This window comes from Escherichia sp. MOD1-EC6475 (assembly GCF_003046645.1).
GTDB lineage: Bacteria > Pseudomonadota > Gammaproteobacteria > Enterobacterales > Enterobacteriaceae > Escherichia > Escherichia ruysiae.
This window is the reverse complement of the sequence record NZ_PZKQ01000022.1, coordinates 57,672-115,342: the sequence shown is the minus strand read 5'-3', so window position 1 is coordinate 115,342 and position 57,671 is coordinate 57,672. Positions and strand designations below refer to the sequence as shown.

56 protein-coding genes, 2 tRNA genes, 1 other RNA gene, 1 pseudogene and 1 other annotated feature (2 of these 61 cut by a window edge) are annotated in these 57,671 nt (G+C 49.7%); of the genes and pseudogenes, 25 read left to right on the top strand and 35 right to left on the bottom strand.

Annotated features, from left to right (window positions below; translation table 11 throughout):
- Positions 1-263 carry the beginning of a riboflavin synthase gene (locus A7589_RS07065; RefSeq protein WP_000493960.1) on the bottom strand. The gene continues 364 nt to the left of window position 1, outside the view, so the window shows 263 of its 627 coding nt (coding positions 1-263); its start codon is at positions 261-263; the stop codon falls past the left edge of the window.
- Positions 264-478: 215 nt separating this feature from the next.
- On the opposite strand from A7589_RS07065, the gene mdtK reads away from it, so the two are divergent.
- Positions 479-1,852 carry a multidrug efflux MATE transporter MdtK gene (gene mdtK, locus A7589_RS07060; protein WP_001174971.1) on the top strand — a complete coding sequence of 458 codons (1,374 nt, stop codon included), beginning with the start codon at positions 479-481 and terminating at the stop codon, positions 1,850-1,852.
- Between the two features lie 38 nt (positions 1,853-1,890).
- Here mdtK and A7589_RS07055 read toward each other — a convergent pair whose 3' ends face one another.
- Positions 1,891-3,147 (bottom strand): AIDA repeat-containing protein, encoded by a 1,257-nt coding sequence (locus tag A7589_RS07055; RefSeq protein WP_000534234.1) that lies wholly within the window; start codon positions 3,145-3,147, stop codon positions 1,891-1,893.
- A 307-nt stretch (positions 3,148-3,454) separates the two neighbouring features.
- On the opposite strand from A7589_RS07055, the gene A7589_RS07050 reads away from it, so the two are divergent.
- The 4 genes from A7589_RS07050 (at position 3,455) to A7589_RS07035 (ending at position 5,758) form a co-directional block, all read left to right on the top strand.
- A tRNA-Val gene (locus A7589_RS07050) sits at positions 3,455-3,531 on the top strand.
- Between the two features lie 4 nt (positions 3,532-3,535).
- Positions 3,536-3,612, top strand: a tRNA-Val gene (locus tag A7589_RS07045).
- A gap of 110 nt (positions 3,613-3,722) precedes the next feature.
- On the top strand, positions 3,723-4,028 hold the full coding sequence (locus tag A7589_RS07040) for a monooxygenase (RefSeq protein WP_000212677.1): 306 nt from the start codon (positions 3,723-3,725) through the stop codon (positions 4,026-4,028).
- Between the two features lie 125 nt (positions 4,029-4,153).
- The gene (locus A7589_RS07035; RefSeq protein WP_000716874.1) at positions 4,154-5,758 is read left to right on the top strand and encodes an FAD-NAD(P)-binding protein; all 1,605 of its coding nucleotides are present in this window, start codon (positions 4,154-4,156) and stop codon (positions 5,756-5,758) included.
- Between the two features lie 11 nt (positions 5,759-5,769).
- On the opposite strand, the gene ydhT is transcribed toward A7589_RS07035, so the two are convergent.
- The 7 genes from ydhT to fumD form a co-directional block, all read right to left on the bottom strand.
- Positions 5,770-6,582 carry a protein YdhT gene (gene ydhT, locus A7589_RS07030; RefSeq protein ID WP_024257376.1) on the bottom strand — a complete coding sequence of 271 codons (813 nt, stop codon included), beginning with the start codon at positions 6,580-6,582 and terminating at the stop codon, positions 5,770-5,772.
- Between the two features lie 3 nt (positions 6,583-6,585).
- Entirely contained in the window at positions 6,586-7,371 is a 786-nt protein-coding gene (gene phsC / locus A7589_RS07025; protein WP_001070023.1) for a thiosulfate reductase cytochrome B subunit, read from the bottom strand.
- Entirely contained in the window at positions 7,368-8,036 is a 669-nt protein-coding gene (locus tag A7589_RS07020) for a 4Fe-4S dicluster domain-containing protein (RefSeq protein WP_001602609.1), read from the bottom strand. Before A7589_RS07020 ends, phsC begins: the two co-directional genes overlap by 4 nt.
- A gap of 63 nt (positions 8,037-8,099) precedes the next feature.
- Positions 8,100-8,750 carry a YdhW family putative oxidoreductase system protein gene (locus tag A7589_RS07015; protein WP_010355674.1) on the bottom strand — a complete coding sequence of 217 codons (651 nt, stop codon included), beginning with the start codon at positions 8,748-8,750 and terminating at the stop codon, positions 8,100-8,102.
- Positions 8,751-8,762: 12 nt separating this feature from the next.
- The gene (locus tag A7589_RS07010) at positions 8,763-10,865 is read right to left on the bottom strand and encodes an aldehyde ferredoxin oxidoreductase (RefSeq protein WP_108188784.1); all 2,103 of its coding nucleotides are present in this window, start codon (positions 10,863-10,865) and stop codon (positions 8,763-8,765) included.
- Between the two features lie 20 nt (positions 10,866-10,885).
- Positions 10,886-11,512, bottom strand: a complete 627-nt coding sequence (locus A7589_RS07005; RefSeq protein WP_105282555.1) for a ferredoxin-like protein — start codon at positions 11,510-11,512, stop codon at positions 10,886-10,888.
- A gap of 456 nt (positions 11,513-11,968) precedes the next feature.
- Positions 11,969-12,178: a fumarate hydratase FumD gene (fumD, locus tag A7589_RS07000; protein WP_000528336.1), complete on the bottom strand. Its 210-nt coding sequence runs from the start codon at positions 12,176-12,178 to the stop codon at positions 11,969-11,971.
- A gap of 354 nt (positions 12,179-12,532) precedes the next feature.
- Between fumD and ynhH the strand changes: the two genes are divergently transcribed.
- From ynhH to lpp, 3 genes are all read left to right on the top strand, one after another.
- Positions 12,533-12,727 carry a protein YnhH gene (gene ynhH / locus A7589_RS23485; RefSeq protein WP_242664678.1) on the top strand — a complete coding sequence of 65 codons (195 nt, stop codon included), beginning with the start codon at positions 12,533-12,535 and terminating at the stop codon, positions 12,725-12,727.
- Positions 12,728-12,734: 7 nt separating this feature from the next.
- Positions 12,735-14,147 carry a pyruvate kinase PykF gene (pykF, locus tag A7589_RS06995; RefSeq protein WP_010346010.1) on the top strand — a complete coding sequence of 471 codons (1,413 nt, stop codon included), beginning with the start codon at positions 12,735-12,737 and terminating at the stop codon, positions 14,145-14,147.
- Positions 14,148-14,457: 310 nt separating this feature from the next.
- Complete coding sequence (gene lpp / locus A7589_RS06990) at positions 14,458-14,694, top strand: murein lipoprotein Lpp (RefSeq protein WP_000648420.1); 237 nt, start codon at positions 14,458-14,460, stop codon at positions 14,692-14,694.
- A 63-nt stretch (positions 14,695-14,757) separates the two neighbouring features.
- Here lpp and ldtE read toward each other — a convergent pair whose 3' ends face one another.
- From ldtE to ydiJ, 10 genes are all read right to left on the bottom strand, one after another.
- Positions 14,758-15,759 (bottom strand): L,D-transpeptidase LdtE, encoded by a 1,002-nt coding sequence (gene ldtE / locus A7589_RS06985; protein ID WP_000817074.1) that lies wholly within the window; start codon positions 15,757-15,759, stop codon positions 14,758-14,760.
- Between the two features lie 148 nt (positions 15,760-15,907).
- Positions 15,908-16,324, bottom strand: coding sequence for a cysteine desulfuration protein SufE (gene sufE / locus A7589_RS06980; RefSeq protein ID WP_000279732.1), 417 nt, complete (start codon positions 16,322-16,324; stop codon positions 15,908-15,910).
- A 12-nt stretch (positions 16,325-16,336) separates the two neighbouring features.
- Positions 16,337-17,557 (bottom strand): cysteine desulfurase SufS, encoded by a 1,221-nt coding sequence (gene sufS / locus A7589_RS06975; RefSeq protein ID WP_000144610.1) that lies wholly within the window; start codon positions 17,555-17,557, stop codon positions 16,337-16,339.
- Positions 17,554-18,825 carry a Fe-S cluster assembly protein SufD gene (gene sufD, locus A7589_RS06970; RefSeq protein WP_000908090.1) on the bottom strand — a complete coding sequence of 424 codons (1,272 nt, stop codon included), beginning with the start codon at positions 18,823-18,825 and terminating at the stop codon, positions 17,554-17,556. Before sufD ends, sufS begins: the two co-directional genes overlap by 4 nt.
- Positions 18,800-19,546 carry a Fe-S cluster assembly ATPase SufC gene (sufC, locus tag A7589_RS06965; RefSeq protein WP_000948881.1) on the bottom strand — a complete coding sequence of 249 codons (747 nt, stop codon included), beginning with the start codon at positions 19,544-19,546 and terminating at the stop codon, positions 18,800-18,802. Before sufC ends, sufD begins: the two co-directional genes overlap by 26 nt.
- 9 nt (positions 19,547-19,555) lie before the next feature.
- Positions 19,556-21,043 carry a Fe-S cluster assembly protein SufB gene (sufB, locus tag A7589_RS06960; RefSeq protein WP_010354068.1) on the bottom strand — a complete coding sequence of 496 codons (1,488 nt, stop codon included), beginning with the start codon at positions 21,041-21,043 and terminating at the stop codon, positions 19,556-19,558.
- A gap of 8 nt (positions 21,044-21,051) precedes the next feature.
- Entirely contained in the window at positions 21,052-21,420 is a 369-nt protein-coding gene (sufA, locus tag A7589_RS06955; RefSeq protein ID WP_000367151.1) for a Fe-S cluster assembly scaffold SufA, read from the bottom strand.
- 552 nt (positions 21,421-21,972) lie between these two features.
- Positions 21,973-22,161: a YdiH family protein gene (locus A7589_RS06950; protein WP_016158182.1), complete on the bottom strand. Its 189-nt coding sequence runs from the start codon at positions 22,159-22,161 to the stop codon at positions 21,973-21,975.
- 99 nt (positions 22,162-22,260) lie between these two features.
- Positions 22,261-22,671, bottom strand: a complete 411-nt coding sequence (gene menI / locus A7589_RS06945; RefSeq protein ID WP_000637991.1) for a 1,4-dihydroxy-2-naphthoyl-CoA hydrolase — start codon at positions 22,669-22,671, stop codon at positions 22,261-22,263.
- A complete protein-coding gene (gene ydiJ / locus A7589_RS06940; RefSeq protein WP_000613017.1) occupies positions 22,668-25,724 on the bottom strand; it encodes a D-2-hydroxyglutarate dehydrogenase YdiJ in 3,057 nt (1,018 codons plus the stop codon). Before ydiJ ends, menI begins: the two co-directional genes overlap by 4 nt.
- Positions 25,725-26,112: 388 nt before the next feature.
- On the opposite strand from ydiJ, the gene ydiK reads away from it, so the two are divergent.
- From ydiK to A7589_RS06895, 9 genes and pseudogenes are all read left to right on the top strand, one after another.
- Complete coding sequence (gene ydiK / locus A7589_RS06935) at positions 26,113-27,225, top strand: AI-2E family transporter YdiK (RefSeq protein ID WP_000248654.1); 1,113 nt, start codon at positions 26,113-26,115, stop codon at positions 27,223-27,225.
- Between the two features lie 186 nt (positions 27,226-27,411).
- An RNA gene (rprA, locus tag A7589_RS06930) (antisense sRNA RprA) lies at positions 27,412-27,519 on the top strand.
- Between the two features lie 134 nt (positions 27,520-27,653).
- Complete coding sequence (locus tag A7589_RS06925; protein WP_000995295.1) at positions 27,654-28,010, top strand: YdiL family protein; 357 nt, start codon at positions 27,654-27,656, stop codon at positions 28,008-28,010.
- Between the two features lie 99 nt (positions 28,011-28,109).
- Positions 28,110-29,324, top strand: coding sequence for an MFS transporter (locus tag A7589_RS06920; RefSeq protein ID WP_105282559.1), 1,215 nt, complete (start codon positions 28,110-28,112; stop codon positions 29,322-29,324).
- Positions 29,325-29,550: 226 nt separating this feature from the next.
- Positions 29,551-30,805 (top strand): annotated as a pseudogene (locus A7589_RS06915) (MFS transporter).
- Between the two features lie 11 nt (positions 30,806-30,816).
- A complete protein-coding gene (ydiB, locus tag A7589_RS06910) occupies positions 30,817-31,683 on the top strand; it encodes a quinate/shikimate dehydrogenase (protein WP_000383453.1) in 867 nt (288 codons plus the stop codon).
- A 30-nt stretch (positions 31,684-31,713) separates the two neighbouring features.
- Positions 31,714-32,472, top strand: a complete 759-nt coding sequence (aroD, locus tag A7589_RS06905) for a type I 3-dehydroquinate dehydratase (protein WP_000860205.1) — start codon at positions 31,714-31,716, stop codon at positions 32,470-32,472.
- A gap of 145 nt (positions 32,473-32,617) precedes the next feature.
- The gene (locus A7589_RS06900) at positions 32,618-34,213 is read left to right on the top strand and encodes an acyl CoA:acetate/3-ketoacid CoA transferase (RefSeq protein WP_000805647.1); all 1,596 of its coding nucleotides are present in this window, start codon (positions 32,618-32,620) and stop codon (positions 34,211-34,213) included.
- Between the two features lie 13 nt (positions 34,214-34,226).
- Positions 34,227-35,378, top strand: a complete 1,152-nt coding sequence (locus A7589_RS06895; RefSeq protein ID WP_000347839.1) for an acyl-CoA dehydrogenase — start codon at positions 34,227-34,229, stop codon at positions 35,376-35,378.
- A gap of 42 nt (positions 35,379-35,420) precedes the next feature.
- Here the strand turns inward: A7589_RS06895 and A7589_RS06890 are convergent, their stop codons facing one another.
- Entirely contained in the window at positions 35,421-36,332 is a 912-nt protein-coding gene (locus tag A7589_RS06890) for an AraC family transcriptional regulator (protein WP_000284822.1), read from the bottom strand.
- Between the two features lie 314 nt (positions 36,333-36,646).
- Between A7589_RS06890 and A7589_RS06880 the strand changes: the two genes are divergently transcribed.
- The 5 genes from A7589_RS06880 to fadK are packed head-to-tail and all read left to right on the top strand — an operon-like array spanning position 36,647 to position 41,706.
- Positions 36,647-37,411 (top strand): electron transfer flavoprotein, encoded by a 765-nt coding sequence (locus A7589_RS06880; protein WP_000692166.1) that lies wholly within the window; start codon positions 36,647-36,649, stop codon positions 37,409-37,411.
- Positions 37,412-37,430: 19 nt separating this feature from the next.
- Positions 37,431-38,369 carry an electron transfer flavoprotein subunit alpha gene (locus A7589_RS06875; protein ID WP_000080672.1) on the top strand — a complete coding sequence of 313 codons (939 nt, stop codon included), beginning with the start codon at positions 37,431-37,433 and terminating at the stop codon, positions 38,367-38,369.
- Between the two features lie 54 nt (positions 38,370-38,423).
- Positions 38,424-39,713, top strand: a complete 1,290-nt coding sequence (locus A7589_RS06870) for an FAD-dependent oxidoreductase (RefSeq protein WP_001278487.1) — start codon at positions 38,424-38,426, stop codon at positions 39,711-39,713.
- Positions 39,710-40,003: a ferredoxin family protein gene (locus A7589_RS06865; RefSeq protein ID WP_000081088.1), complete on the top strand. Its 294-nt coding sequence runs from the start codon at positions 39,710-39,712 to the stop codon at positions 40,001-40,003. The genes A7589_RS06870 and A7589_RS06865 overlap by 4 nt, the downstream gene beginning before the upstream one ends.
- Positions 40,004-40,059: 56 nt before the next feature.
- The gene (fadK, locus tag A7589_RS06860) at positions 40,060-41,706 is read left to right on the top strand and encodes a medium-chain fatty-acid--CoA ligase (RefSeq protein ID WP_000869240.1); all 1,647 of its coding nucleotides are present in this window, start codon (positions 40,060-40,062) and stop codon (positions 41,704-41,706) included.
- Between the two features lie 55 nt (positions 41,707-41,761).
- Here the strand turns inward: fadK and ppsA are convergent, their stop codons facing one another.
- Positions 41,762-44,140: a phosphoenolpyruvate synthase gene (ppsA, locus tag A7589_RS06855; RefSeq protein WP_108188783.1), complete on the bottom strand. Its 2,379-nt coding sequence runs from the start codon at positions 44,138-44,140 to the stop codon at positions 41,762-41,764.
- Positions 44,141-44,471: 331 nt separating this feature from the next.
- Here ppsA and ppsR point away from each other — a divergent pair, with 331 nt between their 5' ends.
- From ppsR to hemP, 3 genes are all read left to right on the top strand, one after another.
- Positions 44,472-45,305, top strand: a complete 834-nt coding sequence (gene ppsR / locus A7589_RS06845) for a posphoenolpyruvate synthetase regulatory kinase/phosphorylase PpsR (protein ID WP_000368056.1) — start codon at positions 44,472-44,474, stop codon at positions 45,303-45,305.
- Between the two features lie 156 nt (positions 45,306-45,461).
- Positions 45,462-46,508: a 3-deoxy-7-phosphoheptulonate synthase AroH gene (aroH, locus tag A7589_RS06840; protein WP_001082211.1), complete on the top strand. Its 1,047-nt coding sequence runs from the start codon at positions 45,462-45,464 to the stop codon at positions 46,506-46,508.
- A 131-nt stretch (positions 46,509-46,639) separates the two neighbouring features.
- On the top strand, positions 46,640-46,831 hold the full coding sequence (gene hemP / locus A7589_RS06835; protein ID WP_010349995.1) for a hemin uptake protein HemP: 192 nt from the start codon (positions 46,640-46,642) through the stop codon (positions 46,829-46,831).
- A 3-nt stretch (positions 46,832-46,834) separates the two neighbouring features.
- On the opposite strand, the gene selO is transcribed toward hemP, so the two are convergent.
- The 14 genes from selO to thrS form a co-directional block, all read right to left on the bottom strand.
- Positions 46,835-48,271 (bottom strand): protein adenylyltransferase SelO, encoded by a 1,437-nt coding sequence (gene selO / locus A7589_RS06830; RefSeq protein ID WP_000175583.1) that lies wholly within the window; start codon positions 48,269-48,271, stop codon positions 46,835-46,837.
- Positions 48,272-48,333: 62 nt separating this feature from the next.
- On the bottom strand, positions 48,334-49,047 hold the full coding sequence (locus tag A7589_RS06825; RefSeq protein ID WP_024257322.1) for an EAL domain-containing protein: 714 nt from the start codon (positions 49,045-49,047) through the stop codon (positions 48,334-48,336).
- A 240-nt stretch (positions 49,048-49,287) separates the two neighbouring features.
- Positions 49,288-49,752 (bottom strand): C40 family peptidase, encoded by a 465-nt coding sequence (locus A7589_RS06820; protein ID WP_001209771.1) that lies wholly within the window; start codon positions 49,750-49,752, stop codon positions 49,288-49,290.
- 77 nt (positions 49,753-49,829) lie between these two features.
- Positions 49,830-50,579: a vitamin B12 ABC transporter ATP-binding protein BtuD gene (gene btuD / locus A7589_RS06815; protein ID WP_000029455.1), complete on the bottom strand. Its 750-nt coding sequence runs from the start codon at positions 50,577-50,579 to the stop codon at positions 49,830-49,832.
- The gene (gene btuE, locus A7589_RS06810) at positions 50,579-51,130 is read right to left on the bottom strand and encodes a bifunctional thioredoxin/glutathione peroxidase (RefSeq protein WP_001154179.1); all 552 of its coding nucleotides are present in this window, start codon (positions 51,128-51,130) and stop codon (positions 50,579-50,581) included. Before btuE ends, btuD begins: the two co-directional genes overlap by 1 nt.
- 62 nt (positions 51,131-51,192) lie before the next feature.
- Positions 51,193-52,173, bottom strand: a complete 981-nt coding sequence (gene btuC / locus A7589_RS06805) for a vitamin B12 ABC transporter permease BtuC (protein ID WP_000956542.1) — start codon at positions 52,171-52,173, stop codon at positions 51,193-51,195.
- A 100-nt stretch (positions 52,174-52,273) separates the two neighbouring features.
- Positions 52,274-52,573, bottom strand: coding sequence for an integration host factor subunit alpha (gene ihfA, locus A7589_RS06800; RefSeq protein ID WP_001229265.1), 300 nt, complete (start codon positions 52,571-52,573; stop codon positions 52,274-52,276).
- A 4-nt stretch (positions 52,574-52,577) separates the two neighbouring features.
- Positions 52,578-54,965, bottom strand: a complete 2,388-nt coding sequence (gene pheT / locus A7589_RS06795) for a phenylalanine--tRNA ligase subunit beta (protein WP_105282746.1) — start codon at positions 54,963-54,965, stop codon at positions 52,578-52,580.
- A 14-nt stretch (positions 54,966-54,979) separates the two neighbouring features.
- Positions 54,980-55,963, bottom strand: coding sequence for a phenylalanine--tRNA ligase subunit alpha (gene pheS / locus A7589_RS06790; protein ID WP_000018588.1), 984 nt, complete (start codon positions 55,961-55,963; stop codon positions 54,980-54,982).
- Between the two features lie 208 nt (positions 55,964-56,171).
- Positions 56,172-56,296, bottom strand: a sequence feature (Phe leader region).
- Positions 56,246-56,290 (bottom strand): pheST operon leader peptide PheM, encoded by a 45-nt coding sequence (gene pheM, locus A7589_RS22930; RefSeq protein WP_001386830.1) that lies wholly within the window; start codon positions 56,288-56,290, stop codon positions 56,246-56,248. It overlaps the preceding feature by 45 nt.
- Positions 56,297-56,412: 116 nt before the next feature.
- Positions 56,413-56,769 (bottom strand): 50S ribosomal protein L20, encoded by a 357-nt coding sequence (gene rplT, locus A7589_RS06780; RefSeq protein ID WP_000124850.1) that lies wholly within the window; start codon positions 56,767-56,769, stop codon positions 56,413-56,415.
- A 52-nt stretch (positions 56,770-56,821) separates the two neighbouring features.
- Entirely contained in the window at positions 56,822-57,019 is a 198-nt protein-coding gene (gene rpmI / locus A7589_RS06775; protein ID WP_001124225.1) for a 50S ribosomal protein L35, read from the bottom strand.
- Between the two features lie 92 nt (positions 57,020-57,111).
- Positions 57,112-57,654 (bottom strand): translation initiation factor IF-3, encoded by a 543-nt coding sequence (gene infC / locus A7589_RS06770; protein ID WP_001700733.1) that lies wholly within the window; start codon positions 57,652-57,654, stop codon positions 57,112-57,114.
- 3 nt (positions 57,655-57,657) lie between these two features.
- On the bottom strand, positions 57,658-57,671 hold the final stretch of the coding sequence (thrS, locus tag A7589_RS06765; protein ID WP_001144184.1) for a threonine--tRNA ligase. 1,915 nt of this gene lie beyond the right edge of the window; only the last 14 of its 1,929 coding nucleotides appear in the window; its start codon lies beyond the right edge, outside the window; the stop codon is at positions 57,658-57,660.

Genomic DNA, 57,671 nt, shown 5'->3' with positions numbered 1-57,671 from the left:
GCCGCACGCTCTACGTTTACCCAATCCCCAACCTGTAAATCACCAAGATTAGTAATGCGTAACGTCTCTTTCATCAGATCAAAACTGATATGGTTACCGTTGATTTCCGTCACGGTCAGGCAACAACCGTTGTGTGCCACAGACGCACCGGTCTCCAGACCATCCAGCATATAGTCAGGTAACTCAACCACATGAGTACGAAAATTTGGTTTCTCGTCAATCGACACCAGTTTTGCAGTGCCCTGCACTATCCCCGTAAACATACTTACAACTCCTGAAATCAGTTAAGGCATTCTGTTCAGCACAATAGCAGGTGGGAAACACCCTTACCAGTAAAGGGGGCTGAATGGTTATTTTTTCACTGGAGAATTAATAAATCCTCGCTACAATAGACTGAATTTCCCCTGCTTCTTCTTTTTGCTGCCCATTCAGGCGGCTTTTTAGTCTCTCATATAACAACAATATAAAAGGTGTTCACGTGCAGAAGTATATCAGTGAAGCGCGTCTGTTATTAGCATTAGCAATCCCGGTGATTCTCGCGCAAATCGCCCAAACAGCGATGGGTTTTGTCGATACTGTCATGGCGGGCGGCTATAGCGCCACCGACATGGCGGCGGTCGCCATTGGTACATCTATCTGGCTCCCGGCTATTCTTTTCGGTCACGGACTGCTGCTTGCGTTGACGCCAGTGATTGCGCAATTGAATGGTTCTGGTCGCCGTGAACGCATAGCGCATCAGGTACGACAAGGTTTCTGGCTAGCCGGCTTTGTCTCAGTGCTCATTATGGTGGTTCTGTGGAATGCGGGTTATATCATCCGCTCCATGCAAAATATCGATCCGGCACTCGCCGATAAAGCGGTAGGTTACCTGCGTGCACTGCTGTGGGGTGCTCCGGGCTATCTGTTCTTCCAGGTCGCGCGTAACCAGTGTGAAGGTCTGGCAAAAACCAAACCTGGGATGGTGATGGGTTTTATTGGCCTGCTGGTGAACATTCCGGTTAACTATATCTTTATTTATGGTCATTTCGGAATGCCTGAACTCGGTGGCGTCGGTTGTGGTGTAGCGACGGCGGCTGTGTATTGGGTGATGTTCCTCGCCATGGTTTCTTATATTAAACATGCCCGTTCCATGCGCGATATCCGCAACGAAAAAGGCACCGCTAAACCCGATCCTGCCGCATTGAAACGGCTGGTGCAGCTTGGTCTACCTATCGCGCTGGCGTTGTTCTTTGAAGTGACACTGTTTGCTGTAGTGGCGCTGTTGGTATCTCCACTCGGTATTATCGATGTGGCAGGCCACCAGATTGCACTGAACTTCAGTTCGTTGATGTTCGTTCTTCCAATGTCGCTGGCCGCAGCGGTAACCATCCGTGTTGGTTATCGTCTGGGTCAGGGCTCAACGCTGGATGCACAAACAGCCGCGCGAACAGGGCTTATGGTTGGCGTTTGTATGGCGACTCTGACCGCAATTTTCACGGTTTCACTACGGGAGCAGATTGCCCTGCTGTATAACGATAATCCTGAGGTCGTAACGCTGGCGGCACATTTGATGTTGCTGGCGGCGGTGTATCAGATTTCTGACTCCATACAGGTTATCGGCAGTGGGATTTTGCGTGGTTATAAAGATACGCGGTCGATTTTTTATATTACCTTTACGGCATATTGGGTATTAGGCTTGCCGAGCGGCTACATTCTGGCGCTGACCGATCTGGTGGTTGAGCCAATGGGGCCAGCAGGTTTCTGGATCGGCTTTATTATTGGCCTGACTTCTGCCGCTATTATGATGATGCTGCGTATGCGTTTCCTGCAACGTCTGCCATCAGCCATCATTCTGCAACGCGCAGCTCGCTAAAAAACAAGGCGCAACCTTCACAGATTGCGCCTTAGTTTTTATTCGGGCTGGAGCGTTGCGCCAATCCTGTCTTCGTCAGGTTGCAGTTTAAGCGCACCGCAAATTGGTTGCCGACTGGCATCCGTTATCTCAACGAGGATATTGCCACTAATTTCCCCTTTCACATTGATGAAGTCAGGTGAAATTTCTTTCGCGCTGGTTTGCAGGCAAATCGTTCCCTCTCCGCGCAGTCGTTTCACTTTCAGTTGCACATGTGTGGCTGCTGCCGTGATCAGCCAAACTTTTCCGCCATCAAGGTTTAATTCACCAACACGAAAAGTGACATTGTCACCTTTTACCGTACTGCCATCGAGGATCATCACGCCTCCCGGCTGTACCGTAACCGTTGACTGTTGTAAATCAGCACCGTAACCAATAATCAAAGAGCTACCTTCTTGTACGGCAACGTTCCCCATCAGTTCAACTGGCGCACAACCCTCTTCCACGACAAATTTATCGTCCGCGCTGGTGGGAGACATGACAATCATCGAGCCACCTTTCAGCAGTGCATTTTCCAGCGTACCAGCATGAATTTCAGCACGGCCTCCGGCATTAACCGCCAAATCCTTTGTCTTACCGGAGCTATAGAGCTGTAAACCGTCTGTCCCAAGGCGATAAACGGCTTCGTTCTCAACGAGGGTATGAATATCTTCTCCGCCTATGTTATTCATGGCCCCGCCCGCAAGCGTCGTATCGCAGGCTTTCCCCGCCAGCATAAAGACTCCGCCCTGGTTAATTGCGCTGTTGAAAGCTTCTCCACCAGGGTAAACCAGCAATTCACCGCCATCATCCACTATTGCAGATGAAGTCGTCCCGTTGACCAATAAACCACCAGCCTGATCGAGAATAATTTTTTCTGCCCGATGGCCTTCCAGTACGCGCAGATTACCGCCATTCTCCAGTAACAAACCGCAGGCGTAGCCCTGATCAACGCTAAATTCTCCTTCTGGATGGCGGCCATTAACAGTAGCGAGCGTTGAGAGGCTAATTGCTCCACCGTCGGACTGAATGATGTCTGTGGCAATTGCACCGTCACCGACTGATAACGTGCCATTGTTGCCGTACTGTGTGCCTCTGACGATCCCACCAGTTTCCACTTTCAGCCAGCCCGCATCTGTCACTACGGTGTTTTCAGCTCTTCCGCCTGTCTCAACGAGCAACTCACCGTCAGTGAGTTGAGTCGCGCTAATGACCTCGCCGGTCTTAACAATTTGCACTTTCCCGTCGCTCATCAAGTTTTTTGCATCAGATCCCATGATTTATTCCTTTGCTGCATCTGTGTGCCCTTATCGCTACCTAAGTGTAAAGGCTACGGAGGATTTATCCACGATAGAATTGATTTGCTGGGAAACGACTGGATTTATATCCTGATGCGCGAGATAGTGGGTTGTGTCAGATGTGAAAATGACTCTGACCAAAAATCACCCTTGCAAATCAACAAAATATAGCCAATTTGCTTAAAAGCTCTGCAAACGGTCGAAATACCGCAGAAAATTACGCTTTGCCTCTTGCCACCTTCCCACTCTGCCGCTAATATTCGTCCCCGTTGTCACCTACAACGTTGCGTTCATAGCTCAGTTGGTTAGAGCACCACCTTGACATGGTGGGGGTCGTTGGTTCGAGTCCAATTGAACGCACCATCCTGCGTCCGTAGCTCAGTTGGTTAGAGCACCACCTTGACATGGTGGGGGTCGGTGGTTCGAGTCCACTCGGACGCACCAGATTTTTTAGTCTGGTCTCCTCTCTCCTTGTATTCCCTTGTTTCTTCTCTGTATCCAACACATTAAAAAATTTATACTATTTTGTATGTGTTATCAGAAGGAGAATCGCTATGGCGACTTTGTTACAGCTTCACTTTGCATTTAATAGCCCCTTTGGCGATGAAATGGCCGAACAGCTTAAACCGCTTGCCGAGTCGATTAATCAGGAACCTGGTTTTCTGTGGAAAGTGTGGACAGAAAGTGAAAAGAACCGCGAAGCTGGTGGCATCTATCTTTTTACTGATGAAAAAAGTGCCCTTGCCTATCTGGATAAACATACTGCCCGTCTGAAGAACCTCGGCGTTGCAGAAGTTATCGCCAAAGTTTTCGATGTCAATGAACCATTAAGTAAAATCAATCAGGCCAAACTCGCCTGACAAGTCTCCATGAAGGGCGGTTGGCGCCCTTTTCATCCCTGTCTGAAATTTCTCATTTTCTAAAGATTTCAACCAAACTTATCTGATAACACTAAATTCAAAAGAATACATACAGGTAAGTAATGATGAAAAAAATCGCCATTGTGGGTGCGGGGCCAACAGGGATCTACACTCTCTTCTCGCTTTTACAGCAACCAACGCCGCTTTCTATTTCCATCTTCGAACAGGCTGACGAGGCCGGTGTCGGGATGCCGTACAACGACGAAGAAAACTCTAAATTAATGCTGGCAAATATTGCCAGCATTGAAATACCAACGATTTATTGTACTTATCTGGAATGGTTACAAAAACAAGATGCCAGCCATCTACAACGTTACGGCGTTAAAAAGGAAACACTGCACGATCGTCAGTTTTTACCGCGAATTCTGTTGGGAGAATATTTCCGCGATCGATTTTTACGATTAGTAGATCAGGCGCGACAGCAAAAATTTGAAGTGGCTGTTTATGAATCATGCCAGGTTACCGATCTGCAAATTACAAATGCTGGCGTGATGCTTGCTACAAATCAGGATTTACCCACAGAGACGTTTGATTTAGCGGTAATAGCCACCGGTCACGTCTGGCCTGATGAAGAAGAAGCAACCCGAACGTATTTTCCCAGCCCGTGGTCGGGCCTGATGGAAGCAAAGGTCGATGCCTGTAACGTGGGTATTATGGGAACATCCTTGAGCGGACTGGATGCGGCAATGGCAGTGGCCATTCAGCATGGTTCGTTTATTGAAGAAGATAAACAACGAGTTAGCTTTCAACGTGATAGCAACAGTGAAAATCTGCACATTACGTTGATGTCGCGCACGGGCATTTTACCGGAAGCCGATTTCTATTGTCCCATTCCCTACGAACCGTTACGCATCGTCACAGAACAGGCCTTAAATACAGAAATAGAAAAAGGTGCAGAAGGCCTGTTGGATCGGGTATTCAAATTGATACAGCAAGAAATTAATTCTGCCGATCCAGACTGGAGCCAACGCATAGCGTTAGAGCGCCTCAATGTCGATACCTTTGCGCAAACCTGGTTTGCCGAGCGTAAACAGCATGACCCTTTTGGCTGGGCGGAAGAAAACTTAGCCGAAGTCGAGCAAAATAAACGGCAAAAACATACCGTCCCCTGGCGTTATGTCATTCTGCGTTTGCATGAAGCTGTACAGGAAATTGTGCCGCATCTGAATGAACACGACCATAAGCGATTCAGTAAAGGTCTTGCCAGAGTCTTTATCGATAATTATGCGGCAATCCCTTCAGAATCTATAAGACGATTACTGGCCTTACGCGAAGCGGGGATCATTCATATTCTCGCCCTCGGTGAGGACTACGAGATGGAAAACAACGAAACACGCACAATTCTGAAAACAGCGGATAACAGCTACTCGTTTGATGTTTTTATTGATGCCCGAGGTCAACGTCCACTCAAAGTGAAAGATATTCCTTTCCCTGGGCTACGCGAACAATTGCAGAAAACAGGCGAGGAAATCCCTGATGTTGGTGAAGATTATACGCTACAGCAACCTGAAGAAATTCGTGGTCGCGTGGCGTTCGGTGCTTTACCCTGGCTGATGCACAACCGGCCTTTCGTCCAGGGACTTACGGCTTGTGCAGAAATTGGCGAGGCTATGGCGCAGGCCATTGTAAAACCTGCATCCCGTGCACGTCGGCGTCTTTCGGTTGATTAAAGATAAAGCTATCAGCACTCAACAAACTGATGCTGTTCATTGAGACGATAGCGGACTCCGGCACGGATATTGTTTTCACCTTCAATGGCGACGGCGAAGCGCACTCTTTCGCCGTCATGATATGCCAGTGCGGCGCTGCCACCAGGCCCGAGGACAATCGAGTCAACCACGCCCGTACTGACTACTGTTGAGTTAGCACCGCTGGCAATGATGTGAACATTATCACCGCTGTTAGCAATTTTCGCGTGTGCGCCAAAGCTGGCAATTTGTACCAGATCGCCATTACTGGCAACATGACACCTTTCACCTGGAGTACAGACGCGTACTCGCATCCCGGCATTCGCAATACGGCTACCATCTCCGGCACTGCTGATTCGAGTCGAGTTACCCGCCACTGCCACGCGGGCACGCTCGCCTGAGCTGCCAATATGGCTGTTAAAACCCACACTAGCCATCCGTACGCTGTAGCCCGTGCTGGCAATTTGCGCCGCATAACCTGCTGTAACTATTCTGGCGTTATCGTCGCAACATCCGACGCGTGCGTTATCCTCGGCACTGGAGAGCTGGCGGCAAAATGTTGGTTCCACCGGTTCTGGGACCAGCTTTTGCATAGAGGAAACTTCCTGGCGGGCAAAGTTTTCGTCTGTCAGCCATTTGTTCCATGCATACTCAACCAGACTATCTGCCCAGTCCGTATACCCTTCGTCGATCAGCGCATGGTGAACATCGGCATAGCTGCCGTCCTGCGGAAAATGGCGCAAAAACCAGCGGTACATTACCGCTCCTACACGCCACTCTCGCAGGTTCTCTCGCGTAATGATCATACGTTAATGTCGGTGATAGCCATCGATCATACATTTAAAGGTTTCGTGCGGAGTACGCCCCGTAGTGCAAAGATAGAGATGACCGAAGATGAAAAAGAGGCTAATAAATGCCAGAGCAAAATGCGCCTGTAATAACCAGTATCTTACGCCAGGAAACACATCGCCCACGACTTGCGGATAGAGACACAGCAGCCCCGTCACCAGTAACAACGGCAGTAATCCATACATCACCCCGACATAGGCTACCTGCTGTAAGGGATTAAATTTAGACTGCATTGTCGCCGGAAAAGGATGCGCTTCCCCCTGCATAATGCCAGACAGATAAAATCGCGTTTGTTTCGCCGCTCGCCCCAGCCACCCTTGACGACGAATGCGATAGTGGTGACCATTACCCCCAGCGGCATTAATCAGAACAAAGCCAAGCCAGCATACCAGTAACAAGAATCCACAAACTTCATGCACAGCAACCAGACTTTTGACCGCAGCTGCGCCCACCAGCGCAAAGTGATTAATTAGCCCACTTGCCAGCAACAATACGAAGAGTAATGCGTTCGACCAGTGCCATAATCTGACCGCCTTGCTGTAAAGATAAACCTTCTCGCCATGATCGGTGGCTGATTTCTTCACACCACGAGCACGAAGCAAAGCGTGCAGCCCCAGGACTAACCACATTCCAACCAGCAATAGCCCGGCAATGACCAGCCACACCGGCCAAAATTCAGGGGTGAACTGTGGTACATAGTTCGCCAACTGGCTCTGAAACTGTTCAGCATTTTGCGACGGGTTCATACATTTTCCTTCTTAATCAAATGTTGACCGAACCGGCGATACAAATGCGGTTTCCCGGCACCAGGTAGCTGATATTGATAGTATTTATTTTCCTGTAACCACGCCTGAATTTCTGGGCTATCTTCGCGACCAAAGATCAATGCGTGTTCCGGGCAGGCGCTGACGCAAATGGGCGGAAAACCTTTTGCCAGCCGGGACTCGGCGCAGAAATCACATTTATCCGCCACTTTAGTCACAGGGTTAAGGTAACGAACCTGATACGGGCAAGCGCCAATGCAATAACTGCAGCCGATACACTGCGATTTTTCTACCCGTACGATCCCCTGCTCATCACGCCACGACGCCCCTGTTGGGCAAACGTCGATGCAAGGAGCATCTTCACAGTGCTGGCATGACTGGCGAAAAAAGTGATATTGCGTTTCGTTGTCGTTATCGGTAACTGGAATGTGTGCTATCGATAAACGGCTTCCCTGGGCCGGAACGTGATTGGTCTTGCGACATGCTCGGGCGCAAATATTACAACCATTGCACCGTGACTCATCGTGAATCATGGCATACCGAACTTCCTTTTCTTGCCTGGTGTTCGCTAACAGAGAAGACGCAGAGCCAGTAAAAAAGATTACTGTTCCCATCCCCAGAACAAATTTGCGTCGAGTGAAGGACATCTGATTATCCCCTAATGCAGTGGCTGCAACTGTCCACCCTGTCCATGACATTTCCCTGAAATTTCAGGGATTCTGAAACTGCTCAACCTCAAACCATTCGCATAAACCATAAGCCTTGCCATAGCTCATATACCGCTCGCTAAACAGGTACAGCACCGCCGTCGATGACTCCACCTGGCGTATATCGGCATATTCAGGGGCAACATCCATCGCGGCGATCGCGGCTTCAATCTGCGCTTCCTGGAAGTAATATGGCGCTTGCCTCAGCATGGCGACTTTGTAGGGTCGCGGGTACGTCTGGCACTCAAAGCGAACGACGTGAGCAATGGCGCGACAAATGTCCTGCTCCACAACTTGCAAAGACATCGCCGCGTAGTTTTCGCTCATGGCCTGCGTTGAGTAATAGTAATCATCGTGAGTTCCCGTGATACAGGCGATATCCGCGTAGTCTCCGTTCTGTTTTATGCCTTCCAGCAAAAAAGACAGATCCTCTTCAGCAACCGAATATGGCGGCGAGAGAAACACGGCACGCGCCACCAGTTGACCCGCAGCCGAATGCTGGCGGATAAACTCTGCCAGAACTTCCGTCGGTTCTGGTTCTGCGACGTCTTCACTGACCGTATCTCCGGTGTGACGCATACCCTGCAACCATTGACGCTTCGCCTCGTCAACGTCGCTGACTCCGGATAGCGGCAACTCATCCTGATGGTTCATCTCACCCATTCCTTATGCTGGAAGCAGATTGTGTGCAGCCAGATCGGTGGCAATATCTTCCAGCCCCAGACGTTGCAACGTTTCACGTGTCGGGCAACCGAGCTGTGGATCCCAGCCCATTTCCTTGTAGAACATTGTGAGAGACGCGTACATATCGTCGCGATCCATTTTGTCAGTTCCTTCAGTAAAGACCGGGATCTGCGGATCCTTGTCGAATACCCAAGAGCAAATAAGATCGTGCTCGTTACGCATATCTTTGGTTTGCATCAGTTTTACCGTGTAAGCGCGATGCAGTGTAAATATACGTTCAGCGGCTAAATCTAATTTTTCCTGGGTCATCTCTTCACCGGTGATCGCTTTGAAGAATTTGGCTTCTAAAGCAAGGTCACCACGGTAATTACGGCTCTTCAGCGGCGAAACGGTCATTGGCCAGACCCAGTTGCACAGGGTGACGGCGTTATGCAAACAGACCCGCAACAGCGACCATTTGGCATATTTAATTTTTGCGTCATTGATCGGCGTGTAGTTTTTGGTTTCGTCGTAAGCATCTTCAGAGCCAAAAAGCTCTTTCGCCACTTCACGCTGCAATTTCAACGGCAGACCGGAGCCAATAAAGTTAATGTGGGTGTGCGTCATGCAATCGCGGTTGAACATGCAGTTAACAATGGAACCAACTTGCGCCGAGGCTTCATTAGCATGATGAACCGGATAGCCAAACGGCGACCAGAGTTTATTTTTCGCGTAGCCCCAATACTCTTCGCCCAAATTCCAGCGTTCCGCAATGGCATATGAGCCATCAGCCAGGTGGCTCAACTCACCCACGCGATGCGCCAGACGGTAGTAAAAATCTTTAATGAAGTTAACGTCGCCCGCTTCCAGCTGATCCCAGCGAATTTCCGCATACTCATCAGCAGGCAGAACGCGTTTGAACACGCCTTTGCTGTAGCAATACGTAAAATCTCGATGTAGCTGTCCGTAGTTACACCACAGACCGTAGTCATCGAACAGATTCAGACCAACCAGATTGCCAATGACGCGACCATCGTCTTTATCTTCAAAATCTTTCGGCCCGTTCGGGAAGATGGTGGTATGGACAAAGTTTGCTACACAAGTATTACCGCCGGTGCTGGGCACGCCGAACTCTTTGACCCGAGGAATGTTCATCTGGGTCATACAACGAATCGGGCAAGAGTGGCAGCCGCTCATTTTTACCGTGTATTTCTCTGCTGCCGGACCTAAGTCAAAAACGGATTTATAGGTGCGAAAACCCACGGTATTTTGATTGCCTGGCGGGATCTCGCCCGTTTCAATCGGGCCACCTTCCGCCGCTCCCCAGAACAGACCTTTACGCGCCGTCCAGCGAGACTTGGGATCGGAGTACTCCGCCCACGATTGCGGCGTACTTGGCACCACATGGTTATTATTCGCACCGATAAGTTCGGTCATCATGTAGTCATTGAGACGTTTCATCTCCTGACGATCGGCAATGTTGACCCCTTTAGTCCCTTCAACTGCAATCGCTTTGAGGTTTTTCGAACCCATTATTGCGCCAGTTCCCGCGCCGCCGCTGTGATTACGGCTATTCAACATGCCAGAGAGCGGCACAAGGTTTTCACCTGCCTGACCAATAGCTGCCACACAGGTTTCCGGGCTGGTCAAACGACAAATTTCTTCCGTCGTGGCTCGCGTCCCTTTACCCCATAGGAAATCTGCTTTTTCGAGGGTAACTTTGTCATCTTTAATATTCAGCCAAACCGGTGATTTCGCTTTCCCTTCGATAATAATAACGTCGTATCCAGCGAATTTCATTTGCGCGGCAAAAAAGCCACCCATATGGGCATCAACAACTAAATTCCCTTTGGTAAAGGTGGAAAGCGAAGTGATATTTACGCGAGAACTACAGGGAGCACCAGAGCCAGTTAATGGCCCGGTAGCAAAGACTAATTTATTTGCTTCATCGAAAGGTTTAGTGCCTAGCGGTACTTCGTCATACATAATTTTGTAGCCGAATCCCATGCCACCAACAAAACTTTTAAACTTACTGGAATCTTCGAGGGTAATATTTCCTGTCGTGAGATTAACTCTTAATATATTACCTGTCCAACCGTTAGCCATGATTTTTTCCTTTGCAAGATTCACACAGTAATATCTTTCCACTCGATAATTTTTAACGCCCCTGTTGGGCAGGCGTTTGCACATTCACCACATAACACACATTTCGAGGATTTTTTACTTTCGGTATTTACGGTAGCCATCATCCACGGACACGCAGTGGTACAGGCGCTACAACCAATACAACGTTTATGATCGACGACAATACAGCCTTCTTCCTGCTGCCAGGCAATCGCGCCAATCGGGCAAACGTTCATGCATTGCGGATCTTTGCATTGACGACAGGTGTCAGCGGTATAGTTCAGATCGCCATACAGACCACCGCCTGATCCTATCCCATTGTCGCCAAAGAAATAATTACGATGGATTTTGATGCGGGAGAAAAAAGTGCCCACCGAGCCATCATTGAAGTTAGTACAAGAGATTTCACAGCGATGGCAGCCTGTGCATCGCGCTCGCTGGGTAACCAGCACGCCTTTGGGCGTATTTATCAACCCTACCGTACCGCTATCAATATCTTCCTGCTTGCAACCCAAAAGTGACAGTAACGCAGGGGCTATCGTTAAACCAGCAAGACCCTTTCCTGATATACGCAAGAATTCTAATCGCGTTAAGCCAATATCTAATAGTGGACGACCAACCGGGTTCATTTATTTCGCATCCTCTTCGCAAACACAGTGCTGACAATTCAACAGCCTGATATTAAGCATTCAACTAATACGCTGCTGACTCTGTCCCCAACACCAGATATTTTCCCTAACCTGATAGTGCATGAGAAAAGAATTAACGCCAATAAACTAATCCTTTATGGTTAGGAGAAAAAATAATGTGATTATTCTGAGGGCTTAACATTGATCATTATCAATTAAATTCACAAAGTGAGAAATTAAAAGTGAACTGATATTTATTATCATCTGAAATTAATTTCATTTAAGTGACAATTATTTGTGATATTCATTCCAGAAAATAAAAATAACATTCCCGTTATGCACTTTAATACATATCGAAACTCATATAATTTCATCAGTTGCTATTTATGAAAATTAGCTGTGGCTGCGATTGAAATAAACATATCAGGATGAAGTGTTGCACTTCATCCTGAATGGTCATTTTACCAGCGCGTTAATGACGGTTTCCATCGCCTGTTTTTCCAGTTCGCCGCGTTGAATACGTTTATTGGCTAAAGCCGTGCGTAATACGCCAGCGATGACAATATGTTTTGGTTCCTGCCCCAAATCGCGCATTTCCAGCACAACTTTACCGACTACCCTGCACATCTCGCGGTACAGTTCGTCATCTTTTGTCCGATTTCCCATTCTTTGTACCTATTTATCATGCCAACTATCAGCATATATCAATCTAATCAATTAAACAAAAATCAAACAAAATCATATAAATAACGTTATAAACTATTTTGACTGTAGTGATTGAGCGATGGTGTATTTATACACCTGATGAACATTCACTACTCCCCAGGCTGGCGACCTTACCTCGTGACGTTGCGCAAACACCGAAGTTTTTGCGTAATCTTTTCCCTGTAACATTAAATCTTTGATAACAATTTATTGTCTGGAGACTTGTATATTTTTTGAAACGCTGTTTTTGTTTTCCTTTTGGATTAATTTCAGCGTATAATGCGCGCCAATTGACTCTTGAATGGTTTCAGCACTTTGGACTGTAGAACTCAACGACTCAAAAACAGGCACTCACGTTGGGCTGAGACACAAGCACACATTCCTCTGCACGCTTTTTCGATGTCACCTATCCTTAGAGCGAGGCACCATCACTTTCGTAATACCGGATTCGCTTTCCGGCAGTGCGCCCAGAAAGCAAGTTTCTCCTATCCTTCTCAACTTAAAGACTAAGACTGTCATGAAAAAGACCAAAATTGTTTGCACCATCGGACCAAAAACCGAATCTGAAGAGATGTTAGCTAAAATGCTGGACGCGGGCATGAACGTCATGCGTCTGAACTTCTCTCATGGTGACTATGCAGAACACGGTCAGCGCATTCAGAATCTGCGCAACGTGATGAGCAAAACCGGCAAAACTGCCGCTATCCTGCTCGATACCAAAGGTCCGGAAATCCGCACCATGAAACTGGAAGGCGGTAATGACGTTTCTCTGAAAGCAGGCCAGACCTTTACTTTCACCACTGACAAATCTGTTATCGGCAACAGCGAAATGGTTGCGGTAACTTATGAAGGTTTCACTTCTGACCTGTCCGTCGGCAACACCGTACTGGTTGACGATGGTCTGATCGGTATGGAAGTTACCGCCATTGAAGGTAACAAAGTTATCTGTAAGGTACTGAACAACGGTGACCTGGGCGAAAACAAAGGTGTGAACCTGCCTGGCGTTTCTATTGCCCTGCCGGCACTGGCTGAAAAAGACAAACAGGATCTCATCTTTGGTTGCGAACAAGGCGTTGACTTTGTTGCTGCTTCCTTTATCCGTAAGCGTTCTGACGTTATCGAAATCCGTGAACACCTGAAAGCGCACGGCGGCGAAAACATCCAAATCATCTCCAAAATCGAAAACCAGGAAGGCCTCAACAACTTCGACGAAATTCTCGAAGCCTCTGACGGCATCATGGTTGCTCGTGGCGACCTGGGTGTAGAAATCCCGGTTGAAGAAGTTATCTTCGCCCAGAAGATGATGATCGAAAAATGTATCCGCGCACGTAAAGTCGTTATCACTGCGACCCAGATGCTGGATTCCATGATCAAAAACCCACGTCCGACCCGCGCAGAAGCCGGTGACGTCGCGAACGCCATCCTCGACGGTACTGACGCAGTAATGTTGTCTGGTGAATCCGCAAAAGGTAAATACCCACTGGAAGCTGTTTCTATCATGGCAACCATTTGCGAACGTACCGACCGCGTGATGAACAGCCGTCTCGAGTTCAACAACGACAACCGTAAACTGCGCATTACCGAAGCTGTGTGCCGTGGTGCGGTTGAAACTGCTGAAAAACTGGATGCTCCGCTGATCGTCGTAGCAACCCAGGGCGGTAAATCTGCTCGTGCAGTGCGTAAATACTTCCCGGATGCAACCATCCTGGCACTGACCACGAATGAAAAAACTGCACATCAGCTGGTACTGAGCAAAGGCGTTGTGCCGCAGCTGGTCAAAGAGATCACTTCTACTGATGATTTCTACCGTCTGGGTAAAGAACTGGCTCTGCAGAGCGGTCTGGCGCACAAAGGTGACGTAGTAGTAATGGTTTCCGGTGCACTTGTACCGAGCGGCACTACCAACACCGCATCTGTTCACGTCCTGTAATATTGCTTTTGTGAATTAATTTGTATATCCAAGCGCCCTGATGGGCGCTTTTTTTATTTAATCGATAACCAGAAGCAATAAAAAATCAAATCGGATTTCACTATATAATCTCACTTTATCTAAGATGAATCCGATGGAAGCATCCTGTTTTCTCTCAATTTTTTTATCTAAAACCCAGCGTTCGATGTTTCTTTGAGCGAACGATCAAAAATAAGTGCCTTCCCATCAAAAAAATATTCTCAACATAAAAAACTTTGTGTAATACTTGTAACGCTACATGGAGATTAACTCAATCTAGAGGGTATTAATAATGAAAGCTACTAAACTGGTACTGGGCGCGGTAATCCTGGGTTCTACTCTGCTGGCAGGTTGCTCCAGCAACGCTAAAATCGATCAGCTGTCTTCTGACGTTCAGACTCTGAACGCTAAAGTTGACCAGCTGAGCAACGACGTGAACGCAATGCGTTCCGACGTTCAGGCTGCTAAAGATGACGCAGCTCGTGCTAACCAGCGTCTGGACAACATGGCTACTAAATACCGCAAGTAATAGTACCTGTGAAGTGAAAAATGGCGCACATTGTGCGCCATTTTTTTTGCCTGCTAATAACTGTTATTGCGTCGCACGTAACATATTGCCCTGCTCAGGTTCGCCATTTTGAGCTGACTCAACTGCGGGCGCGTTGCTGGCATGTGTCGTTCCATTGCCTACCGCGACCGGATATCCCGCCCGACGATATAAGGCTTTATCCACCAGCTTCTGATCAACAGCCTGATTATCTTTGAATTGCGTAAAACCAATGGGCAGTTTATACGGCATCGTCTGAACGTTCTGCTGTTCCTCTGCCGATAGTGGTCGATGCACTTCCACATAACGCATTCCGTTCGGTTCTACAGAGTATTTCACCGGCTCATTGATCACTTTCACCGGCGTCCCCGTCCGCACGCTGGAGAACAAAGCTTTAATATCCGGTGCGTTCATACGAATACAGCCCGAACTGACGCGCAAACCGACGCTGTCCGGCGCACTGGTGCCATGAATGAGATATTCGCCATTGCCGTGCGCCAGGCGCATTGCGTAGCGTCCTAGTGGGTTATTAGGCCCTGCTGGAACGACTGGTGGTAATTTTATGCCACGCTCCAGCGAACGCTGCCGAATACCAGCGGTCGGTGTCCAGGTAGGGTTAGGGATTTTCTGCCCAACCCGCGTATCCATCACTGGCGTTTCCAGTCCCTGCAAGCCAATGCCTATCGGGTAGACCTGCACGATATTTTCTCCTGGCGGATAATAATAAAGACGCAGCTCGGCAAGGTTAACGATGATCCCCTGACGCGGCGCATCAGGTAATAACAGTTGTGAAGGAATGGTTATCGTCGTACCTGGTTTTGGCACCGGGGCGATGGTGTTATTGGCTTCCAGAATCAACATTGCCGCAGTATCAAAACGTCGGGCGATGGCCTGAAGGTTTTTATCCCCCTCTTGCACCGTATACGTTTGATTTTGCCCAACCAGTCGGCTTCCGGTTGGTGGGAGCGGGTAATCTACCGCCCAGGCAGCGTGTATGGCGCTAAAAGCGCCGATAAGAGTCAGTGTAAGCAGAGACGCGCGTTTCATTGTAAACCTCCTGTATTTGCCGGAGACTCACGCTAAGACGTCGGATGGCGCTTTTGCTTACTTGAAGCCGAAACACTCCTGTGCTGGTCAGAGTAAACATCGACCATCCGGCAATGTGAGTCATCCGGATGAAAGCTGTTCCTTTAGTTTAGCTAAGTGCAGCGGCTTTGGCGCGGATTGCACGAATCATCGCTTCCAGACCTTGTGAACGAGATGGGGTGAGATGCTGAGCGAGCGCCATTTTTTCAAACCACGGGCGCACGTCAAAATTAACAATATCCTGCGGCGTCATCTGGTCGTAGAGAATAAAAACAACCGCAATAAGCCCTTTCACAATGGCGGCATCGCTGTCGCCCTGCAATTCAATAATTCCCTGCGCATTCTGGCGCATTACAATCCATACCTGACTCTGACAGCCCTGAATACTATTTTGCGGGTTTCTGTCTTCATCGCGTAATTCCGGCAGACGCTGACCCAGTTCAATAATGTAGAGATATTTCTCTTCCCAGTTGGCGCAGCGTAAAAAATTACGCAGCAATTTTTCTTTATCCGGCAATACAGCCATAGAGCCTCCCTGTTATCCCAGCAGACGATGAATGCGTTGCAATCCTGTCACCAGACGATCCACTTCTTCATGGGTGTTATACATAGCCAACGACGCCCGACACATAGCCGGAACGTTATAAAACGCCATCAACGGCATCGCGCAGTGATGGCCGGTACGCACAGCGATACCGTAGTTATCCAGAAAACTGCCAACATCATAGGCATGATGTTTACCGAGATTAAAGGCGATAACGCCAAGTCTGTCCGGTGGCCCATACAGAGTAAGATCCGGCACCGCTGTCAGTTGTGACAGCGCGTAATGCATCAGATTCTGTTCGTACTCAGCAATGTTGTTAAGCCCCAGAGCTGACACATACTCCAGCGCCGCACCAAGACCAATAATCCCCCCCGTATTGGGCGTGCCGGCCTCAAACCGCCACGGCGCTTTGGTCCAGGTAGTACCTTCGCTAAGGCTGACGGTGGCAATCATAGATCCGCCCCCTTCCCACGGCGGCATCTCCTGCAACAAGGCTTCTTTAACATAAAGAATTCCAATGCCGGTGGGGCCATACAGTTTATGCCCGGAAAAAACGTAGAAGTCGCAGTCCAGCGCCTGCACATCCACCGGATGATGCATCACTGCCTGAGCGCCATCCACCAGCACTTTTGCGCCATGCTGGTGCGCAAGTGTGATCATTTCCGGCAGCGGATTTTCCGTCCCCAGCACATTAGACACGTGAGTAATCGCCAGCAGGCGGGTTTTCTCATCAAACAGATTAGGCAGCGTCTCCAGTTGCAGCGTGCCGTCCGGGTTAAGCGGGATCACCCGCAGCTCTGCGCCAACGCGCGCGCAAAGCATCTGCCAGGGAACAATGTTAGCGTGGTGTTCCATCTGACTGATGATGATGTTATCGCCCGCCCGCACGTTGCTGTTGCCCCAGCTATTGGCGACCAGATTGATCCCTTCCGTAGTGCCACGGACGAACACCAGCTCTTCCGCCGAACGGGCATTGATAAACAGCGATGCACGCTTACGCACGTTCTCCATTTTCTCGGTCGCCTGGGTGCTTAACGTATGAATACCGCGATGCACCGCCGCGTAGCCGTGACGATAAAACTCAGCCTCGGCGTCAATCACCTGGTTCGGTTTCTGCGCACTGGCGGCGCTGTCGAGATAAGCCAGCGGCAAACCGTTCACCTCACGCGAGAGCACCGGAAAATCGGCACGCACCTTCTCAACGGAAAAAGTCATCTTGCACCTCCCGGCAGCCGTTGGCCGATTCGAGCCAGCACCTGCTGTTTAAGACCATCATCGCGCAAGGCTTCCGTCAGTTCGGCGGCAAAGGCATAGATGATCATCTGCTGGGCATCCTGCTGATTGATCCCGCGAGAACGCAGATAGAACATTTGCTCATCATCAATACGCCCGACCGTTGCGCCGTGGCTGCATTTCACATCATCGGCATAAATTTCCAGTTGCGGTTTGGTATCCACTTCCGCCAGCTTGCCCATCAGCAGATTATTATTGGTCATCTGGCCGTCAGTCTTGATGGCATACTGCGCGACGTTAATCAAACCATTAAATACCGCGCGCCCTTTGTCGCTGACGATAGTTTTGTGCAACTGGCGGCTGTTACAAAAACCTTTATTGTGTTCCAGCCAGGTGCGGGTATCGCACACTTCATTTTTCACCGGCATCGCCAGGCTATTAATCCGCAGCGTACTGTTTTCGCCATTAAGTTGCGTACTGGTGTTGTGCCGTAACACAGCGCCACCAAGCAGAAAACTGTGGCTAGATGCGGTGGCATCGTCTGCCAGCAGCAAATCGTTATGGGCAAAGTGGTGGCTGACCGGGTTTTCAAACGCCAGCTTGATATGCTGCAAGTGGGCGTTCGCTGCGACGTTGATAGTAAAGCGCGCGCCGGTAAAATGGCGGGCATCATTAAGGCTGACAAAATGTTCAATCACTGTCGCTTCCGCGCCTTCCGCCAGATCCAGATGATGGCGGTAATGGGCTGTGTTCACCTCTTCACCTGCCACGCCCTGGGTAATATGCATTAACAGCAATGGCTTTGCAGGCCGTTGACCGCGCTTCACAGCAATATGCGTAACGCTTTGCGCCAGGCTTTCCGTCAGATGCAGAAACACTTCTGGCTGAATGGCATCGGGCAGCCCCTGGCGTTCGTCGTTTATGCTCACGTCATATCCGCTGCCTTCAGTTGCATCGCTAAGTGCTGGCATGTAACGTCCATCGACAAACACCAGCCGCACGGCGTCTAACGTTAAGGCTAAGGCATCACGCTGCTCTTGAGATATATCCCCCGCAATGCTGACAAACTGGCTATTGGTCAGCCCTTCCAGCGGCGTATATTTCCAGTGCTCATGTTTACGCGTCGGCAGACCGGTACGCAGCAATTGTTGTAAATGCTGCTGAGCTTGCGGGGAGCGTTTTGCCCCTTCAGCCTCAAACAAGTGATGCCACTGTTGCAGCACGTTACTGCTGTTCACTAAGCCAGCCATAACCCTGCTCCTCCAGTTGTTTGACCAACGTGAAATCGCCGGATTTCACAATTCGCCCCTGATACAGCACGTGGACGTAATCAGGCTTGATGTAGTCAAGAATGCGTTGGTAGTGCGTAACAATGATGAATGAACGCTTGCCGTCACGCAGCGAGTTCACGCCATCGGCAACCACTTTTAATGCATCGATATCCAGCCCGGAGTCCGACTCATCAAGAATGCATAACTCCGGCTCCAGCACTGCCATTTGCAAAATATCGTTGCGCTTTTTCTCGCCACCGGAAAAACCAACGTTAACCGAACGGGTTAATAAATCTTCCGGCATCTTCAACAGGGCGATTTTCTCTTCCATCAAATCCTGAAAATCGAAGCGGTCGAGCGTTTCCTGACTGCGATAACTACGCACCGCATTGAGCGCCGTTTGCAGGAAAAACTGGTTACTGACGCCAGGGATTTCCACTGGATACTGAAAAGCCATAAAGATGCCTTCGCCTGCACGATCTTCCGGCGACAGCTCTAGCAAATCTTTGCCCTTAAACACCACCGTGCCGCCCGTCACTTCATAATCTTCACGCCCGGCAAGGGTTGCCGATAAGGTACTTTTGCCCGAACCGTTTGGTCCCATAATGGCGTGAACTTCGCCGGGACGAACGTCGAGGCTTAATCCGCGCAGGATAGCTTTATCTTCCACGCTGACGTGTAAATCTTTAATACTTAACATGTTTATTCCTTATCCGACGCTGTGTTCAAGACTGATGGCGAGGAGTTTTTGTGCTTCAACGGCAAATTCCAGCGGCAGTTCCGAGAACACGTCTTTGCAGAAACCGTTAACAATCATCGAGATGGCGTCTTCTTCGCTGATCCCGCGTTGCAGGCAGTAAAACAGCTGATCTTCACCAATACGCGATGTCGTTGCCTCGTGCTCCAGTTGTGCGCTGTTATTGCGACATTCGACATACGGGAAGGTATGCGCCCCGCAATTAGCGCCAATCAGCATTGAGTCGCACTGAGTGAAGTTGCGCGCATTGGTTGCCGTCGGCATGATTTTTACCAGCCCGCGATAACTGTTCTGGCTGTGTCCGGCAGAGATCCCTTTCGAGATAATGGTCGATTTGGTGTTCTTACCGATGTGGATCATCTTGGTGCCGGTATCAGCTTGCTGATGACCGCTGGTCAGCGCCACCGAGTAGAACTCACCGATGGAGTTATCGCCGCGCAAAATGCAGCTTGGGTATTTCCAGGTAATGGCTGAACCGGTTTCCGATTGTGTCCACGACATTTTGCTGTTTTCGCCTTCGCACAGAGCACGCTTGGTGACGAAGTTGAGAATACCGCCGGTGTTGTTATCGCCAGGGAACCAGTTTTGCACCGTGGAATATTTCACCTCGGCGTTTTTATGGATGATGACTTCCACCACCGCCGCGTGTAGCTGGTAGCTATCACGCACTGGTGCGGAGCAGCCTTCAATGTAGCTGACGTAGCTGTCTTCGTCGGCTACCAGAATGGTGCGCTCAAACTGCCCGGTTTTTTCCGCGTTAATGCGGAAATAGGTGGAAAGCTCCATCGGACAGCGTACGCCTTTAGGCACATAAATAAACGTACCGTCAGAGGCTACCGCCGCATTAAGTGCGGCAAAGAAGTTGTCATTCCCCGGCACCACGGTGCCGAGATATTTCTTCACCAGTTCCGGGTGATCGTGAATCGCTTCACCAAAGGAACAGAAAATGATCCCCTGCTCCGCCAGTTTTTCGCGATAAGTGGTGGCAACCGAAACAGAATCGAAAATGGCATCCACCGCCACCTCTTTGCCTTCCCGCACCGGTACGCCCAACTGCTCAAATGCCGCTTCAACCTCTTTACTTAAAAAGGCGTTTGCGCCGGTTTGTTGCACCGCGCCCGGTTCAGAAACACAGGTGTCATCGCAGTTACCACATGAAGGCGCGGAGTAATAGCTGTAATCCTGATAATTCAGCTTGTCGTAGTGCGCCTTCAGCCAGTGCGGTTCTTCCATCTCCAGCCATGCGCGATAGGCGTTGAGACGAAACTCCAGCATCCACTCCGGCTCATTACGCTTCGCCGAGATTGCGCGCACTACCTCTTCGTTTATGCCCTTAGCCAGTTCATCAGTCGCTAATTGGGTGAAGAATCCTTCTTTATAATTCAGCGGGCCGCCGGTCCAGGTTTTGACATCGTCAGTTGCTTCAGTATTACGAGACATAGTACCGCCTATACCCCAAAGCTTTCGCCACAGCCACATTCATTCTGGGCTTTCGGGTTGTGAAATTTAAATATCTGATTGAGTCCTTCGCGAACGAAATCAACTTCCGTGCCATCAATAAACGGCATTGCTTGTAGGGGGACGAACAGCTTCGCGCCGTCGTGTTCAAACAGCAGATCGTCTTTGTCCGGCTCGCTAACACTGTCGAGTACATAGCCAAAGCCCGCGCAGCCCGTTTGCTTCACACCTAAGCGCACACCGACCATGCCTGGTTGCTTCGCCACTAGCTCACGGATGTGTACCGCCGCTGCGGGGGTTAGCGTTAAGCCTTGCCAGGTGAAATCCTCTGGGTTAAAGGTTCCTGAATGCATGTCCATCTATTTACCTCACTTCATCGCTTTCAGCGTATAACAGCATGTTAGTGATAATGATTATCAGTTCAACCCGGCAAACACAGGGGCTTTACCGTAAAACATGCTTTTTGCCTGCATTTAATAAGCATAGACCCTGATGTGCGGCTTAACAGGCACGCTAAGAATTAGGTATCTCATTGTTAGTTAATGATTATTATCGGAGGACATTTAAGACTGTGATGGAAAAGAAAAAGTTGTATTGAAAATGACTATTTAAGAGATAGGTAAAAAAGTGGCTCGTTCAGAAATAAGAAAACCCTTAAGTCTGTTCAACACAGACTTAAGGGTTTCTACCCCATCCGGCGCTTATCTCCGGCACTCACAGTGGCTTAGCTCTTGAAGGGGCGATAAGAATAATCTCATAAGGCTAAGCCGGCGTTTTAACACAACCTGCGATTTGTATTCTTTTTAAACAAGATCAAGCGGGTAAAAATAGGAGAAGTCAGAAGAAAGTCGTCAGACCTGGACTGGAGTTAATCCAGGTCGATGGGGCACACTAACTGCGTTCAGCCAGAATCAATGCACGCCCAAACGCCAGGCAAAGTAGATTTCTTCTTTTAATTCAGCAGAAGAGAGAGTAAGCAGATCAGCGAATTCAAGTTCTAGTTGTTTCAGACGTTTGAGGTATTGGGCAGGTGAAAGATTGCTCTGGTCACGGCGTAAAAATTCAATGGCCAGTTGGGTGGGATCAAATTGAGTAGACATAGCATCCTCGCTTTTAGACAAGACCTGCACAGTATACCACCGTTTACTGTGCAGATAATGACCAAAAGCAATATGCGTCACACTTTTCTGGTGACAACGTCACAAAATGGCGGTCGTCAATCGTGATGAACAGCACAAACGACCTTTCTCGTCGAAGATTTCAATCTGCCAGACCTGATGACGTGAACCAAGATGCAGCGGCTTGCAAACGCCGCGAACTCGCCCTTCTCGTGCCGAGCGAACATGGTTAGCATTGATTTCCAGACCAACGACTTTTTGCTCACCTTCGGTACATAAATAACCGGCAACGGAGCCAATACTTTCGGCCAGCACCACGGACGCACCGCCATGCAGCAGCCCGAAAGGCTGCTTTGTCCGCGAGTCTACCGGCATTGTCGCTTCCAGGGTGTCATCACCAATATGTTCAAAACGAATATCCAGCAACCCCACCATGTTTCCGTTACCCATGGCGTTCAGCGCCTCAAGAGTGATTTTACGTTTCCATATCATTTAATAATCTCCAGTAATGCCTGCACAGGATGGCGTACCCCCGTGCCTTCAACCCGTTTTACCTGACTACGGCAGGAATATCCGGTCGCCAGACAGCGATTTCGCGGCAGACGCTGCATCGCCTGATGCCAGGATAACTCATAGATCCCAAGCGAGTTTTTATGATTTTTCGCTTCATGTCCGTAAGTCCCCGCCATACCGCAACAACCCACACTGACATTTTCCAGCTTCGCGCCAAAACGGGCAAATATCTCGGCCCATTGTGCTGGCGCCCCCGGCAAGGCGGTGACTTCGGTACAGTGACCAAAGAAATACCACGGTTCACCGCTGACCGCAGCTACTGGCTGTGACTCAAGTGCGCTTGCCAGCCATTCATTCGCCAGCAGAACGTTAAACTCGCCGCGTTCCTTGCCGAGAGTGAGTTTGTATTCGTCGCGATAACAAAGAACCAGAGCTGGATCGACCCCCACCATTGGCATTCCCAGCTTCGCCATACGGTTGAGGAAATCCGCCGTCTTTTTCGCCGTCTTCGCAAAACGATTGAGGAATCCTTTGATGTGCTGGGCTTTACCATTCGGCGAGAATGGCAGTAACACAGGCTGGAAACCTAATTTTTCGATCAGACGGACAAAATCTGCCACCACTTGCGCATCGTAATAACTGGTGAAAGGGTCTTGCACCACCAACACCGTGCGCGCTTTCTGCTCAGCATTGAGAGCTTCAAGCTGTTCCAGCGTCATATTTGCCGAGCGATGCCCCACCATTTGTTGTTGCAGCGAGGGAACTGACAGCAGCGGCAAATCAACCATGCCGATGTGTTTTTTCGACAGTTTGCGCACCAGCGGCTGGTTAATGAAGAAGTTAAACGTCTTCGGCGCTCGCGCCATCAGCGGCGCATAACTTTCGACCGTCGCCACAAGATGGTCGCGCAGCGGGCGTAAATAACGGGTGTGATAGAGTTGCAGGAAACGAGAGCGGAACTCCGGCACGTCAATTTTGATGGGGCACTGGGTCGAACAGGCTTTACAGGCCAGACAGCCTGACATCGCCTCTTTCACTTCGTGGGAGAAGTCATATTCGCCTTTATTTGCGTGCCAGCTATTGCGCGTGCGGGCAATTAACGTCCGCAAACTGGCTCGCGATTCCGGCAGTTCTTGTTCCAGTTTTAGAGGATCAACACCACGGTCAGCCAGCAAACGTAGCCATTCACGCACCAGTGTTGCGCGCCCTTTCGGTGAATGAATCCGGTTCTGGGTGATCTTCATCGACGGACACATGGGGCTGCGGGCATCAAAGTTGAAGCATAAACCGTTGCCGTTACATTCCATTGCCCCACGCCACTGCTGACGTACCGCGATGGGGATCTGCCGGTCAAATGTACCGCGCTTCACCGCGTCCACTTTCATCATCGGTGCATCGAGACCTTCTGGCGGACAAATTTTCCCTGGGTTTAGTCGATTATGCGGGTCAAATGCCGCTTTAACTTTGCGCAGTTCTGCGAAAAGTTCCTCACCGAAAAACGCCGGGCTGTATTCGGCGCGAAAACCTTTACCGTGCTCGCCCCACAACAATCCACCATATTTCGCAGTCAACGCCACCACGTCATCAGAGATTTGCTTCATCAAAATCTCTTGTTGCGGATCGCACATATCCAGCGCCGGACGAACGTGCAAAACACCCGCATCGACGTGACCGAACATACCGTAGCTTAAGCCGTGGCTGTCGAGCAGCGCGCGAAATTCGGCTATATAATCCGCCAGATGTTCCGGCGGTACGCAGGTATCTTCGGCAAACGGAATGGGCTTGGCGGCGCCTTTTGCATTGCCAAGCAGGCCTACGGCTTTTTTACGCATCGCATAGATACGTTCAACGCCTGCCAGCTCGCGGCACACCTGCCAGCCAATGACGCCTGCTTGCTGACTAGCGATAAGTTCGTCCAGCCGCGCACAGAGTGCATTTACCCGCTCGTCAATCAGCGCCTCATCATCACCAGCAAATTCCACAATGTTCAGCCCGAGCATCTCTTTCTCGGGCACGTCAGTAATCAACTCGCTGACGGAATGCCAGACAATATCTTCCCGCGCCAGATTCAGCACTTTTGAGTCCACCGTCTCTACCGAAAGCGCCCGAGCCTCAACCATAAATGGCGCGTTACGCAGCGCGGAGTCAAAAGAGTCATATTTGACGTTCACCAGACGGCGCACTTTCGGCAAGCGAGTAATATCCAGTCGCGCTTCGGTAATAAAGGCCAGCGTCCCTTCTGAACCCGTCAGAATTCGCGTCAGGTCGAATTCAGTCATCTCATCGTTAAAGACATGACGCAGATCGTAACCGGTAAGAAAGCGGTTAAGTTTGGGGAATTTGTCGATGATTAACTGGCGTTGCTGACGGCAGCGTTGATAAACCGTTTTATAGATACGCCCGATAGCGGTATTGGTTTTACCCAGCGTTTCTGCCAGTTCGACGGGTAAAGGTTGCGTATCGAGAATATCGCCCCCCAACAACACCGCCCGCACGCCGAGCACGTGATCTGACGTTTTGCCATAGACCAGCGAGCCCTGACCGGAAGCATCGGTATTGATCATCCCGCCGAGCGTTGCCCGGTTGCTGGTTGAAAGTTCCGGTGCAAAAAAGTAGCCAAATGGTTTCAGATACTGATTCAGTTGGTCTTTAATTACCCCCGCTTCAACGCGCACCCAGCCCTCTTCAGGGTTAATTTCGATGATGCGGTTCATATGACGGGACATATCAACAATAATCCCCTGGTTGAGCGCCTGACCGTTAGTGCCGGTGCCGCCACCGCGCGGGGTGAAGATCAGCGATGAATAGCGTTCTTGCGCAGCCAGACGAGCGATTAATGCCACATCTGCGGTCGAACGCGGAAATACCACTGCATCGGGGAGAAGTTGGTAAATACTGTTGTCGGTCGACATTGTCAGACGATCGGCATAACTTGTCGCCGTATCGCCGGTAAACCCCTGTTGCTCCAGCTCTTGCAAAAAATTAAGCACCAGTTGAACGACGCCGGGTGCCTGAGAAATCTGTGGAATCATTATATTGACCCTTTCCTGCGGTCTGTGATGTAGGTCGATACACAGTTCTTTCAGGCTGCTGCAATAGCGCACTGAAAGGTGATGTGTGTTTACTCTATGGATTTCGAGTTGCGGGAAGGCGGCAAGCGAGTGAACGCCAGGAGCTTACAAAAGTAAGTGACTGGGGTGAACGAACGTAGCCGCAGCACATGCAACTTGAAATACGACGAGTAAACCGTTTGCGTGTTGCCTGAATTGTTGTACCACATTTTTTTCTTACACGCCCATCAGAATTAAGGGCAGAATCGGCCTGTTAAAAACCGCTGAAATTGCTCATCATTATGCAGGTGAGTTTCGCGTGTTCACGTCGCGTCGACGATTTGACGCACAAAAAAGGTGAAAAGTAGTTATGGTAAATGTTCGTCAGCCCAGGGATGTCGCACAAATTCTGCTTTCGGTGCTGTTTTTAGCCATCATGATTGTGGCATGTCTGTGGATTGTTCAACCCTTCGTTCTCGGCTTTGCGTGGGCCGGTACGGTGGTGATCGCTACCTGGCCGGTATTGTTACGCTTGCAAAAGATCATGTTTGGTCGCCGTTCGCTCGCCGTTCTGGTGATGACGCTGTTATTAGTGATGGTGTTTATCATCCCTATTGCCTTATTGGTTAACAGTATCGTCGATGGCAGTGGGCCGTTGATTAAAGCCATTTCCAGCGGCGACATGACGTTACCCGATCTGGCGTGGCTTAATACCATTCCGGTGATTGGCGCGAAGCTGTATGCAGGCTGGCACAATTTGCTGGATATGGGGGGGACGGCGATCATGGCGAAAGTCCGTCCTTATATTGGCACCACCACCACCTGGTTTGTTGGGCAGGCGGCGCATATCGGGCGATTTATGGTGCATTGTGCGCTCATGCTTCTCTTCAGCGCCCTGCTGTACTGGCGCGGTGAACAGGTAGCGCAAGGCATTCGCCATTTTGCAACTCGTCTGGCAGGCGTTCGCGGTGATGCCGCAGTCCTGCTGGCGGCGCAGGCTATCCGTGCGGTGGCGCTGGGCGTGGTGGTAACGGCGTTGGTGCAGGCGGTTCTTGGCGGTATCGGTTTGGCGGTATCCGGCGTTCCTTACGCAACGCTGCTGACGGTGTTAATGATCCTCTCCTGCCTTGTCCAGCTTGGCCCGCTGCCGGTGTTGATTCCGGCGATTATCTGGCTCTACTGGACCGGTGATACCACCTGGGGCACGGTATTGCTGGTGTGGAGTGGTGTGGTTGGCACACTGGATAACGTGATTCGCCCGATGTTAATTCGCATGGGTGCCGATTTACCGCTGATCCTGATCCTCTCCGGGGTTATCGGTGGTTTGATTGCCTTCGGGATGATTGGTCTGTTTATTGGTCCGGTTCTGTTAGCCGTTTCCTGGCGTCTGTTTGCCGCGTGGGTGGAAGAAGTCCCGCCACCGACTGACCAGCCGGAAGAAATTCTCGAAGAACTGGGCGAAATAGAAAAGCCGAATAAGTAACTCTCTCATCAGGCGGCTCTGCCGCCTGATTGTTAACCATCGCTAATTGATATTTCATTTCTCAACCTCGTATTTCCCTGCTTACCCCCATTCAGCTGGTAGTACCTGTCGCAAATTCTTTACAGTTTTTAAACTAATGAGACGAATCTGATCGACGCAAAAAGTCCGTATGCCTACTATTAGCTCACGGTTATAAATCAACATATTGATTTATAAGTATGGAAATCCCCTGAGTGAAACAACGAATTGCTGTGTGTAGTCTTTGCCCATCTCCCACGATGGGCTTTTTTTTAACATTTTTCCGTTTACTTATCTCGCCATTCATTCTTTCCAATAATGTTGCACAAGATACTGTGACTCTCTTCAAGCCGTTAGCAGGCTGATAATGTTATTTATATTTTATTCTATTTTTGATGCAGCGATTACCTATGAACGCTTATGAACTCCAGGCACTACGCCATATTTTTGCCATGACTGTTGATGAATGCGCGACCTGGATTGCCCAGACAGGTGACAGCGAAAGCTGGCGGCACTGGGAAAATGGCAAAAGCGCCATTCCTGATAGCGTCGTTGAAAAATTGCTGGCTATGCGTCAGCAAAGAAAAAAACATCTTCACGCCATCATAGAGAAAATAAATAACCGCATCGGCAATAACACCATGCGCTTCTTCCCTGATTTAACCGCGTTTCAACGTGTCTACCCTGACGGCGATTTTATTGACTGGAAGATTTATCAATCAGTAGCCGCTGAGTTATATGCGCACAATCTTGAGCGTCTTTGTTGATATTTTAACGGGAATCAATAGCCATTATTACAAGAATAATGACCGGATATTGACGCAATATCGTCACATTTTTTAAAGCAAAGTTGCTGAGTGGATCTTATGAAAAGTCCCTATCTCCCTACCGCGCTGGGGTTGTATTTCAATTACCTGGTACATGGTATGGGCGTCATTTTGATGACTCTGAATATGGCCTCGCTGGAGACGCTTTGGCATACCAATGCGGCAGGTGTCTCGATTGTTATCTCATCATTAGGCATTGGCCGATTAAGCGTCCTGTTTCTTTCTGGCTTATTATCCGATCGCTTCGGTCGACGACCGTTTATCATTCTCGGTATGTGCTGCTATATCGCCTTCTTTTTTGGCATCCTGCACACCAATAACATTATTATCGCTTATGTTTTTGGTTTTCTGGCCGGAATGGCAAACAGTTTTCTCGATGCAGGCACTTATCCCAGCCTGATGGAAGCCTTTCCTCATTCGCCGGGTACAGCCAATATTTTAATTAAAGCCTTTGTTTCCAGCGGGCAATTTTTATTGCCGCTAATCATCAGTCTGTTAGTGTGGGCCGAACTGTGGTTTGGTTGGTCTTTTATGATTGCCGCAGGCTTTATGATTATTAACGGTCTATTTTTATACCGCTGTACATTTCCACCGCATCCGGGTCGTTGCTTACCGGCAGTAAATAAAACAACCACTTCTGCGAGGCATCGCTGCTCAATAATCGATTTAGCCAGTTATACCTTATATGGCTATATCTCAATGGCAACGTTTTATCTTGTCAGCCAGTGGCTGGCACAATACGGGCAATTTGTCGCTGGCATGTCATACACAATGTCGATCAAATTACTCAGCATCTACACCGTGGGATCGCTGCTTTGCGTATTTATTAGTGCGCCGCTCATTCGTAAAGCGATTCACCCGACAACATTGTTGATGCTGTACACTTTTATCTCATTTATTGCCCTGCTCACCGTTTGCCTGTATCCCATATTTTATGTGGTAATAACATTCGCTTTCGTTATTGGTTTTACCTCTGCTGGAGGCGTTGTACAAATTGGCCTGACGTTAATGGCTGAACGTTTTCCCTACGCTAAAGGTAAAGCAACCGGGATTTATTACAGTGCGGGAAGTATTGCAACCTTTACCATTCCGTTAATTACGGCTCATCTATCACAAAGAAGTATTGCCGATATTATGTGGTTCGATACCGCCATCGCTGCCGTTGGATTTTTACTGGCGCTGTTTATTGGCTTACGCAGTCACAAGGAAACACAACATCCATCGCTAAAAGAAAATGTCGCCACGGGTGGGTAATGCAATATTCTTTTCAGGACATGCAAGATCTTACGGATAAATTAATCTTTCTGCGCCAATTAAGGAAAATCACGATCAAAAACAAACTATCTCATGCAATATACCTGGAAACATAAACTTTATGTCATGTACCCAGGGAAAATCATCTTCAGTATAGTGATTATGAAAACCGTCGAAGAACAATACGTACGGTAACAAAATTATCTTTCAGCAAGGAGCTGTGAAAATGTCTCAAAATAAGGCTTTCAGCACGCCATTTATCCTGGCTGTTCTTTGTATTTACTTCAGTTATTTCCTGCACGGCATTAGTGTTATTACACTTGCACAGAACATGTCATCTCTGGCAGAAAAATTTTCGACTGACAACGCGGGTATTGCTTATTTAATTTCCGGTATTGGCCTGGGTCGCCTGATCAGTATTTTATTCTTCGGTGTGATCTCCGACAAATTTGGTCGGCGAGCGGTAATATTAATGGCAGTCGCCATGTATCTGTTGTTCTTCTTTGGTATTCCCGCTTGCCCGAATTTAACTCTCGCTTACTGTCTGGCAGTGTGCGTAGGTATCGCTAACTCGGCGCTGGATACCGGTGGTTACCCGGCGTTAATGGAATGCTTTCCGAAAGCCTCCGGGTCGGCGGTAATACTGGTTAAAGCAATGGTGTCATTCGGGCAAATGTTCTATCCAATGCTGGTGAGTTATATGCTGCTGAATAACATCTGGTACGGCTATGGGCTGATTATTCCGGGCATCCTGTTTGTACTGATCACGCTAATGCTGTTGAAAAGCAAATTCCCCAGCCAATTGGTGGACGCCAGCGTTGCTAATGAATTACCGCAGATGAACAGTAAACCGTTAGTCTGGCTGGAAGGTGTTTCATCGGTACTGTTCGGTGTCGCCGCATTCTCGACCTTTTATGTGATTGTGGTGTGGATGCCCAAATATGCAATGGCATTTGCTGGAATGTCGGAAGCCGAAGCATTAAAAACCATCTCTTATTACAGTATGGGTTCGCTGGTCTGCGTCTTTATTTTTGCCGCGCTACTGAAAAAAATAGTACGCCCCATCTGGGCTAACGTATTTAACTCTGCACTGGCAACGGTAACTGCCGCCATTATCTATCTCTACCCTTCTCCGCTAGTGTGTAATGCCGGAGCCTTTGTTATCGGTTTCTCAGCGGCTGGCGGCATTTTACAACTCGGCGTTTCGGTCATGTCGGAGTTTTTCCCCAAAAGCAAAGCCAAAGTCACCAGTATTTATATGATGATGGGAGGTCTGGCTAACTTTATTATCCCACTGATTACCGGTTATCTGTCAAATATCGGCCTGCAATATATCATCGTTCTCGATTTTACTTTCGCGCTGCTGGCTCTGATTACCGCGATTATTGTTTTCATTCGCTATTACCGCGTATTCATTATTCCCAAAAATGATATCCGGTTAGGTGAGCGTTATTTTAAACACAATTAAGCACAGAGGTTAAAGGAGTTAATTATGGATGTTACTGCTAAATACGAATTAATTGGGCTGATGGCCTATCCTATCCGCCACAGTTTATCGCCTGAAATGCAAAATAAAGCCTTAGAAAAAGCAGGATTACCATTTACCTATATGGCCTTTGAGGTGGATAACGATAGCTTTGCCGGAGCAATTGAAGGATTAAAAGCCTTAAAAATGCGCGGCACTGGTGTGTCGATGCCGAACAAACAACTGGCGTGTGAATATGTTGATGAATTAACGCCTGCGGCGAAACTGGTGGGTGCCATCAATACCATCGTAAATGATAACGGCTACCTGCGCGGCTATAACACCGACGGCACAGGCCATATTCGCGCCATTAAAGAGAGCGGTTTTGATATCAAAGGCAAAACGATGGTGCTGTTAGGTGCCGGTGGCGCCTCAACGGCAATTGGCGCGCAGGGGGCGATTGAAGGGTTAAAAGAAATTAAACTCTTTAACCGTCGGGATGAGTTTTTTGATAAAGCCCTCGCCTTCGCGCAACGGGTCAACGAAAACACCGATTGCGTCGTCACAGTTACGGATCTCGCCGATCAGCAGGCCTTTGCCGAGGCGCTGGCTTCTGCTGACATTTTAACCAACGGCACCAAAGTGGGTATGAAACCCCTTGAGAATGAATCATTAGTTAATGATATCAGCTTGTTACATCCAGGACTTCTGGTCACTGAATGCGTATATAACCCGCATATGACGAAGTTATTGCAGCAGGCGCAACAAGCGGGTTGCAAAACGATTGATGGATACGGCATGTTGTTGTGGCAAGGGGCTGAACAGTTCACGTTATGGACTGGCATAGATTTCCCTCTGGAATATGTTAAACAGGTCATGGGGTTCGGCGCCTGACAGGCTGACCGCGTGCAGAAAGGGTAAGAAATGAAAACCGTAACTGTAAAAGATCTCGTCATTGGCACGGGCGCACCAAAAATCATCGTCTCGCTGATGGCGAAAGATATCGCCAGCGTGAAGTCTGAAGCTCTCGTCTATCGTGAAGCAGACTTTGATATTCTGGAGTGGCGCGTGGACCACTTTGCCGACCTCTCCTGCGTAGAGTCGGTCATGGCAGCGGCAAAAGCTATCCGCGAGGTAATGCCAGAAAAACCACTGCTGTTTACCTTCCGCAGTGCCAAAGAAGGCGGCGAGCAGGCGATTTCCACCGAGGCTTATATTGCACTCAATCGCGCAGCCATCGACAGCGGTCTGGTCGATATGATCGATCTGGAGTTATTTACCGGCGATGATCAGGTTAAAGAAACCGTCGCCTACGCCCATGCGCATGATGTGAAAGTTGTCATGTCCAACCATGACTTTCATAAAACACCGGAGGCCGAAGAAATCATCGCCCGTCTGCGCAAAATGCAGTCCTTCGATGCCGATATTCCCAAAATTGCGCTGATGCCGCAAAGCACCAGCGATGTGCTGACGTTACTTGCCGCGACTCTGGAGATGCAGGAACAGTATGCCGATCGTCCAATCATTACCATGTCGATGGCAAAAACTGGCGTAATTTCCCGTCTGGCGGGTGAAGTTTTCGGTTCGGCGGCAACCTTTGGCGCAGTAAAAAAAGCCTCTGCCCCTGGGCAAATATCAGTGAATGATTTGCGCACAGTATTAACTATTTTGCATCAGGCATAATCAATAACATTCCGGCGGGAACACCCTCACCCGCCGAAATAAAAACAAGTATTTTAAGAGTATTTAATAAAATATTCCGTGAGTATCTGCGCGCTATTCTTCTGGCTGGCGCAGGGAAATTCACACCTGAATCAGGAAAAAAATAATGAAACCTGTAAAACCACCTCGTATTAATGGACGAGTGCCGGTCCTGTCGGCACAGGAAGCAGTGAATTATATTCCCGACGAAGCAACGCTTTGTGTATTAGGCGCTGGCGGCGGTATTCTGGAAGCCACCACATTAATTACTGCTCTTGCTGATAAATATAAACAGACTCAAACGCCACGTAATTTATCAATTATTAGCCCTACAGGGCTTGGCGATCGCGCCGACCGTGGTATTAGTCCGCTGGCGCAAGAAGGTCTGGTGAAATGGGCATTATGCGGACACTGGGGACAATCGCCGCGCATTTCTGACCTTGCAGAACAAAATAAAATTATTGCTTATAACTATCCACAAGGCGTACTTACACAAACCTTACGTGCTGCTGCTGCCCACCAGCCTGGTATTATTAGTGATATTGGTATCGGTACGTTCGTTGACCCTCGCCAACAAGGCGGCAAACTGAATGAAGTAACCAAAGAAGACCTGATTAAACTGGTCGAGTTTGATAATAAAGAATATCTCTATTACAAAGCGATTGCGCCGGATATCGCCTTTATTCGCGCCACCACCTGCGACAGCGAAGGCTATGCCACCTTTGAAGATGAAGTGATGTATCTCGACGCGCTGGTCATTGCTCAGGCGGTGCACAATAACGGCGGTATCGTAATGATGCAGGTGCAGAAAATGGTTAAGAAAGCCACGCTGCATCCGAAGGCGGTGCGTATTCCGGGCTACCTGGTAGATATTGTCGTTGTCGATCCGGATCAAACCCAGTTGTATGGCGGCGCACCAGTTAACCGTTTTATTTCTGGTGACTTCACCCTCGATGACAGCGCCAAACTTAGCCTGCCCCTAAACCAACGTAAATTAGTTGCGCGGCGCGCATTATTTGAAATGCGCAAAGGTGCGGTGGGAAATGTCGGTGTCGGCATTGCCGATGGCATTGGCCTGGTCGCCCGGGAAGAAGGATGTGCTGATGACTTTATTCTGACTGTGGAAACGGGGCCAATTGGCGGTATTACCTCGCAAGGTATCGCCTTTGGCGCAAATGTTAATACCCGCGCCATTCTGGATATGACGTCCCAGTTCGATTTTTACCACGGCGGTGGTCTGGATGTTTGTTATTTGAGTTTTGCCGAAGTCGACCAGCACGGTAACGTCGGCGTACATAAATTCAATGGCAAAATCATGGGCACTGGCGGATTTATTGATATCAGCGCCACCTCGAAGAAAATTATTTTCTGTGGCACGTTAACCGCAGGAAGTTTAAAAACAGAAATTTCCGACGGTAAATTAAATATCGTTCAGGAAGGACGGGTGAAGAAATTTATCCGTGAACTACCGGAAATCACGTTTAGTGGAAAAATTGCTCTCGAACGGGGACTTGATGTTCGTTATATCACTGAACGCGCCGTATTCACGCTGAAAGAAGATGGTCTGCATTTAATCGAAATCGCTCCCGGTGTCGATTTACAAAAAGATATTCTCGACAAAATGGATTTCACCCCGGTTATTTCGCCAGAACTCAAACTAATGGACGAAAGATTATTTATCGATGCGGCGATGGGTTTTGTCCTGCCTGAAGCGGCTCATTAACAGGAGTATAACGATGGATTTTTCTTTAACTGAAGAACAAGAACTGCTGTTGGCCAGTATTCGCGAGTTGATTACGACTAACTTCCCGGAAGAGTATTTCCGCACCTGTGATCAAAACGGTACATACCCGCGCGAGTTTATGCGGGCGCTGGCGGATAACGGTATTTCCATGCTTGGCGTGCCGGAAGAATTTGGCGGTATCCCTGCGGATTACGTCACCCAAATGCTGGCGCTGATGGAAGTGTCAAAATGCGGTGCTCCAGCGTTTTTGATTACCAACGGTCAGTGTATTCACAGTATGCGCCGCTTCGGTTCTGCAGAGCAGCTACGTAAAACGGCAGAAAGCACCCTGGAAACGGGTGATCCCGCCTATGCCCTGGCATTGACGGAACCGGGCGCTGGCTCAGACAACAACAGCGCCACCACCACTTACACGCGTAAAAATGGCAAGGTTTATATCAACGGACAGAAAACCTTTATTACCGGCGCGAAAGAGTATCCGTACATGCTGGTGCTGGCGCGCGATCCACAACCGAAAGATCCGAAAAAAGCCTTCACCCTGTGGTGGGTCGACTCCGGTAAGCCTGGTATTAAGATCAACCCACTGCATAAAATCGGCTGGCATATGCTCAGCACCTGCGAAGTTTATCTCGACAACGTAGAGGTTGAAGAGAGCGACATGGTGGGCGAAGAAGGAATGGGCTTCCTCAATGTGATGTACAACTTTGAGATGGAGCGCCTGATCAACGCCGCGCGCAGCACCGGCTTTGCCGAATGCGCCTTTGAAGATGCCGCCCGCTATGCCAACCAACGTATCGCTTTTGGTAAACCCATTGGTCATAACCAGATGATCCAGGAAAAACTGGCGCTGATGGCGATTAAGATCGACAACATGCGCAACATGGTGCTGAAAGTGGCATGGCAAGCTGACCAGCATCAGTCACTGCGCACCAGCGCGGCGCTGGCAAAACTGTACTGCGCACGTACCGCGATGGAAGTTATTGATGATGCGATTCAAATCATGGGCGGTCTGGGCTATACCGATGAAGCGCGCGTTTCCCGCTTCTGGCGTGATGTCCGCTGTGAACGTATCGGCGGCGGTACAGACGAAATTATGATTTACGTGGCAGGTCGGCAGATCCTGAAAGATTATCAGAACAAATAATCTGCAGGCGGCGCAGCTTCTTGCAAAAGTGCGCCGCCAGATTTATCCGGCAAGACTTACGGGTTGAGGAAATTCAGAAAAGGTCTCTTGTTCCGCAAAACAGTTTTTAAATTGCCTGCGGTAATCACTGGGCGAACAGCCGACATGGCGCAAAAACAGTTTGGCGAAGTGATCGACATTTTCATAACCCACACGCCAGGAGATCTCTGCCTGTGATAAATCAGTATTAGTCAGCAGCCATTTTGCTTCCGTCATACGCCGTTGAATAACATAATTAATAGGGGAAATTCGATATTCTTTAGTAAATTCATGACAAATATAGCTGACGCTGGCACGAAACTTTTTCGATAACTGTTCCAGGGTGATTTTTTCGCGATAGTTATTATTCAGGTAGAAGAGAATATCTTTTATCAGAACATCTTTTTTAATATACCCCTGCTCCGAACGATATGCATTTTTAAAATTTTCGTAGTAAAGAATTGCTAATGTATAGGCAAATGCGTCCCATAACGAAGATATCTGACTATTTTTACTTTGCGGCAAAATCACGCTTAACTCATTAAATAAGGTTTTAATGACCTCTTTTCCCTGCCCTGCGGCAATTACCGGACATGAATGCGGTTGCAGAAGCTGGTTTTCCTCTGCCCCCTGAAACTGAAAACCGTACAGCGCACAGGTACAGGTCGTTGCTGGATCGTTGACATCAGAAGCCACCGCATGAAGTCTGCCGCGTTCTATCACCACAATGTCATCGGCATGGGCTACATATAACGAGGAGTCAATGGTAAACCTTGCCACCCCTTTCTTGACATAAATCAGCTCAGTTTCATTGTCATGAACATGATGTCCAGACTCCCATTTGGGATCATCGCTAAATGCAAAACGTGAAAGCCGTGGCGTTTTTCCAGAGACAAACAGCGTTTCGCTGGCATTATCAAAACAGCGTTGATACATGACAACCTCCCTATCCATGAGCAAGCAAAAGCAATATATGCCGGATAAAATACGGCGTGTATTGCGGTTATACAACCGCGTTTAGCGAGAGCTAAACAAGATTATTTAAACCGAATGCAAGATTGTACGGTCATGGCATAACAATATTGCCGCTAACTGCACTTTTGTTTTAGCGATCGCATTTTTTTTGCAAGATTGTTGGCAAGGAAAACAGCTTGCTCCGTCGAAAACCCCGCACCGCTATCGCACACTATTTTCAGGCCATTTTTACCTTCCATCGGAGATGGTTCCGTATGCGACCCACAGGAGAAATCATGAAAATAATAACCTGCTTTAAGCTGGTGCCTGAAGAACAGGACATTGTTGTCACTCCCGAATACACCCTTAATTTCGACAATGCCGACGCCAAAATCAGCCAGTTCGATCTCAATGCCATTGAAGCTGCAAGCCAGCTCGCGACAGACGATGATGAGATAGCCGCACTGACGGTTGGCGGTTCGTTATTGCAGAACTCGAAGGTGCGCAAAGACGTGTTATCACGCGGGCCACACAGCCTGTATATGGTGCAGGATGCCCAACTTGTACACGCGCTGCCCGTCGATACCGCAAAGGCGCTGGCAACCGCAGCAGAAAAAATCGGCTTTGATTTACTGCTCTTTGGTGAAGGTTCCGGCGATCTCTATGCCCAGCAGGTCGGTCTGCTGGTAGGGGAAATCTTGCAACTTCCGGTGATTAATGCAGTGAGTGCCATTGCGCGTCAGGGCGATACACTGGTGGTTGAACGCACTGTCGAAGAGGAAGTTGAAGTTATTGAACTCTCGCTTCCCGCCGTACTTTGCGTCACGTCTGATATCAACGCTCCACGTATCCCCTCCATGAAAGCCATTCTCGGTGCGGGCAAAAAACCGGTGAACCAGTGGCAGGCAAGTGATATCGGCTGGAGCCAGAGCGCGCCACTTGCTGAACTGACCGGCATTCGCGTACCGCCGCAAACAGAACGTAAACACATCATTCTTGATAACGATTCGCCGGAAGCAATTGCCAAGCTGGCGGAACACCTGAAGAAAGCCCTGAACTAAAGCCAACGGAGAAGAAACGATGAGTCAATTAAACAGCGTCTGGGTCTTTAGCGATAACCCTGATCGTTATGCTGAACTGTTTGGCGGTGCGCAGCAATGGGGGCAACAGGTGTATGCCATTGTGCAAAATGCCGACCAGGCGCAGGCGGTTATGCCTTATGGCCCAAAATGTATTTATGTTCTTGAGCAAAACGCTGCGCTGCAACGCACTGAAAATTACGCTGAAAGCATTGCTGCCCTGCTTAAAGATAAACACCCCGCTATGTTGCTAATGGCCGCGACAAAACGCGGAAAAGCTCTGGCAGCACGGTTAAGTGTGCAACTGAATGCGGCGCTGGTGAACGATGCCACGGCGGTGGATATTGTCGATGGTCACATTTGCGCCGAACACCGTATGTATGGCGGGCTAGCGTTCGCTCAGGAAAAGATCACCAGCCCGCTGGCGATAATTACCCTTGCGCCCGGTGTTCAGGAACCGTGCACGAGCAATGCTTCTCATCAATGCCCGATTGAAACGGTGCCTTACGTTGCCCCGCGTCATGAAATTCTCTGTCGCGAACGCCGCGCTAAAGCGGCAAGCAGTGTGGATCTGAGTAAAGCGAAACGCGTGGTCGGCGTCGGGCGTGGTCTGGCGGCTCAGGATGATCTGAAAATGGTTCACGAACTGGCGGCGGCGCTGAATGCTGAAGTCGGCTGCTCACGCCCGATTGCCGAAGGCGAGAACTGGATGGAACGTGAACGTTATATCGGCGTCTCCGGCGTGTTGCTGAAATCCGATCTCTACCTGACGCTGGGGATTTCCGGGCAGATCCAGCATATGGTCGGCGGCAACGGCGCAAAAGTGATTGTCGCCATCAATAAAGATAAAAACGCGCCAATCTTTAACTATGCCGACTACGGTCTGGTGGGCGATATCTACAACGTCGTCCCTGCCCTGATTAGCCATTTGAATCGCTAATTCCTTTTCAACCACATATCCCGCTGTTAACGCAACGGGAAGGGAGCATAACGCATGTCGGATGACAAATTTGATGCCATTGTGGTCGGTGCGGGTGTTGCCGGTAGCGTCGCCGCACTGGTGATGGCGCGAGCCGGACTGGATGTCCTGGTGATAGAACGCGGTGACAGTGCCGGATGCAAAAATATGACTGGCGGGCGTCTTTATGCCCACACGCTTGAGGCTATTATTCCCGGCTTTGCTGCATCTGCACCGGTTGAACGCAAGGTCACACGCGAGAAAATCTCCTTCTTAACCGAAGAGAGCGCCGTGACCCTCGATTTTCACCGTGAGCAACCGGATGCCCCGCAGCAAGCGTCTTATACCGTATTGCGCAACCGCCTCGATCCGTGGCTGATGGAACAAGCAGAACAGGCGGGTGCGCAGTTTATCCCGGGCGTTCGCGTCGATGCGCTGGTTCGCGAAGGAAACAAGGTCACTGGCGTCCAGGCCGGGGATGATATTCTCGAAGCGAATGTGGTGATTCTGGCTGATGGCGTTAACTCAATTCTTGGTCGTTCGCTGGGAATGGTTCCCGCCTCCGATCCGCATCATTACGCTGTTGGTGTTAAAGAGGTCATTGGCCTCACGCCAGAACAAATCAACGATCGCTTTAACGTTACCGACAATGAAGGCGCCGCCTGGCTGTTTGCCGGTTCTCCTTCTGACGGATTAATGGGCGGCGGATTCCTTTATACCAATCACGACTCCGTATCGTTGGGTCTGGTCTGCGGATTGGGTGATATCGCCCATGCGCAAAAAAGCGTGCCGCAAATGCTGGAAGATTTTAAACAGCACCCCGCCATACGCCCGCTAATTAGCGGTGGCAAACTGCTTGAATATTCCGCGCATATGGTGCCGGAAGGTGGTCTGGCGATGGTGCCGCAACTGGTTAACGATGGTGTGATGATCGTCGGTGACGCCGCCGGTTTCTGCCTCAATCTGGGCTTTACGGTTCGCGGAATGGATTTAGCCATCGCGTCGGCACAGGCTGCAGCCACAACGGTGATTGCCGCCAAAGAACGCGCGGATTTCTCCACCAGCAGTCTGGCGCAATACAAACGTGAGCTGGAACAGAGTTGCGTCATGCGCGATATGCAGCACTTTCGCAAAATCCCGGCGCTGATGGAAAACCCGCGCCTGTTTAGCCAATACCCGCGCATGGTCGCCGACATCATGAACGATATGTTCACCATCGACGGCAAACCTAACCAGCCGGTGCGCAAGATGATCATGGGACATGCGAAGAAAATCGGGCTGATCAACTTGCTCAAAGATGGCATTAAGGGAGCAACCGCGCTATGAGCCAGAATGCTACGGTTAATGTTGAGATCAAATTAGGCGTCAATAAATTCCATGTTGATGAAGGACATCCGCACATCATTCTGGCGGCAAACCCTGATATCAATGAATTTCGTAAATTAATGAAAGCCTGCCCGGCAGGACTTTATAAACAGGATGAAGCGGGAAATATTCATTTTGATTCTGCCGGTTGTCTCGAATGCGGAACCTGTCGGGTGCTTTGCGGCAACACTATCCTCGAACAATGGCAATACCCTGCTGGCACTTTCGGTATTGATTTCCGCTACGGTTAATCACGCATCCCACAGGCCCGCACGTCGGGCCTGACGTTTTGTTTCGAGAGTCCAAAATGAAAGTGACATTAACGTTTAACGCGCAGCGTCGTGCAGCCTACCGGCAGCAAGGGTTATGGGGTGATGCTTCGCTGGCTGACTACTGGCAGCAAACTGTGCGGGCGATGCCTGATAAAATAGCCGTGGTCGATAATCATGGCGCATCGTACACCTATAGCGCGCTCGATCAGGCCGCGAGCTGTCTGGCAAACTGGATGCTGGCGAACGGTATTGAAGCCGGCGATCGCGTCGCATTTCAACTGCCCGGCTGGTGTGAATTTACCGTTATCTATCTCGCCTGCCTGAAAACCGGCGCAGTTTCCGTGCCGTTGTTGCCTTCCTGGCGAGAAGCGGAACTGGTGTGGGTGCTCAATAAGTGCCAGGCCAAAATGTTTTTTGCCCCGACGTTGTTTAAACAAACGCGTCCGGTAGATTTAATCCTGCCGCTGCAAAATCAGCTTCCACATCTGCAACAAATTGTCGGCGTGGACAAACTGGCTCCCGCCACATCGTCTCTCTCGTTAAGCCAGATTATTACCGATAATACCCCGCTGATGACGGCGATATCGGTTCACGGCGATGAATTAGCGGCGGTGCTGTTTACCTCCGGAACTGAAGGTATGCCAAAGGGCGTGATGCTGACACATAATAATATTCTCGCCAGCGAGCGGGCATATTGTGCGCGGCTGAATCTGACCTGGCTGGATGTTTTTATGATGCCGGCACCGCTGGGTCATGCGACAGGTTTTCTGCATGGCGTAACGGCGCCGTTTTTGGTAGGCGCACGGAGCGTCTTGTTAGATATTTTCACCCCTGAAACCTGTCTCTCGTTGCTTGAGCAACAACGTTGCACCTGTATGCTCGGCGCAACGCCGTTTGTCTATGACCTTTTGAATTTACTGGAAAAACAGCCCGCAGATCTTTCTGCGCTGCGTTTCTTTCTTTGCGGTGGCACCACGATCCCCAAAAAAGTGGCGCGAGAATGCCAACAACGCGGCATTAAATTGTTAAGTGTTTATGGCTCCACAGAAAGCTCGCCGCACGCGGTGGTCAATCTCGACGATCCGTTGTCGCGCTTTATGCATACCGATGGTTACGCTGCCGCTGGCGTGGAAATCAAAGTCGTCGATGACGCACGCAAGACCTTACCGGCCGGTTGTGAAGGTGAAGAGGCCTCGCGCGGCCCCAATGTGTTTATGGGTTATTTTGATGAACCTGAATTAACCGCCCGTGCGCTGGATGATGAAGGCTGGTATTACAGTGGCGATCTCTGTTGTATGGATGAGGCGGGTTATATAAAAATAACCGGACGCAAGAAAGATATTATTGTCCGTGGCGGAGAAAATATTAGCAGCCGTGAAGTGGAGGATATATTGTTGCAGCATCCCAAAATTCATGATGCCTGCGTAGTTGCGATGCCCGATGAACGCTTAGGCGAACGCTCGTGTGCTTATATTGTATTAAAATCGCCACATCATTCATTATCGCTGGAAGATGTGGTGGCATTTTTTAATCGTAAACGGGTAGCGAAATATAAATACCCTGAACATATTGTGATAACTGAAAAGTTACCCCGCACTGCATCCGGTAAAATACAAAAAATTTTGCTCAGAAAAGATATTATTCAGCGATTAACCGAGGGTTATTGCGGAATTACTGAATAAGACCCGTTTCCGCAAATAGCTAACCCCGGCGACATATTGTCGCCGGGGTTATATTTTATTTCTTCAGTTCAGCCAGACTTAACCAGGTTTGCACTACGGTGTCCGGGTTCAGAGACAGGCTGTCGATCCCCTCTTCCATCAACCATGCGGCAAAGTCTTCGTGGTCAGACGGCCCCTGACCGCAAATCCCGACGTATTTGCCCTGTTTCTTCGCGGCACGGATCGCCATCGACAACAGTGCTTTCACGGCATCGTTGCGCTCATCAAACAGTTCAGACACCACGCCGGAGTCACGATCCAGGCCAAGAGCCAGCTGCGTCATGTCGTTTGAGCCGATAGAGAAGCCGTCGAAATATTCGAGGAACTGTTCTGCCAGCAAGGCGTTGGACGGAATTTCACACATCATGATGATCTTCAGCCCGTTCTCACCACGTTTCAGCCCCTGACGCGCCAGTTCTTCAACCACCGCTTTCGCCTGGTCAACGGTACGCACGAACGGGATCATGATCTCAACGTTGGTTAACCCCATGTCGTTGCGCACACGTTTCACCGCTTCACACTCCAGCGCGAAGCAGTCGCGGAAGCTATCAGAAACGTAGCGACCGGCGCCACGGAAGCCCAGCATCGGGTTCTCTTCATGCGGCTCGTAACGCTCGCCACCGACCAGGTTTGCATATTCGTTGGATTTAAAATCAGAGAGACGGACAATGACGCGCTTCGGATAAAACGCAGCGCCCAGCGTCGCGATCCCTTCAGTCAGACGACCAACGTAAAATTCACGCGGGGAATCAAAGCCTTTCATCATCTCGCGGATTTCGTTTTGCAACTGCGGTTCCTGGTCGTCAAACTCAAGCAGTGCGCGCGGGTGAACGCCAATCATGCGGTTGATGATAAATTCCAGGCGCGCCAGACCTACGCCTTCATTTGGCAGGCAGGCAAAGTCAAACGCACGATCCGGGTTACCGACGTTCATCATCACTTTCAGCGGCAGATCCGGCATGGTTTCCACGCTGGAGCTTTTCACGCTAAATTCCAGCAACTCGGCATACACGTAACCGGTGTCGCCTTCAGCACAGGAAACGGTGACCTTCTCACCGTCTTTCATCCGTTCGGTCGCATCGCCACAGCCCACTACCGCCGGAATACCCAGTTCACGGGCGATGATCGCCGCGTGACAGGTACGTCCGCCACGGTTGGTGACAATGGCAGAGGCTTTCTTCATGATCGGTTCCCAGTCCGGGTCGGTCATGTCAGTGACCAGCACGTCGCCAGGTTCGATGCGGTTCATTTCGCTGATGTCATGAATGACTTTCACCGGCCCCGCGCCAATGCGATGACCGATAGCACGGCCTTCGGCGATAATCTTGCCCTGTGAATGCAGCGTATAACGTTCCATGACCTGACCGCGTGAACGCACGGTTTCCGGACGTGCCTGCACAATAAACAGTTTGCCGGTGTGACCGTCTTTTGCCCACTCAATGTCCATCGGACGACCGTAGTGTTTCTCAATTTGTACGGCCTGTTTTGCCAGTTCCTGCACTTCTTCGTTGGTCAGCGAGAAGATGTCACGTTGTACCTGTGGTACGTCTTCAATTTTAACCTGCTTGCCGTGCTCCTGAGTCGGCGCGTAGACCATGCGGATTTTTTTCGACCCCATGGTACGGCGCACGATAGCCGGGCGATTCGCCGCCAGCGTCGGTTTATGCACGTAAAACTCATCCGGGTTAACCGCGCCCTGCACAACCATCTCACCGAGGCCCCATGCGGAAGTGACAAACACCACCTGGTCGAAACCGGATTCGGTATCAATGGAGAACATCACGCCAGAGGACGCGAGGTCGGAACGCACCATCCGCTGAACACCGGCTGAGAGCGCCACGCCACGGTGATCATACCCCTGGTGAACGCGATAAGAGATGGCGCGATCGTTAAACAGGGAAGCAAAGACATGCTTCACTGCCACCAGTACGGCGTCAAAACCCTGAACGTTGAGGAAGGTCTCCTGCTGACCGGCGAAGGAGGCGTCCGGCATGTCTTCTGCGGTGGCGGAGGAACGCACCGCAAAAGAGGCGTTTTCGTCATCGGCGGAAAGCTGTGCATAGGCTTCGCGGATGGCGTTTTCCAGCTCAGGCTGGAAGGGAGTGTCGATAATCCACTGGCGGATTTGCGCGCCTGCTTTTGCAAGCTGAGTAACATCGTCAATATCCGTTTTATCCAGCAGTTCATAAATGCGCTGGTTTACGCCGCTTTGATCCAGAAACTGGTTAAACGCATCGGCGGTGGTGGCGAAACCATTCGGAACGGAAACGCCCATTCCGGAAAGGTTAGTAATCATTTCACCCAGGGAGGCATTTTTGCCCCCAACCCTGTCTACATCATTCATGCCGAGTTGGTTATACCAAAGCACCAGCGGTGACGAGCCATTGTTGGACATCGAACAATCCTTTTGTGATAAATGAACGGTTTGAGAAACACATTTCTGCGCATTTATCTTTGCATATTTAACCGGATGAAAAAAACGGTGAATCGTTCAAGCAAATATATTTTTTTACTTTTTAAGACTGATCCCAGCGTTGCGCAAATCTGTTATCTTCGATAATTCCCACATAAACCATCGGTATAAACGAAACCGGAAAATGAAATGCCGTTTTCATAAAAAATAAAATTGAAGGTTCATTTTATAAACCAGGCATAACGTTCTACGCTTCTGTACATTTTTAATTTATGCTTTCATAGAATTATGTCTGCATCACGGGAAGAACAAAATGGATAATGCTGTTGATCGCCACGTTTTTTATATTTCTGATGGTACGGCAATAACTGCGGAGGTATTAGGACACGCAGTGATGTCGCAATTTCCCGTTACTATCAGCAGCATTACGCTGCCGTTTGTCGAAAATGAGAGCCGGGCGCGGGCGGTGAAAGACCAAATAGACGCGATTTATCAGCAAACAGGTGTGCGCCCGCTGGTCTTCTACTCCATCGTGTTACCGGAAATTCGCGCCATCATCTTGCAAAGTGAAGGTTTTTGCCAGGATATTGTTCAGGCGCTGGTTGCCCCGCTACAACAAGAGATGAAACTGGATCCAACGCCGATTGCTCATCGTACCCATGGCCTTAACCCTAATAATCTCAATAAATATGATGCGCGCATTGCGGCGATTGATTACACCCTCGCCCACGATGACGGCATTTCGTTACGCAATCTGGACCAGGCTCAGGTGATCCTGCTCGGCGTTTCTCGTTGCGGTAAAACTCCCACCAGTCTGTATCTGGCGATGCAGTTTGGTATCCGCGCGGCAAACTACCCCTTTATTGCCGATGACATGGATAATCTGGTGCTTCCCGCGTCCCTTAAACCGCTACAGCATAAACTGTTCGGGCTAACCATCGACCCTGAGCGTCTGGCGGCTATTCGCGAAGAGCGTCGGGAAAACAGTCGCTATGCCTCGCTTCGTCAGTGTCGGATGGAAGTCGCGGAAGTAGAAGCGTTGTACCGTAAAAATCAGATCCCGTGGATCAACAGTACCAATTATTCGGTAGAAGAGATTGCCACCAAGATCCTCGATATCATGGGTCTTAGCCGGAGAATGTACTAGAAAACTAGTATAAGAGTTCGCTTTTTTGTTATTATGCCGTCAATTGAGCGAGGCGTAACCTGCCTCGCACTTGAAATCAGCAGGGATTGGTTTATCGTGATGCGCATCACTTCCCGGTAGTCCTGCCGTTGAAGCAACAAATTTCTGAGACTTGTAATGAACAGAACTGACGAACTCCGTACTGCGCGTATCGAGAGTCTGGTAACGCCCGCCGAACTCGCGCTACGGTATCCCGTAACGCCTGGCGTCGCCAGCCATGTCACCGATTCCCGCCGCAGAATTGAAAAAATACTGAATGGTGAAGACAAGCGACTGTTGGTCATTATTGGCCCCTGCTCGATCCACGATCTCACCGCTGCAATGGAGTACGCCACCCGTCTGCAGGCGCTGCGCAACCAGTACCAGTCACGGCTGGAAATCGTAATGCGCACCTATTTTGAAAAACCACGAACCGTTGTCGGCTGGAAAGGATTAATTTCCGATCCGGATTTAAACGGCAGCTATCGGGTAAATCACGGCCTCGAACTGGCGCGTAAGTTACTGTTGCAGGTAAATGAGCTGGGCGTTCCCACCGCGACCGAGTTTCTCGATATGGTGACCGGTCAGTTTATTGCTGACTTAATTAGCTGGGGCGCGATTGGCGCACGCACTACCGAAAGCCAGATCCACCGCGAAATGGCTTCCGCGCTCTCATGCCCGGTAGGCTTTAAAAATGGTACTGATGGCAACACGCGTATTGCCGTGGACGCGATTCGCGCGGCGCGCGCCAGCCATATGTTCCTCTCACCAGACAAAAACGGTCAGATGACCATCTATCAGACCAGCGGCAACCCGTATGGTCACATTATTATGCGCGGCGGCAAAAAGCCGAATTACCATGCCGATGATATCGCCGCCGCCTGCGATACGCTGCACGAGTTTGATTTACCTGAACATCTGGTAGTGGATTTCAGCCACGGCAATTGCCAGAAGCAGCATCGTCGCCAGTTAGAGGTTTGTGAGGATATTTGCCAGCAAATCCGCAATGGCTCTACCGCGATTGCCGGAATTATGGCGGAAAGTTTCCTGCGCGAAGGAACGCAAAAAATCGTCGGTGGTCAGCCGCTCACTTACGGTCAGTCAATTACCGATCCGTGTTTAGGCTGGGAAGATACCGAACACCTGGTCGAAAAACTCGCCTCTGCGGTGGATACCCGCTTCTGAATACATGCCCGTTCCGTCTGGAATGGGCATTTCTGCTCAATAGCTTGTCTTATCAATGAATTATTACTTGCCCTGGCGCAAGATTGTATTGATAATAAGAATCATTGTTATATCAATTATTATTAGTTTTTATGAGCTATACGGATAGCAGCAGACTCACGCCTAAAACGGATGCAAGTCAGAAGGCCTCTTCCCCGCAGCCTGTTCGACGCATTGCCAGCCAGACACTGTTAGGTCCGGATGGCAAACTGATCATTGATCATGACGGACAAGAATATCTGCTCCGTAAAACCCAGGCTGGCAAACTGCTACTGACAAAGTAGCGTTTAACTTGAGCAGCTGACTTCCAGCCGTTTGCCCCAGTCCGGTGGACGGCTGACATAATCATCATCTCTGTCGCTGAAAGGATTTCGCAACGCCTCATGCAGGCGGTGTAATTCCGTCATATCGCCCTTTTCTGCCGCTTCAATCGCCCGTTGCGCCAACCAGTTGCGCAATACCAGAGCTGGGTTAACGCTTTGCATAAGTTGCTGACGTTCGCTGTCGGTGACGTTATCTTGCTGCAAACGCGCCCGATAACGGGCAAACCAGTCATCAAATGCCGCACGATCAATAAACTCATCACGCAGTGGCGATGCCGGACTGCGCTGTTCAACCAGGCTAAGGATGCGAAATGTACAGGTATAGTCGCTGCGCTCTCGCGCCATCAAACTGAATAATTCATTCAGCAGCGCGTTATCTTCTTTTTGTTCCGTCATAAAGCCCAGTTTCTGCCGCATTCGTTGCCCATAATGTGTCAACAAAACCTGTTGATAGCTATCCAGCGCCGCATTGAGCGCATCCACAGCAATAAATGGCGACAATGTCTGTGCCAGACGCTGTAAATTCCACAACGCGACGGCAGGCTGATTATCAAAACTATAACGCCCCTGATGGTCAGAGTGATTACAGATAAAACCAGGCTCGTAATCATCGAGGAAGCCGAACGGCCCATAATCGAGCGTCAGTCCGAGAATCGACATGTTGTCAGTGTTCATAACACCATGAGCAAAACCGACTGTCTGCCAGTGAGCAATTAACGACGCGGTACGTGCGACAACATCGGTAAACCAGAGACGGTATTTATCCTCATCATCCTGAAGATGTGACCAGTAATGACGGATGGCGAAGTCAGCCAACTGGCGAACCTTTTCCGGCTCGCGGCGATAGTAAAAGTGTTCGAAGTGACCAAATCGCAGATGGCTTTGCGCCACGCGCATTAGCATCGCGCCTGATTCTACCGTTTCCCGGTAAACTGGCGTATCGCTGGTAACGATGCTTAAAGCGCGCGTCGTCGGAATACCCAGATAATGCATCGCCTCACTGGCGAGACTTTCACGAATCGTAGAGCGTAATACCGCCCGTCCATCGCCCATTCGCGAATAAGGCGTCAGCCCCGCTCCTTTCAGATGCCAGTCCATTGTTGTGCCATCGGCAAGTTGTTGCTCACCGAGAAGAATGCCACGCCCGTCACCCAACTGGCCCGCCCAGACGCCAAACTGATGACCGCTGTAGACCTGCGCCAGTGGCGACATGCCAGGCAGTAATGTTTCTCCCCCCCAAACGTCAGCACCACGTTCAAACAGTGACGATGGAATACCCAGCGTGTTAGCCAGTTCAGCATTATGCCAAATCAGCCGGGCATTATTTAAAGGCGTGGGGGAAAGTGCTGTATAAGTTGCTGGCAATTCATCGCGCCAGCGGGTAATAAAAGACAGGGTCATAGATCCTCCTGTCTGATAGTGTAGACGGTTACCCTCATCTTAAACACCAGCAAACAAAAGGGTTATCGCTGAACCAGCGTTGTTACCTGACTGACGGGAACAGCAGGCCATAAGCATCCTTGTAGGGCATGAAAACCATACGGTGTGATTCGCGCCAACATTTCTGAGGTATCGATACCTGCCGCAATGATATAGCTGCAACAAGGCGAAATTTGCGTATGAATAGCACGAATAAATGGCGCGAAGGATGTATTAGCTATTTGTTGCTTAACAAAGCCTTTATCCAACATAACTCGAGTGAAAAGACCATCAAATATTGCTTTCATGTTGCTGTTGCCCGCACCTAAATTCCCCAACACCAACGGAGAAATTTGTGATAAGCGCAAGAGATTACAATTGTCTTTTCCTTCATTAAGTTGTGGATAATTTTCATTAATCCGCAATTCAATGAAAGGGAATTTTAATAGTTGGTCTGCGTAATTATTAGCACCTAATAATAATCTTGCTACTTGTGGCGTCAAATTAATCCATGCGAAAAATTTGTGCTGAATAAAAAAATGTTGACATGATTTAAGTAATTCTAGCTGCTCGGCAAATAGCTGCCAATGCTGTTCCTCGGAAAGCTGCGCCATAACCCGCGTCGTCGGGATGCGAACCATACCGTCTTCACTGGAGAAATGGGTTATTAATTCAACCCCAACAAGATTTTGCCGGCTATCTCTTATCGGCAGAAAATAGCAATTAGAATGATAAACATTATCCAGTAAAATCTTCATGGTAATCGCCCTTCTCCAGAAATATTTTTACAAATCCGGCTAAAAAGGATGAGACCATAAAACATAAAAAAAACAGAAAGGATAACTTTCATTTGTTCCTTGTTAACCACTTTTTCATGGGTCCTTTTTTAGATTATTCTAATTATAAACGAATATTCCATTTACGGAATTTTTGTCTGAAAAATACTACGGTATTCAGAAGTAAAAGGACGATGACACATCACCGTCCTTTTCGACATACTAGATTCTTCTCGCTTGCCAGAAATTTTTCTGCCAGTAAACATTATCAAGGGAAGAGCGCATCACCCCTTTGCTGGTAGAGGCGTGAATAAATTGGTTATTGGTATCATAAATACCCACATGTAAACCATTTTGCCCAGAGCCGGTTTTGAAGAAAACCAGATCGCCTGGCAGCAACTCGTCTTTATCAATTTGAGTACCGATAGAGGCCTGTTGCTTTGTTTCACGCGGCAACTGCAAATCGAAACGATCGCGCATCGTTACGACCACAAAGCCTGAGCAGTCAACCCCACGACGACTCATACCACCATAACGATAAGGTGTGCCATGCCAGCTTTGTAGTTGATCGTTCAAACCGGCAATCACGGTAATAGAGTCAGAAAGTCTGGCGTTTGGTGGCGGCGCTTTATGATGGCTACACCCAGCCAGAAACAGTGCTGTGATTAAAATAAGGCAGAAACGCATTCCGTACGAATCCTCTGTTTTTTATTCTTGCATTAATTTAGCGTCGAAATTACCCGATTTTCAAGATGCTATTGTTATCAGGCAGTCGAAATCAGCATTCTGTGACCTTCAATGTCCAGACGGCGGAAATTCATCCCATAGGCCTGCGCCAGATTAGGCGGTGTCAGAACTTCCTCCCGGCGTCCACTGGCCAGCAATTTCCCGCCTTTTAGCAGCCACGCACGATGCGCGTGACGCAATGTGTGATTAAGGTCGTGACTGCTCATCACAATCGCCAGTCCTTGCTGGCACAGCGCGCTCAGAATTTTGTCTAACGCACTTTGTTGGGCAACGTCAAGGCTGTTCATGGGTTCATCGAGAAGCAGCAATTGCCCTACAGGATTGGCTTGCGGCGTGATTTGCAGCACCACCGCAGCAAGACGTACGCGTTGCCATTCACCACCGGAAAGTTGATTGGTGCTACGTCCGAGCTTGTCATCAAGAGCCAGCGCCCCAGCGACATCATTTAGCAGATCGCTACGCGTTTTATCATGCTGATGCAGGGTCAGGTAATGCCAGACCGGCATAGCAAATGGCGGTGTTTGTTGTTGCGAAAGATAGGCGCGATGCAGCGCGAGTTTTGTTGCGGACCATGCTTCCAGTGGTTGCCCCGCGAACTGAATGCTTCCCTTACCGCTGGTCATTCCGGCCATTCGCGCCAGCAAGGTACTCTTACCCGCGCCGTTTGGCCCCACCAGATGCAGGATCTCCCCTGCCCGAACTTCACCCGAAAGCGGCCCCAGGCGGGTTGATTCCGCTACATCCTGCAACTGCATCACAATAGACATTATTTTGCCAACGCCAGTTTAATACTTTCCATTACAATGGGATCTTCCGGCGTCATATCCGGGGAAAAACGCTGGATGACCTTGCCGTCCCTGCCTACCAGGAATTTCTCAAAATTCCATAAAATATCATCAGGATACAGTGGCGCACGCCCCTTACTGGCCATGCGCGCATAGAATCCGCTTTCTTCCGGCGCGACTGCGGTCGGCGCTGCGGCAATCAGTTTTTGATACAGCGGATGGCGACCTTCACCATTGACCTCAATCTTACTGAACATCGGGAACGTTACTCCCCAGGTGGTTGTACAGTAAGTTTTAATCTCTTCATCACTGCCCGGCTCTTGCTCAAGAAACTGGTTGCACGGAAATCCCAGCACGACAAAACCACGATCGGCCCAGGCTTTCTGAATATTCTCCAGCTGCTCATATTGCGGCGTTAAGCCACACTTTGAGGCAACATTGACAATCAACAGTACATTACCGGCATATTTCTCCAGCGTGGTCACTTCACCGTCGATATCCTTCACTACGGTCGTCAGAATGGAATCTTGCATCGTGTCTCCTGGATGTGGTCAGTAAAAATCTTAGCTTTTAATCATAGACCTTCTTTTTACGGCTAACGTCCTGCTTTTAACAATAGCCAGATAAACACCGGTGCGCCCAACGTAGCGGTGACTACACCAATTGGCAGCTCGGCGGAAACCAGTGCCAGACGAGCGACGATATCGGCGAGTAGCAATGCCGTAGCGCCTGCCAGAGCACAGCCAGGAAGTAAAACACGGTGATCGGTTAACCCGCACAGCCGCAGAATATGCGGGATCACCAGACCAATAAATCCAATAGCACCAGCAAGCGCCACACTGACGCCAACCATCCAGCCGGTTGCTGCTACCAGTACATTGCGCCAGAACCAAAGAGGCAGCCCCAGCTGTCGCGCCGAGACCTCGCCAAGAGCTAACATATTCATCGGTCTGGACTGACAGCAAATCCACAACAATACCGGGATCAACGCCACCATCAGCCAGCTTTGCCGCCAGTCAACACCGCCAAAGCCGCCCATCATCCAGTACATTAACTGGCGCAAATCAACCGATGTGGAAAAGTAGATGGCCCACGTCATTAATGCGCTACAGATAATCCCTAATGCAACTCCCGCCAGCAATAATCGGCTGGTCGAAAGATGACGGCGGGCAAAACGCAGGAGAATTAAAGTGATAATGAGTGCACCAGCAATGGCACAAAGCCCCAGCGCCCACTCAGGTAATTGCCCGTGCCCCAGCAATACAGCAGCAATAAGCCCTACACCAGCGCCATTAGAGACGCCGAGTAACCCGGGTTCTGCAAGCGGGTTTTCAAATAACGCCTGCATTACTGCGCCGGATAACGCCAGCGCCGCACCAACCAGCAATACAGCCAGCGTGCGTGGAAGACGTATTTGCCAGACAAAAAGCTCGCCTTGGGGGGTAAACCAGTCAGTTGGTGAGATCCATTGTTCACCAGCACAAAGGCTTAAAAGAAGCGCCAGCAGCATTAATACTGACAGGCTAAATAACCAGCGTACATTTTGTCGCTGTTGTTGGCGGGCAAGTGTCAGCATGGTATCCGTTCAGCTGCAGAGTAATGCTGTTGATTTTACGGTGACTCGCCGGGAGTGAAAAGAAAAAAGGCCGCAGAGCGGCCTTTTTAGTTAGATCAGATTACTCGTCTTTGGGCGAAGCGTTTTCGACACGGCTCTTTAACTTCTGTCCGGGTCTGAAGGTCACCACGCGCCGTGCTGTAATGGGAATATCTTCGCCCGTTTTCGGGTTACGTCCCGGGCGTTGATTCTTATCACGCAGATCGAAGTTACCAAAACCAGAGAGTTTCACCTGTTCGCCGTTTTCCAGAGCGCGACGGATCTCTTCGAAAAACAGTTCAACCAGTTCTTTGGCATCCCGCTTGCTAAGCCCAAGCTTATCAAACAGATATTCTGACATTTCAGCTTTTGTAAGCGCCATAGGTTCAATCCCTCAATGATGCCTGGAATCGCTCTTTTAATGCCTCTACACATTTGGCGACGGTAGCGGCAATCTCCTCTTCTTCAAGTGTACGGCTGGTATCTTGCAGGATCAGGCTAATGGCGAGGCTCTTATACCCCTCCGCAACACCCTTACCACGGTACACGTCAAATAAGTTTACGCCAACTACCTGATTTACGCCAACTTTCTTACATTCGGATAAAATATCCGCAGCAGGAACGTTTTCTGCGACCACAACAGCGATGTCACGACGGTTCGCCGGGAAGCGAGAAATCTCGCGCGCCTGAGGCACCACGCGGTCTGCGAGCTTGTTCCACTCCAGTTCAAACACCAGAGTGCGACCGTTAAGATCCAGTTTACGTTCCAGTTCAGGATGAACAACCCCAACAAAACCAATGCGTTCACCTTTCAGATAAATCGCTGCGGATTGTCCCGGATGCAGTGCCGGATTCGCTTCTGCACGGAACTCAACGTCAGCCAGTTTACCGGTCAGGTCGAGAACGGATTCAAGATCGCCTTTCAAATCATAGAAATCAACGGTCTCTTTTGCCAGGTTCCAGTGTTCTTCGTAGCGGTTACCGCAAATCACACCAGCTAACATCAGATCCTGACGAATGCCCAACGGTGCCTGAGTATCCGGCACGAAACGCAGACCGCTTTCGAAAATACGCACACGGTTTTGCTGACGGTTCTGGTTGTACACCACGGTTGCCAGCAGGCCAGTCCACAGAGAAAGACGCATTGCCGACATTTCAACGGAAATCGGGCTTGGCAGCAGTAAGGCTTCAACGCCCGGATGGATCATCTGTTGAACTTTCGGATCAACGAAGCTGTAAGTGATCACTTCCTGATAGCCTTTGTCGTTGAGCAGCGTTTTCACGCGCTTGAGTGACAGGTCAGCTTCACGATGAGTGCCCATAATCAGGCTCGCCTGTACTGGCTCATCCGGGATGTTGTTGTAGCCGTAAACACGCGCCACTTCTTCGACCAGATCTTCTTCAATCTCCATGTCGAAACGCCAGCTTGGCGCAACAGCCTGCCACTCGTCCTTGCCTTCGGTCACTTCACAGCCGAGACGACGCAGAATGTCAGTCACCTGTTCATCAGCAATATGATGGCCGATCAGGCGATCCAGTTTGCTACGACGAAGAGTGATGGTCGCACGCTTCGGCAGCGTTGCTTCGTTAGTGATATCGATAATCGGGCCAGCTTCACCGCCGCAGATGTCAATCAGCAGACGGGTCGCACGTTCCATCGCTTTGTGCTGCAGTGCCGGATCAACACCACGCTCGTAACGATGAGACGCATCGGTATGCAGACCATGACGACGAGCACGACCGGTGATAGACAGCGGGCTGAAGAAAGCACATTCCAGCAGGACGTTCTGCGTTTCTTCATTTACGCCAGAGTGTTCGCCACCGAAAATGCCGCCCATCGCCAGCGCCTTGTTGTGGTCGGCAATGACCAGGGTGTCAGCATTCAGCTTCGCTTCAGTACCGTCGAGCAGCACCAGCGTTTCACCCTCTTTCGCCATCCGCACTACAATGCCGCCTTCAATACGATCTTTATCGAAAGCGTGCATCGGCTGGCCCAGTTCGAGCAGCACATAGTTGGTCACGTCAACTACCGCATCAATAGAACGAATACCGCAGCGACGCAGTTTTTCTTTCATCCACAGCGGGGTTGGCGCTTTAACATTAATGCCTTTAACCACACGACCAAGATAACGCGGGCAGGCTTCCGGCGCTTCTACTGCAATCGGCAGCGTGTCGTCGATGGTCGCACCAACCGGAACGATTTCCGGTTCAATCAGCGGTAGCTGATTCAGCACAGCCACGTCACGCGCAACACCAATGATGCCTAAGCAGTCGGCACGGTTTGGCGTAACGCTGATTTCGATAGTGTTGTCATCAAGTTTCAGGTATTCGCGGATGTCGGTGCCAATTGGCGCATCCGCTGGCAGTTCGATAATGCCGTTGTGATCGTCAGAAATACCCAGCTCAGAGAAGGAGCACAGCATCCCTTCAGATGGTTCGCCACGCAGTTTCGCCGCTTTAATTTTGAAATCGCCTGGCAGAACAGCACCAATAGTCGCTACCGCCACACGCAGCCCCTGACGGCAGTTTGGCGCACCGCAGACGATATCCAGCAGGCGATCGCCGCCGACATTGACTTTCGTCACACGCAGTTTGTCCGCGTTCGGATGCTGGGCACACTCAACCACTTCACCGACAACCACGCCGTGGAAGCTACCTGCAACGGGTTCTACACCGTCAACTTCCAGACCCGCCATGGTGATTTGATTCGCCAGCGCGTCGCTATCAATCGCTGGGTTCACCCATTCGCGTAACCACAGTTCACTGAATTTCATAATCTATTCCTGCCTTATTTAAACTGTTTGAGGAAACGCAGATCGTTTTCGAAGAATGAACGCAGGTCGGTGACGCCATAACGCAACATGGTCAGACGCTCCATTCCCATCCCGAAGGCGAAACCAGAGTAAACTTCCGGGTCGATACCAACGTTACGCAGCACGTTCGGATGCACCATCCCACAACCCAGCACTTCCAGCCATTTGCCGTTTTTACCCATGACGTCGACTTCTGCAGACGGTTCGGTGAACGGGAAATAGGAAGGACGGAAACGAATTTGCAAATCTTCTTCAAAGAAGTTACGCAGGAAGTCGTGCAGCGTGCCTTTCAGGTTGGTAAAGCTGATGTTGGTATCAACAATCAGACCTTCCATCTGATGGAACATCGGCGTGTGGGTCTGGTCGTAGTCGTTACGATAAACACGTCCAGGCGCGATGATACGAATCGGCGGCTGCTGAGCTTTCATGGTACGGATCTGTACGCCAGACGTCTGAGTACGTAGCAGGCGGGTTGCATCAAACCAGAAAGTGTCGTGGTCAGCGCGCGCCGGGTGGTGACCAGGAATGTTCAGAGCATCGAAGTTATGATAATCATCTTCGATTTCCGGCCCGGTCGCCACGGTAAAGCCAAGCTCACCGAAGAAACTTTCGATACGGTCGATGGTACGGGTCACCGGATGCAGACCGCCGTTTTCAATACGGCGACCAGGCAGGGAAACATCAATAGTTTCTGCCGCCAGACGCGCATTCAGCGCCGCGCTTTCCAGTTCAGCTTTACGCGCATTCAACGCCTGCTGCACCTGCTCTTTCGCTTCGTTGATAACCGCACCGGCTGCCGGGCGTTCTTCTGGCGGCAGTTCACGCAGGGTCGTCATCTGAAGGGTTAAGTGCCCTTTTTTACCCAAATATTCGACGCGCACATTGTCTAACGCGGCAACATCTGACGCCTGGCTAATGGCCGCCTTCGCACTGGCAACCAGTTCTGCGAGATGTGACATGGTTTTCCTCATTGTGTCAGTGGTGACACTGGTTCGTTGGACTTAGAGCCTATCCCATCAGACTATTTTACTTGCCATTTTGTCCTGGGCAGTGCTCGAAATCCTCACGTACTTAAGTACGCTCCGGTTTCTCCGCGCTGGCCGTGTCCAAACTGGCTGCGACAATTACGCCTGATGAGACAGGCTTTTTATTTCTCAAAACGCGCATACAAAAAAAGCCTCCACTGGGAGGCTTTCAGGCGCTGTTTTCCGTTTCTCTTCTCACGCGCTAGCCTCCTGGAGTCAGGTGCTAAAGTAAAAAAAGAAGCGGAAAATAGCAGCATTCATTGCTTGCGTTACCTTTTGGTACTCTTCAAAAGACCTTTATTGAAAAGGCTACGGCGATAAAAGTCAATGTTCTGATAGTGTTGAAACGAAAAGAGGGAGACTAGCTCCCTCTTCCAACTGGCTTATGCCAGAGCTGCTTTCGCTTTTTCAACCAGAGCGGTGAACGCTACTTTGTCGAATACTGCGATATCAGCCAGGATCTTACGGTCGATTTCAACAGAGGCTTTTTTCAGGCCATTGATGAATTTGCTGTAAGAAATACCGTTCTGACGTGCTGCTGCGTTGATACGCGCAATCCACAGTTGACGGAACTGACGCTTACGTTGACGACGGTCACGGTAAGCATACTGACCAGCTTTGATAACAGCCTGGAAGGCAACGCGGTATACGCGAGAACGCGCACCGTAGTAACCTTTAGCTTGTTTCAAAATTTTCTTGTGACGTGCGCGTGCAATAACACCACGTTTTACGCGAGCCATATGTGCTCTCCTGTATCTATATTCTAATTAAAAAGTTAAAAACGTTAACGGCTTATGCGTACGGCAGGCACGCGATTACCAGGCCCAGATCGCCTTTGGAAACCATGGCTTTCGGACGCAGGTGACGTTTACGTTTGGTCGCTTTTTTGGTCAGAATGTGACGCAGGTTAGCGTGCTTGTGCTTAAAACCACCTTTACCGGTTTTTTTGAAGCGCTTAGCAGCACCGCGTACGGTCTTAATTTTTGGCATTTTAATAACTTCCACTTCGCATTGTTGATAAACAGAAACAAAGGCGAATCACCCTGTGAGCCGAAGCCCACAGGAATGATTACTTGATGGCCTTACTGTTTCTTCTTAGGAGCGAGCACCATGATCATCTGGCGGCCTTCGATCTTCGTTGGGAAGGATTCGACCACTGCCAGTTCTTGCAAATCGTCTTTCACGCGATTAAGCACTTCCATACCGATTTGCTGGTGCGCCATCTCACGACCACGGAAACGCAGTGTGATTTTGGCTTTGTCACCCTCTTCCAGAAAGCGAATCAGGCTGCGGAGTTTTACCTGATAGTCGCCTTCATCTGTACCAGGACGGAATTTGATTTCCTTAACCTGGATAACTTTTTGCTTTTTCTTCTGTTCCTTAGAAGACTTGCTCTTTTCATAGAGGAATTTGCCGTAATCCATGATACGACAAACCGGCGGCTCGGCGTTAGGGCTGATCTCGACTAAGTCTACTCCGGCTTCTTCTGCTTTCTCCAGAGCTTCTCTCAGACTCACAATACCAAGCTGCTCGCCTTCCAGACCTGTTAAGCGAACTTCCTGGGCGCGAATTTCGCCATTGATACGGTTAGGGCGCGCCGTTTGAACTCGTTTTCCGCCTTTAATACCTTATTCCTCCAATT

Excerpts from the sequence above, each read along its gene's own strand:
- A7589_RS07055 (WP_000534234.1), bottom strand. The coding sequence starts at position 3,147 with ATGGGATCTGATGCAAAAAACTTGATGAGCGACGGGAAAGTGCAAATT.
- A7589_RS06950 (WP_016158182.1), bottom strand. The coding sequence starts at position 22,161 with ATGTCTACTCAATTTGATCCCACCCAACTGGCCATTGAATTTTTACGC.
- ydiK (WP_000248654.1), top strand. The coding sequence starts at position 26,113 with ATGGTAAATGTTCGTCAGCCCAGGGATGTCGCACAAATTCTGCTTTCG.
- A7589_RS06920 (WP_105282559.1), top strand. The coding sequence starts at position 28,110 with ATGAAAAGTCCCTATCTCCCTACCGCGCTGGGGTTGTATTTCAATTAC.
- A7589_RS07035 (WP_000716874.1), top strand. The coding sequence starts at position 4,154 with ATGAAAAAAATCGCCATTGTGGGTGCGGGGCCAACAGGGATCTACACT.
- A7589_RS06925 (WP_000995295.1), top strand. The coding sequence starts at position 27,654 with ATGAACGCTTATGAACTCCAGGCACTACGCCATATTTTTGCCATGACT.
- pheS (WP_000018588.1), bottom strand. The coding sequence starts at position 55,963 with ATGTCACATCTCGCAGAACTGGTTGCCAGTGCGAAGGCGGCCATTAGC.
- rplT (WP_000124850.1), bottom strand. The coding sequence starts at position 56,769 with ATGGCTCGCGTAAAACGTGGTGTTATTGCACGCGCACGTCACAAGAAA.
- btuC (WP_000956542.1), bottom strand. The coding sequence starts at position 52,173 with ATGCTGACACTTGCCCGCCAACAACAGCGACAAAATGTACGCTGGTTA.
- hemP (WP_010349995.1), top strand. The coding sequence starts at position 46,640 with ATGAGCTATACGGATAGCAGCAGACTCACGCCTAAAACGGATGCAAGT.
- btuD (WP_000029455.1), bottom strand. The coding sequence starts at position 50,579 with ATGTCTATTGTGATGCAGTTGCAGGATGTAGCGGAATCAACCCGCCTG.
- A7589_RS07010 (WP_108188784.1), bottom strand. The coding sequence starts at position 10,865 with ATGGCTAACGGTTGGACAGGTAATATATTAAGAGTTAATCTCACGACA.
- sufE (WP_000279732.1), bottom strand. The coding sequence starts at position 16,324 with ATGGCTGTATTGCCGGATAAAGAAAAATTGCTGCGTAATTTTTTACGC.
- aroH (WP_001082211.1), top strand. The coding sequence starts at position 45,462 with ATGAACAGAACTGACGAACTCCGTACTGCGCGTATCGAGAGTCTGGTA.
- ydiJ (WP_000613017.1), bottom strand. The coding sequence starts at position 25,724 with ATGATTCCACAGATTTCTCAGGCACCCGGCGTCGTTCAACTGGTGCTT.
- aroD (WP_000860205.1), top strand. The coding sequence starts at position 31,714 with ATGAAAACCGTAACTGTAAAAGATCTCGTCATTGGCACGGGCGCACCA.
- sufB (WP_010354068.1), bottom strand. The coding sequence starts at position 21,043 with ATGTCTCGTAATACTGAAGCAACTGACGATGTCAAAACCTGGACCGGC.
- A7589_RS07015 (WP_010355674.1), bottom strand. The coding sequence starts at position 8,750 with ATGAACCATCAGGATGAGTTGCCGCTATCCGGAGTCAGCGACGTTGAC.
- ppsR (WP_000368056.1), top strand. The coding sequence starts at position 44,472 with ATGGATAATGCTGTTGATCGCCACGTTTTTTATATTTCTGATGGTACG.
- A7589_RS06825 (WP_024257322.1), bottom strand. The coding sequence starts at position 49,047 with ATGAAGATTTTACTGGATAATGTTTATCATTCTAATTGCTATTTTCTG.
- lpp (WP_000648420.1), top strand. The coding sequence starts at position 14,458 with ATGAAAGCTACTAAACTGGTACTGGGCGCGGTAATCCTGGGTTCTACT.
- A7589_RS06875 (WP_000080672.1), top strand. The coding sequence starts at position 37,431 with ATGAGTCAATTAAACAGCGTCTGGGTCTTTAGCGATAACCCTGATCGT.
- pykF (WP_010346010.1), top strand. The coding sequence starts at position 12,735 with ATGAAAAAGACCAAAATTGTTTGCACCATCGGACCAAAAACCGAATCT.
- ldtE (WP_000817074.1), bottom strand. The coding sequence starts at position 15,759 with ATGAAACGCGCGTCTCTGCTTACACTGACTCTTATCGGCGCTTTTAGC.
- fadK (WP_000869240.1), top strand. The coding sequence starts at position 40,060 with ATGAAAGTGACATTAACGTTTAACGCGCAGCGTCGTGCAGCCTACCGG.
- A7589_RS07040 (WP_000212677.1), top strand. The coding sequence starts at position 3,723 with ATGGCGACTTTGTTACAGCTTCACTTTGCATTTAATAGCCCCTTTGGC.
- phsC (WP_001070023.1), bottom strand. The coding sequence starts at position 7,371 with ATGAACCCGTCGCAAAATGCTGAACAGTTTCAGAGCCAGTTGGCGAAC.
- ihfA (WP_001229265.1), bottom strand. The coding sequence starts at position 52,573 with ATGGCGCTTACAAAAGCTGAAATGTCAGAATATCTGTTTGATAAGCTT.
- ppsA (WP_108188783.1), bottom strand. The coding sequence starts at position 44,140 with ATGTCCAACAATGGCTCGTCACCGCTGGTGCTTTGGTATAACCAACTC.
- A7589_RS06820 (WP_001209771.1), bottom strand. The coding sequence starts at position 49,752 with ATGCGTTTCTGCCTTATTTTAATCACAGCACTGTTTCTGGCTGGGTGT.
- A7589_RS06870 (WP_001278487.1), top strand. The coding sequence starts at position 38,424 with ATGTCGGATGACAAATTTGATGCCATTGTGGTCGGTGCGGGTGTTGCC.
- menI (WP_000637991.1), bottom strand. The coding sequence starts at position 22,671 with ATGATATGGAAACGTAAAATCACTCTTGAGGCGCTGAACGCCATGGGT.
- A7589_RS06880 (WP_000692166.1), top strand. The coding sequence starts at position 36,647 with ATGAAAATAATAACCTGCTTTAAGCTGGTGCCTGAAGAACAGGACATT.
- A7589_RS06900 (WP_000805647.1), top strand. The coding sequence starts at position 32,618 with ATGAAACCTGTAAAACCACCTCGTATTAATGGACGAGTGCCGGTCCTG.
- ydhT (WP_024257376.1), bottom strand. The coding sequence starts at position 6,582 with ATGATCATTACGCGAGAGAACCTGCGAGAGTGGCGTGTAGGAGCGGTA.
- A7589_RS06865 (WP_000081088.1), top strand. The coding sequence starts at position 39,710 with ATGAGCCAGAATGCTACGGTTAATGTTGAGATCAAATTAGGCGTCAAT.
- ydiB (WP_000383453.1), top strand. The coding sequence starts at position 30,817 with ATGGATGTTACTGCTAAATACGAATTAATTGGGCTGATGGCCTATCCT.
- selO (WP_000175583.1), bottom strand. The coding sequence starts at position 48,271 with ATGACCCTGTCTTTTATTACCCGCTGGCGCGATGAATTGCCAGCAACT.
- fumD (WP_000528336.1), bottom strand. The coding sequence starts at position 12,178 with ATGGGAAATCGGACAAAAGATGACGAACTGTACCGCGAGATGTGCAGG.
- sufS (WP_000144610.1), bottom strand. The coding sequence starts at position 17,557 with ATGACTTTTTCCGTTGAGAAGGTGCGTGCCGATTTTCCGGTGCTCTCG.
- A7589_RS07020 (WP_001602609.1), bottom strand. The coding sequence starts at position 8,036 with ATGTCCTTCACTCGACGCAAATTTGTTCTGGGGATGGGAACAGTAATC.
- A7589_RS06895 (WP_000347839.1), top strand. The coding sequence starts at position 34,227 with ATGGATTTTTCTTTAACTGAAGAACAAGAACTGCTGTTGGCCAGTATT.
- btuE (WP_001154179.1), bottom strand. The coding sequence starts at position 51,130 with ATGCAAGATTCCATTCTGACGACCGTAGTGAAGGATATCGACGGTGAA.
- A7589_RS06890 (WP_000284822.1), bottom strand. The coding sequence starts at position 36,332 with ATGTATCAACGCTGTTTTGATAATGCCAGCGAAACGCTGTTTGTCTCT.
- sufC (WP_000948881.1), bottom strand. The coding sequence starts at position 19,546 with ATGTTAAGTATTAAAGATTTACACGTCAGCGTGGAAGATAAAGCTATC.
- sufA (WP_000367151.1), bottom strand. The coding sequence starts at position 21,420 with ATGGACATGCATTCAGGAACCTTTAACCCAGAGGATTTCACCTGGCAA.
- pheT (WP_105282746.1), bottom strand. The coding sequence starts at position 54,965 with ATGAAATTCAGTGAACTGTGGTTACGCGAATGGGTGAACCCAGCGATT.
- sufD (WP_000908090.1), bottom strand. The coding sequence starts at position 18,825 with ATGGCTGGCTTAGTGAACAGCAGTAACGTGCTGCAACAGTGGCATCAC.
- A7589_RS07005 (WP_105282555.1), bottom strand. The coding sequence starts at position 11,512 with ATGAACCCGGTTGGTCGTCCACTATTAGATATTGGCTTAACGCGATTA.
- rpmI (WP_001124225.1), bottom strand. The coding sequence starts at position 57,019 with ATGCCAAAAATTAAGACCGTACGCGGTGCTGCTAAGCGCTTCAAAAAA.